The organism is Blautia sp. MSK.18.38 (assembly GCF_024460535.1).
GTDB classification, from domain to species: Bacteria; Bacillota; Clostridia; order Lachnospirales; family Lachnospiraceae; genus Blautia_A; species Blautia_A fusiformis.
This window is the reverse complement of sequence record NZ_JANFYP010000029.1, coordinates 1-43,859: the sequence shown is the minus strand read 5'-3', so window position 1 is coordinate 43,859 and position 43,859 is coordinate 1. Positions and strand designations below refer to the sequence as shown.

56 protein-coding genes and 1 tRNA gene are annotated in these 43,859 nt (G+C 45.5%); 7 read left to right on the top strand and 50 right to left on the bottom strand.

What is annotated here, in order from left to right; translation table 11 throughout:
- The 33 genes from NE638_RS15330 to NE638_RS15170 form a co-directional block, all read right to left on the bottom strand.
- The coding region (locus NE638_RS15330) for a phage tail protein (protein WP_202031311.1) at positions 1-1,216 on the bottom strand (1,216 nt) is incomplete at its 3' end.
- Positions 1,217-1,228: 12 nt separating this feature from the next.
- Positions 1,229-1,927, bottom strand: a complete 699-nt coding sequence (locus NE638_RS15325) for a phage distal tail protein (RefSeq protein WP_173746592.1) — start codon at positions 1,925-1,927, stop codon at positions 1,229-1,231.
- Positions 1,928-1,936: 9 nt separating this feature from the next.
- Positions 1,937-5,470 (bottom strand): phage tail tape measure protein, encoded by a 3,534-nt coding sequence (locus tag NE638_RS15320; protein ID WP_244094863.1) that lies wholly within the window; start codon positions 5,468-5,470, stop codon positions 1,937-1,939.
- A gap of 16 nt (positions 5,471-5,486) precedes the next feature.
- The gene (locus NE638_RS15315) at positions 5,487-5,843 is read right to left on the bottom strand and encodes a hypothetical protein (RefSeq protein ID WP_202031310.1); all 357 of its coding nucleotides are present in this window, start codon (positions 5,841-5,843) and stop codon (positions 5,487-5,489) included.
- Between the two features lie 167 nt (positions 5,844-6,010).
- Positions 6,011-6,328, bottom strand: a complete 318-nt coding sequence (gene gpG, locus NE638_RS15310; protein WP_173746588.1) for a phage tail assembly chaperone G — start codon at positions 6,326-6,328, stop codon at positions 6,011-6,013.
- Positions 6,329-6,355: 27 nt separating this feature from the next.
- On the bottom strand, positions 6,356-6,991 hold the full coding sequence (locus NE638_RS15305; protein WP_173746586.1) for a major tail protein: 636 nt from the start codon (positions 6,989-6,991) through the stop codon (positions 6,356-6,358).
- 2 nt (positions 6,992-6,993) lie between these two features.
- Complete coding sequence (locus tag NE638_RS15300) at positions 6,994-7,353, bottom strand: hypothetical protein (RefSeq protein ID WP_173746584.1); 360 nt, start codon at positions 7,351-7,353, stop codon at positions 6,994-6,996.
- Positions 7,354-7,362: 9 nt separating this feature from the next.
- Positions 7,363-7,812 (bottom strand): HK97-gp10 family putative phage morphogenesis protein, encoded by a 450-nt coding sequence (locus NE638_RS15295; protein ID WP_173746583.1) that lies wholly within the window; start codon positions 7,810-7,812, stop codon positions 7,363-7,365.
- Between the two features lie 28 nt (positions 7,813-7,840).
- Positions 7,841-8,158 (bottom strand): phage head closure protein, encoded by a 318-nt coding sequence (locus NE638_RS15290; protein WP_118041367.1) that lies wholly within the window; start codon positions 8,156-8,158, stop codon positions 7,841-7,843.
- A complete protein-coding gene (locus NE638_RS15285; protein WP_173746581.1) occupies positions 8,155-8,463 on the bottom strand; it encodes a head-tail connector protein in 309 nt (102 codons plus the stop codon). The genes NE638_RS15290 and NE638_RS15285 overlap by 4 nt, the downstream gene beginning before the upstream one ends.
- A 51-nt stretch (positions 8,464-8,514) precedes the next feature.
- On the bottom strand, positions 8,515-9,747 hold the full coding sequence (locus tag NE638_RS15280) for a phage major capsid protein (RefSeq protein WP_173746579.1): 1,233 nt from the start codon (positions 9,745-9,747) through the stop codon (positions 8,515-8,517).
- 20 nt (positions 9,748-9,767) lie between these two features.
- Entirely contained in the window at positions 9,768-10,595 is an 828-nt protein-coding gene (locus tag NE638_RS15275; protein ID WP_173746577.1) for a head maturation protease, ClpP-related, read from the bottom strand.
- Between the two features lie 2 nt (positions 10,596-10,597).
- A complete protein-coding gene (locus tag NE638_RS15270) occupies positions 10,598-11,998 on the bottom strand; it encodes a phage portal protein (protein WP_173746575.1) in 1,401 nt (466 codons plus the stop codon).
- On the bottom strand, positions 11,999-13,798 hold the full coding sequence (locus NE638_RS15265; protein WP_173746573.1) for a terminase large subunit: 1,800 nt from the start codon (positions 13,796-13,798) through the stop codon (positions 11,999-12,001).
- A gap of 3 nt (positions 13,799-13,801) precedes the next feature.
- Positions 13,802-14,341 (bottom strand): phage terminase small subunit P27 family, encoded by a 540-nt coding sequence (locus NE638_RS15260; protein ID WP_173746571.1) that lies wholly within the window; start codon positions 14,339-14,341, stop codon positions 13,802-13,804.
- Positions 14,342-14,385: 44 nt separating this feature from the next.
- Complete coding sequence (locus NE638_RS15255) at positions 14,386-14,928, bottom strand: hypothetical protein (RefSeq protein ID WP_244094862.1); 543 nt, start codon at positions 14,926-14,928, stop codon at positions 14,386-14,388.
- A 226-nt stretch (positions 14,929-15,154) separates the two neighbouring features.
- Entirely contained in the window at positions 15,155-15,598 is a 444-nt protein-coding gene (locus NE638_RS15250; protein WP_173746569.1) for a hypothetical protein, read from the bottom strand.
- Positions 15,567-15,941, bottom strand: a complete 375-nt coding sequence (locus tag NE638_RS15245) for a hypothetical protein (RefSeq protein WP_173746567.1) — start codon at positions 15,939-15,941, stop codon at positions 15,567-15,569. The genes NE638_RS15250 and NE638_RS15245 overlap by 32 nt, the downstream gene beginning before the upstream one ends.
- Positions 15,942-15,964: 23 nt before the next feature.
- Entirely contained in the window at positions 15,965-16,393 is a 429-nt protein-coding gene (locus NE638_RS15240) for a single-stranded DNA-binding protein (RefSeq protein WP_173746565.1), read from the bottom strand.
- Positions 16,386-16,979: a hypothetical protein gene (locus NE638_RS15235; RefSeq protein WP_173746563.1), complete on the bottom strand. Its 594-nt coding sequence runs from the start codon at positions 16,977-16,979 to the stop codon at positions 16,386-16,388. Before NE638_RS15235 ends, NE638_RS15240 begins: the two co-directional genes overlap by 8 nt.
- Complete coding sequence (locus NE638_RS15230) at positions 16,976-17,548, bottom strand: type II toxin-antitoxin system PemK/MazF family toxin (RefSeq protein WP_173746561.1); 573 nt, start codon at positions 17,546-17,548, stop codon at positions 16,976-16,978. The genes NE638_RS15235 and NE638_RS15230 overlap by 4 nt, the downstream gene beginning before the upstream one ends.
- Positions 17,548-17,847, bottom strand: coding sequence for a hypothetical protein (locus tag NE638_RS15225; protein ID WP_173746560.1), 300 nt, complete (start codon positions 17,845-17,847; stop codon positions 17,548-17,550). Before NE638_RS15225 ends, NE638_RS15230 begins: the two co-directional genes overlap by 1 nt.
- 1 nt (position 17,848) lies before the next feature.
- A complete protein-coding gene (locus tag NE638_RS15220) occupies positions 17,849-19,168 on the bottom strand; it encodes a ParB/RepB/Spo0J family partition protein (RefSeq protein WP_173746559.1) in 1,320 nt (439 codons plus the stop codon).
- A gap of 18 nt (positions 19,169-19,186) precedes the next feature.
- Entirely contained in the window at positions 19,187-19,582 is a 396-nt protein-coding gene (locus NE638_RS15215) for a hypothetical protein (protein WP_244094861.1), read from the bottom strand.
- Between the two features lie 15 nt (positions 19,583-19,597).
- Positions 19,598-20,371: a hypothetical protein gene (locus NE638_RS15210; RefSeq protein WP_173746558.1), complete on the bottom strand. Its 774-nt coding sequence runs from the start codon at positions 20,369-20,371 to the stop codon at positions 19,598-19,600.
- Positions 20,372-20,373: 2 nt separating this feature from the next.
- Positions 20,374-21,153 (bottom strand): ParA family protein, encoded by a 780-nt coding sequence (locus tag NE638_RS15205; RefSeq protein ID WP_173746557.1) that lies wholly within the window; start codon positions 21,151-21,153, stop codon positions 20,374-20,376.
- 25 nt (positions 21,154-21,178) lie between these two features.
- Positions 21,179-21,628 (bottom strand): VRR-NUC domain-containing protein, encoded by a 450-nt coding sequence (locus NE638_RS15200; RefSeq protein WP_173746556.1) that lies wholly within the window; start codon positions 21,626-21,628, stop codon positions 21,179-21,181.
- Positions 21,600-21,743: a hypothetical protein gene (locus NE638_RS15195; RefSeq protein ID WP_173746548.1), complete on the bottom strand. Its 144-nt coding sequence runs from the start codon at positions 21,741-21,743 to the stop codon at positions 21,600-21,602. The genes NE638_RS15200 and NE638_RS15195 overlap by 29 nt, the downstream gene beginning before the upstream one ends.
- Positions 21,740-22,477, bottom strand: a complete 738-nt coding sequence (locus tag NE638_RS18115; RefSeq protein ID WP_256137232.1) for a transglycosylase SLT domain-containing protein — start codon at positions 22,475-22,477, stop codon at positions 21,740-21,742. Before NE638_RS18115 ends, NE638_RS15195 begins: the two co-directional genes overlap by 4 nt.
- Entirely contained in the window at positions 22,434-23,390 is a 957-nt protein-coding gene (locus NE638_RS15185; RefSeq protein ID WP_244094860.1) for a rolling circle replication-associated protein, read from the bottom strand. Before NE638_RS15185 ends, NE638_RS18115 begins: the two co-directional genes overlap by 44 nt.
- 264 nt (positions 23,391-23,654) lie before the next feature.
- A complete protein-coding gene (locus tag NE638_RS15180) occupies positions 23,655-23,837 on the bottom strand; it encodes a hypothetical protein (RefSeq protein WP_055287211.1) in 183 nt (60 codons plus the stop codon).
- Positions 23,834-24,157, bottom strand: coding sequence for a hypothetical protein (locus NE638_RS15175; RefSeq protein ID WP_244094859.1), 324 nt, complete (start codon positions 24,155-24,157; stop codon positions 23,834-23,836). The genes NE638_RS15180 and NE638_RS15175 overlap by 4 nt, the downstream gene beginning before the upstream one ends.
- A gap of 150 nt (positions 24,158-24,307) precedes the next feature.
- Positions 24,308-24,442, bottom strand: a complete 135-nt coding sequence (locus NE638_RS15170) for a hypothetical protein (protein WP_256137231.1) — start codon at positions 24,440-24,442, stop codon at positions 24,308-24,310.
- 88 nt (positions 24,443-24,530) lie between these two features.
- Between NE638_RS15170 and NE638_RS15165 the strand changes: the two genes are divergently transcribed.
- The gene (locus NE638_RS15165; RefSeq protein WP_173746554.1) at positions 24,531-24,710 is read left to right on the top strand and encodes a hypothetical protein; all 180 of its coding nucleotides are present in this window, start codon (positions 24,531-24,533) and stop codon (positions 24,708-24,710) included.
- A gap of 18 nt (positions 24,711-24,728) precedes the next feature.
- On the opposite strand, the gene NE638_RS15160 is transcribed toward NE638_RS15165, so the two are convergent.
- Positions 24,729-24,938, bottom strand: coding sequence for a hypothetical protein (locus NE638_RS15160; protein WP_173746553.1), 210 nt, complete (start codon positions 24,936-24,938; stop codon positions 24,729-24,731).
- Positions 24,939-25,081: 143 nt separating this feature from the next.
- Here NE638_RS15160 and NE638_RS15155 point away from each other — a divergent pair, with 143 nt between their 5' ends.
- Positions 25,082-25,465 (top strand): helix-turn-helix domain-containing protein, encoded by a 384-nt coding sequence (locus tag NE638_RS15155; RefSeq protein WP_173746552.1) that lies wholly within the window; start codon positions 25,082-25,084, stop codon positions 25,463-25,465.
- A gap of 249 nt (positions 25,466-25,714) precedes the next feature.
- Here NE638_RS15155 and NE638_RS15150 read toward each other — a convergent pair whose 3' ends face one another.
- The gene (locus NE638_RS15150) at positions 25,715-25,912 is read right to left on the bottom strand and encodes a helix-turn-helix domain-containing protein (RefSeq protein WP_118004664.1); all 198 of its coding nucleotides are present in this window, start codon (positions 25,910-25,912) and stop codon (positions 25,715-25,717) included.
- A 248-nt stretch (positions 25,913-26,160) separates the two neighbouring features.
- Here NE638_RS15150 and NE638_RS15145 point away from each other — a divergent pair, with 248 nt between their 5' ends.
- On the top strand, positions 26,161-27,213 hold the full coding sequence (locus NE638_RS15145; RefSeq protein WP_173746551.1) for a tyrosine-type recombinase/integrase: 1,053 nt from the start codon (positions 26,161-26,163) through the stop codon (positions 27,211-27,213).
- Between the two features lie 9 nt (positions 27,214-27,222).
- Positions 27,223-27,561 (top strand): hypothetical protein, encoded by a 339-nt coding sequence (locus tag NE638_RS15140; RefSeq protein WP_022164639.1) that lies wholly within the window; start codon positions 27,223-27,225, stop codon positions 27,559-27,561.
- A gap of 218 nt (positions 27,562-27,779) precedes the next feature.
- Here NE638_RS15140 and rpsI read toward each other — a convergent pair whose 3' ends face one another.
- From rpsI to NE638_RS15075, 13 genes are all read right to left on the bottom strand, one after another.
- Complete coding sequence (rpsI, locus tag NE638_RS15135) at positions 27,780-28,172, bottom strand: 30S ribosomal protein S9 (protein WP_059086106.1); 393 nt, start codon at positions 28,170-28,172, stop codon at positions 27,780-27,782.
- A gap of 16 nt (positions 28,173-28,188) precedes the next feature.
- On the bottom strand, positions 28,189-28,617 hold the full coding sequence (gene rplM, locus NE638_RS15130; protein WP_021650595.1) for a 50S ribosomal protein L13: 429 nt from the start codon (positions 28,615-28,617) through the stop codon (positions 28,189-28,191).
- 243 nt (positions 28,618-28,860) lie between these two features.
- Positions 28,861-29,598, bottom strand: a complete 738-nt coding sequence (gene truA / locus NE638_RS15125; protein WP_015527358.1) for a tRNA pseudouridine(38-40) synthase TruA — start codon at positions 29,596-29,598, stop codon at positions 28,861-28,863.
- 157 nt (positions 29,599-29,755) lie between these two features.
- Positions 29,756-30,559: an energy-coupling factor transporter transmembrane component T family protein gene (locus tag NE638_RS15120; protein WP_015527359.1), complete on the bottom strand. Its 804-nt coding sequence runs from the start codon at positions 30,557-30,559 to the stop codon at positions 29,756-29,758.
- The gene (locus NE638_RS15115; protein ID WP_118608681.1) at positions 30,556-31,443 is read right to left on the bottom strand and encodes an energy-coupling factor transporter ATPase; all 888 of its coding nucleotides are present in this window, start codon (positions 31,441-31,443) and stop codon (positions 30,556-30,558) included. Before NE638_RS15115 ends, NE638_RS15120 begins: the two co-directional genes overlap by 4 nt.
- Entirely contained in the window at positions 31,428-32,279 is an 852-nt protein-coding gene (locus NE638_RS15110; protein ID WP_059086107.1) for an energy-coupling factor transporter ATPase, read from the bottom strand. Before NE638_RS15110 ends, NE638_RS15115 begins: the two co-directional genes overlap by 16 nt.
- Before the next feature lie 14 nt (positions 32,280-32,293).
- The gene (gene yihA, locus NE638_RS15105) at positions 32,294-32,905 is read right to left on the bottom strand and encodes a ribosome biogenesis GTP-binding protein YihA/YsxC (protein ID WP_015527362.1); all 612 of its coding nucleotides are present in this window, start codon (positions 32,903-32,905) and stop codon (positions 32,294-32,296) included.
- Between the two features lie 69 nt (positions 32,906-32,974).
- Positions 32,975-35,287 (bottom strand): endopeptidase La, encoded by a 2,313-nt coding sequence (lon, locus tag NE638_RS15100; RefSeq protein ID WP_118608680.1) that lies wholly within the window; start codon positions 35,285-35,287, stop codon positions 32,975-32,977.
- 17 nt (positions 35,288-35,304) lie between these two features.
- Positions 35,305-36,618 carry an ATP-dependent Clp protease ATP-binding subunit ClpX gene (clpX, locus tag NE638_RS15095; RefSeq protein WP_022426169.1) on the bottom strand — a complete coding sequence of 438 codons (1,314 nt, stop codon included), beginning with the start codon at positions 36,616-36,618 and terminating at the stop codon, positions 35,305-35,307.
- Positions 36,619-36,729: 111 nt separating this feature from the next.
- The gene (gene clpP / locus NE638_RS15090) at positions 36,730-37,311 is read right to left on the bottom strand and encodes an ATP-dependent Clp endopeptidase proteolytic subunit ClpP (RefSeq protein ID WP_015527365.1); all 582 of its coding nucleotides are present in this window, start codon (positions 37,309-37,311) and stop codon (positions 36,730-36,732) included.
- 24 nt (positions 37,312-37,335) lie between these two features.
- Positions 37,336-38,622 (bottom strand): trigger factor, encoded by a 1,287-nt coding sequence (gene tig / locus NE638_RS15085; RefSeq protein WP_021650587.1) that lies wholly within the window; start codon positions 38,620-38,622, stop codon positions 37,336-37,338.
- Positions 38,623-38,778: 156 nt separating this feature from the next.
- Positions 38,779-40,059, bottom strand: coding sequence for an InlB B-repeat-containing protein (locus tag NE638_RS15080; protein WP_022426168.1), 1,281 nt, complete (start codon positions 40,057-40,059; stop codon positions 38,779-38,781).
- Positions 40,056-40,613, bottom strand: coding sequence for a DJ-1 family glyoxalase III (locus tag NE638_RS15075; protein ID WP_092068762.1), 558 nt, complete (start codon positions 40,611-40,613; stop codon positions 40,056-40,058). Before NE638_RS15075 ends, NE638_RS15080 begins: the two co-directional genes overlap by 4 nt.
- A 182-nt stretch (positions 40,614-40,795) precedes the next feature.
- On the opposite strand from NE638_RS15075, the gene NE638_RS15070 reads away from it, so the two are divergent.
- The 3 genes from NE638_RS15070 to proC all read left to right on the top strand — a co-directional run bounded on the left by NE638_RS15070 (position 40,796) and on the right by proC (position 42,320).
- Positions 40,796-41,278 (top strand): CYTH domain-containing protein, encoded by a 483-nt coding sequence (locus NE638_RS15070; protein WP_173746550.1) that lies wholly within the window; start codon positions 40,796-40,798, stop codon positions 41,276-41,278.
- A gap of 108 nt (positions 41,279-41,386) precedes the next feature.
- A tRNA-Gly gene (locus tag NE638_RS15065) sits at positions 41,387-41,457 on the top strand.
- A 68-nt stretch (positions 41,458-41,525) separates the two neighbouring features.
- Complete coding sequence (gene proC, locus NE638_RS15060) at positions 41,526-42,320, top strand: pyrroline-5-carboxylate reductase (RefSeq protein ID WP_173746549.1); 795 nt, start codon at positions 41,526-41,528, stop codon at positions 42,318-42,320.
- 90 nt (positions 42,321-42,410) lie between these two features.
- On the opposite strand, the gene NE638_RS15055 is transcribed toward proC, so the two are convergent.
- On the bottom strand, positions 42,411-43,433 hold the full coding sequence (locus NE638_RS15055) for a threonine aldolase family protein (protein WP_021650582.1): 1,023 nt from the start codon (positions 43,431-43,433) through the stop codon (positions 42,411-42,413).
- A 100-nt stretch (positions 43,434-43,533) separates the two neighbouring features.
- Positions 43,534-43,827 carry a helix-turn-helix domain-containing protein gene (locus tag NE638_RS15050; RefSeq protein ID WP_173759912.1) on the bottom strand — a complete coding sequence of 98 codons (294 nt, stop codon included), beginning with the start codon at positions 43,825-43,827 and terminating at the stop codon, positions 43,534-43,536.
- Between the last annotated feature and the right edge of the window lie 32 nt (positions 43,828-43,859).

Below are 43,859 nucleotides of genomic sequence, written 5' to 3'. Positions count from 1 at the left end.
TGGAATACTCTGTCAGCTTCTCATCGGTCGCTGCATTAGCGTTCTTCTCCGCTGCTGCAACTTTCTCCGATACAGTCTTTTTTGTTTCATACACCTGTGAAACGCCTAAACTGATCTCGTCTTTTGCTGCGGTGATATGTGATTCAACATCGCTTTTTGTGTAATATCCATCTTTCAACACCTTTTTTGTGTTGCTGTTAGCGATGGAAATTGCCTCCTCCGTAGCTGCTGCCGTTGCTTCTTTTTGAATATCCGCAAATGTTTTTCGTGCGTTTGAAATCTCAACCGTATTTTTTTTCGGTGTTTCCGGATATTCCGTAATTTTGACAATTCTCTGTTTTTCTTTTGTTCGGGTTTTCTTTGACACAAGTGTGACCGTGTCTCCGATTCCGTATGAAAGAATGTCTTTGTACTCCTCTGACGCTTTCGCAAGGTCAACAATCTCCGCAGTATATGCCTTGTACGGTCGTGACATTTCCTCAATCTTTGCCGTCGCATCCTCAATCAGACTTGTGGTGTTGGTGTATCGTTCATCTTTCCACACATACGCCTTGACTTTGGAGCTATACTGAAAATTGTCGATGTAATCTTTTCCGGTCAACCATTCCGGTGTGATGCCGTCTTTGCCAATCGGATAGATTCTTGTATAAAAATCATAAGTGTCGGATTTCAAAGATATTTTTCGGAGGTTTATCCCCTCTATGAAATAGCAACCTTTATCACTGCCTATTCTTTCGTAAATATTCACCGTTTTATTGATTGAATCAATGATACATTCGCACCTATATGTTGATAGGCACTTTTGCAGGACATCCCACGCCGTGATGTTCTCCTGCTCGTCAATGGTTCTTTTCTTTGTGACCGTGCATGTTCCAACATGCCACCCCGTACCCTTGAACGCAAACTCAAGACATGCTCTGATTGTCTGTTCATCCGATTCAAAGCCATACGGGAAAGCCGTCCCCTCCAACTCCTCGACATTGAGAACGGCAGTGTATTTGTTGAATTGTTCTCCCTTTTCAACTGCTTTTATGACAAATTCATCTGTTTTTGTGCGTATATAATATTCTTCTTGCAATAAACCAACCAACGCTCCCGACGCAGGATATACAAATGTCATTTCCTTGTCACCGGAATCCAGTGTCGTGGTGATTGCTCTGTCTTTGAATCCGGACAGTGTTCCGATTCTTTTCTTTCTGTCATTAAAAATTTGCAACGCTCTCACCTCCTAAATCCACATTGGAGTGTACTTGATTGTCACTCTTGCGTTTGTATCAGAGAATGTGAGTGCTGTTTCTCCCGACTTTAGCACTGGAAACGCCCATAAATCCACTTTGTCAAATGCGTTCGCCCCGTCGATTGTCACAAGTCCGGTTTTTGCGTCAATCACAACCGTTTTTCCTGCTGCAAGACTTTCCACGATGATGTCATCGTCTCCCAACCCGCCGATTGTGTAGTTCGTCAAGACTTTCTTTGCATATACCTCTACAACGCACGGAGCGTCCCTTGTGCCTACTTTATAGAACGACGCAGAGGTTTTCCCATCAAACACGATTGATAGGTCATCATCAACAAAAAAGCCGTCAAATTCGATATTCACAACGTATCGTTCTTTCACATTCTTTTTCTCATAATCATTCGATGTGATGAATCCGATATACGTTCCTTTGTAGCCGTCAAGTTCCAGCTTACAAGCCTTTGTGAAATTCATCATAAACTCTGACGCTACCCGAATGATATTGTTTCTATTCTTGCCCTTGAAATAAATTGAAAGTTTCAAACGCCCCATCTGAACCTCTGTCTCAAATTCCGTCGGCAATGCTGCTCCCGTCAGCCATTCATAACTATTCGAAAATGAGGGAGGCTGCACATCGGCAGTCAACTGTTTTGCATCATATTTTCTGATGTCTATACCATTTATTTTCATCGCCCTGTTTTACCTCCCTTTTCTTCTATCCGTAACCATTTGTGCATCAACTTTTGACACGGTTCTGCTTGCAACCTCGTCTCCGTCGATATAGGTGTGATTCGTTACATAAACAATATTTGATTTTTGAACGGCATCCAGTTTCTTGTCGAGGATGTTGTTCAATTTGTTGTAAAATTCCGCAAGTGGCAAGATTGCCTCGTCTCCTGCCTCGCCTCCCACCATGAGGTTGTTGCCGTTGATTCCGAACATTGTCGGGTTCGTCATGATACCTCCGGATTTGTACCAACTGATTCCAAAATGAGGCACAGACGGCGGGTTAATTGAAAAGCTTCCACTAATCGAAATATGCGGTAATTCCAACCGTGGCAATGACCAACTAAAATTGAACGCACTTTTTATTCTTTCTAATGCGTTTGAAACCGTTGACTTTGCACTTTCCATTTTTGAAGAAAATGCAGACTTTATCCCGTCCAGTATGGAGGATGCGGTTGACTTCGCACTGGATAATTTTGACGAAAACGCTGACTTTATGCTGTCGAGTTTTCCTCCGGTCAATGTGTTCGCCTGCGACATGAGAGAGGTCATTGTATCTTTCACGCCCTTAAAAGATGCGGACACAATTCCCTTGATACCGCCTCCGGCGTTCGTGTACGCCGTTTTCATATTGTTCAATTTTGTTGAAACATTTGATTTCGCCGTCTCCATGAGAGAGGTCGCTTTATCTTTGATATTGGTAAAATCTGACGACCACTTTGTCTTGATCTCCGAAACCTTTGTTGAGAATCCGGTTTTGATCTCATTCAGCTTGTTGGTTGCATTATTTTTCCATTCGGTCATTTTTGTTGTGACCGTGGTTTTCATATTCTCCCAACCAGACGACACATTCGTTTTAATTTCCGAAACTTTCGTTGAGAATCCGGTTTTGATCTCATTCAACTTGTTGGTTGCATTATTTTTCCATTCGGTCATTTTTGTTGTGACCGTGGTTTTCATATTCTCCCAACCAGACGACACATTTTCCTTGATGCTCGAAACTTTTTCAGAAAATCCGGTTTTGATTTCCTGTAATTTGTTTGACGCATTGGTTTTCCATTCGGTCATTTTTGTCGTGACCGTGGTTTTCATATTCTCCCAACCTGCTGAAACCTTTTCCTTGATCTCGGATGTTTTTTCGGAAAATTTTGTTTTTATTTCGGAGAGTTTTCCTCCGGACAAATCATCAACAAATGTGAATCCTGTGGAATAATATCCTTTGATTCCCTCCCATCCGGCAGCAACAACGCCTTTGATACCGCCTCCGTTTTCTTCATAGGCAGTTTTCATGTTCCCCAGTTTTTCCTTTGCCGTTTCGGTCGCTGCTGACATAAAATTGTGAATGGTGTCCTTTACGCTGCTGAATACTTTCGTTGCCTCTTGTCCGATGGTACTGTTTTTTATATTATCGCCGATCTCTTTGACCTTTTCCGTGACCGCTTCTTTCGCTTTCGTGAACGCTCCCGTGATGGTCTCTTTGATTGCCTCAAATTTTTCTTTGATGTTGCTCCGCAATTCGGACAGTTTTTCTTTGACAGTGTCCCAGTTTTTGTACAGGGCGACACCTGCTGCAATCAGTCCTCCAATCAGTGCCACAATCATGATAATCGGACACAGGTTCATAACTGCATTTAATGCGGTCTGTGCAGCGGTCATTCCTCCGGTTGTTGCTGTGGCTGCTGTTGTTGCTGCCGTATGTGCTACCGTGGCTGCTGTTCCTGCCGTATCTGCTGCCGTTCCCGCTGCCGTGGCTGCTGTCTTTGCCGTAATCTTTGCGATTATCTTTGCAGCTCCGGACACAAATTTCTGTCCGGTCGTTATCGTGCTAGAGATTCCCTTTGCTACTTTTCCAAATCCGATTGACAACGGACCGATAGCAGCAACCACAAGACCCACCTTGAGGATTGTTTGCTGTTGGCTCTCGTCTAAATATCCGAACCATTCACTTAATAGGTGTACTTTTTCGGTAAATTCTTTTACCATTGGTGCAGCCGATGACATCACTGTTTGTCCGAACTGTAATGTCGTATTTTTCAACTCGTTTAATGCGATTTTTATATCATACGATGTTGTTTTCATTTTGCTAAACGCCGTATCTGTCGCACCTGTTGAATTTCTCATTTCTTGTAAAGTTCCGTTGAAAGAATCTGCTCCATCTCCTAAGAGAATCAATCCTGCTTTTGCTGCCTCGGACGATGAAAACATATCTCCCATAGACAGATTTTGTTCTTTTGCTGCATCATTGATAATGCTTAATACATCCGCAAGGCTTGAACCGCTTGACATTAATTCTCCGAAAGATTTTCCCGTCTTTTCTCTCAATATTGTATCTGTTGTACTTCCTGTTTTTCCAAGTTCGTTCAACATTGAGTTCATATATGTCGTTGATTCTGCTGTTGCAACACCGTTCGCCGTCATTATTGCATAGCCTGTGCATAACTGGTCTAGTGCCACGCTGTTGGCATTTGCCGTCGGAATAACTTTTCCCATCGCTGACGATAATTCAGCAACGGTTGTTTTTCCTAAATTTTGTGTCTGTATCAACATATCTGACACATTCGTCACTTCGGTCGCCTCTAAACCATAAGCGTTGAGAATAGTCGTCAATACATCCAATGTATTTCCAGATTCTGCAAATCCCGCTGTTGCTAATTTTGTTGACTCTCTTACGAAATTTACAGCATCACCCGTTTTTTGTCCTGCACTTATCGCATTATATACATTGTCTGCTATATCTCCCGCTGCAATTCCTGTTTCATTTGATAAACTCAGAATTGCATCTGACATGTCATCAACAGACATTACGCTGTCATCCATAATTGTTGATACTTTTGCAATATCATCCTCAAAGTCAATCGCCATTTTCCCCGATGCCGTTGCAAAAGTCGCCAGCCCCGTTGACACGACTGACATTTTTTTTCCGAAGCTCTCCATCTTTTCGCCCGTTGTCTCACAAGCCTTTGCGAATGTTTCGAGTTTATGATTCTTTAATTGTTCGTTTACATCTTTTAGTTCTGCCTCCATGTTCATGAGGGCGGTCTTTGATTTCTCTGTCTTTGCCGTCTGATTTGCAAGAGCGGTCTCCGTCTTTCCGATTGCCGTTTCATTTGCCTTGTACTCCTGTTCCAGTTTGTCAAGTTCCTCTTTCAAGGCTCTCGACTGCTCGGAGTTTTTTCCGGTCTCCTCTGTCGATTTTGCATAGGCATCTTTCGCAGCGTCGATCTTTGACTTGAGTTCCTCCTGCTTTGTTTTCTGTTCTGACAGTTTCTTTGTCAACTTTTCCTGCTGCTCACTGTTCAACTGCACGATGCCTTTCTGCACCGTGATTTTTTGAGTGAGTGATTCGGCTTTTGCCTTGAGGCTGTCTGTTTCTGAACCGAACAACTTTGCTTTCGTTGCTGCCGTCGTATATTCCGCAGACAGAACTTTCATTTGTGCTGCTGCCGATTTCATTTGTGACTGGTAATCACTTGAATTTGCAGAAATTTTGACGCTTGTATAAGCCATTCGGTCGCCTCCTCTCCTACTGATTTTCGTTGATTGTGTCTAATTCAAAACGCAAGTATTCCAACAACGTGACAATGTTTTCTTTCATGCACTGACTGTATGAGTTTTTCAATAGCCGAATCGCAATTTTTACAACACGGTCAACAATTTCCCCGCAGACTTTCCATTGATTTTCCTCCGGTTCTTCCGGCTCATCCTCATAACCGTTTTCACGGTCAAATTCGTCAAATACGGACTTTTCTTTTTCTACCTGTTCAACCTCGACAATGTTCAATAGTTTCTCAGCAATAATGTTCTGCATCACAAAATGAACTGTCTTGATTGCCGTTAGAAAATCAATCGCTTCAATCTCCCCGATTTCTGCAAGTGTCAATTCGTTCCCGAACAACTCCTGCATTATCTTTGTGTTGAAAAACATCACTCCGGAAATCTTTTCCGTGTGATTTTTCTCCATGAGACTGATATATTTTTTGTACTGCTCCACCGTTATGGAGTTGATAAAGTATCTTTTCCCGCTGCAAGTGACCTCTATTTCCGGTATCACTTGCCATTCTGAAAATTTTTCTCTATCTTCTCCATGCGTTTTGTGAGTTCTTCCCCGATTCCTGCATCAATGAACTGGAACTCAAGAATCAAACCTGCTGCATCCAGTCCGGTCTCCGGATTCTTTAATTCTTCGACTGTGAACTGATCTCCGTATGCTTTGCAGATAAACAGTGCCATTACCTCAATGTCCTGTCTTGTGTATCTCGGATGTGCGTCCGTCTGCTCTGCAATATCGAGGTACTCCGTGTATGTATCAATCGACATTTTCGGCATTGTGAACTCTTTGTTGCTGATGATGATTTTTCTATTCATGGTTTATCCTCCTGTTATATCCCCCTGTTACGCTGCTGCGTCGTCCTTTTCCTGTACCTTTGAAAACCAGCTCTTGATTGCATCTGCTGCCTTTGTGTTCTCTTTCACAAGATTTGATTCATCGACCGAAATCTCATACGCATTATCAAGACTTCTCTCGTAGAATGAACCCTTGATGCTCTTTGTCGTTGGAGACAGTTTGCCCTCTTTTGTGCTTGCCTCCTCGCTGATTCCCTCTGCAAATTTTCCGGCGTATAACCATTTAAAATCATACTTTCCGTTCAGCTTTCTCTCGCGCCATCCGATAGCGACCTCCGGTGCTTTGTCGTCGGCTGTCTTGACAAGGAAACCGTTCTCGTATAACTGACCGAATAAAATCTGTCTATCCTGCGGTGCAAGAGCATTGACCTCAAGTTCAACCTCCGTTCCCTCGTATGAGTTGATGACCTCCTCTGTTCCATCATCGGAGTAAATCTTTTCAGAAGTCCATTTTTCATCAACTTTCGCCTTGATTGCTCTTGCCAGTTTCACCGGAGTTCCTGCAACATATCCCGTTGCATCATTCTGTGTGATTTTTGCGATATAGAAATCTTTACAACCGCATGTTCTACTTCTGACAATCTGCTGCACTGTTTCGCTTACCTGTTTTACTGTTTCGCTCATGTCTATTCCTCCATTTCATAAAATTTTGAAAATCTCTGTGCTTTCATATAGATTCCGTCCTCCGGTTTGGAATCGTCGCCGTTCCTGCCCTCGAACGAAAACCCGCTCCTTTTCATGAGTGCCTTGATTTCCCTTGCAAGATCAACCTCGTCACTCTCTGAAAAAATAGTGACCTGCAATGACAACGTCACTCCCTCCGCATCATCGTCCGAAAAATTCTCGTCATCCTCTCCCAAATCCCACAAGGTCACATGTCTGTCATGGATGTTCTTGTCATACCATCCTTGTATGACAATGATTCCCCTGTCTGAAATCTGCTGCAACGCATCCGCTGCGTCTTTTATGATGTCCGGACTGTTCACGCTATCACCTCATTTCAATGTGTTGTCTAAATAGGATTGATACTCCTGTTCTGCGATTTTTTGCAGTTCCGCATCTGCCTCACGTCCTGTCGCATAGATAAATTCTTGAGGCGGTCTGTAAATAGTCCCCCAGTTTATGAATTTCACATAAAAATGTTCGCTATTATCCGACTTTTCCCATCCGACATTCGCTGACGCTCCAGTGTCTTTCACCTTGACTGCTCCCAGTGGAACGCTGTCCGCTGCATGTGATGTGACCGATGATTTTGAGCCGAACCCTCGACCGCTCAACTTTATGTCTGCCGATTTCGGAATCTTTCCCGACATAATGCGTTTCACAACGGGTTCGCCCTGCTCAACAATCTTTTTGTTGACCGCTCGGATGTCCTCGTCGCTTGCTGCATCCTCAAACGCTTTCATGAGTTCCTGCAACCCTTGAAATTCCATTTCAATTTTCATCGCATCCCTCCGGTGTCAGATTATGACACTACGCTCCTGCTCTACATTTCAACTGATATTTCCTGTCGTCTGTGAACATCGGAGACGCATCATATATCTTGAACTCAACACCTTTGTACACCGCATAGAACTCTTTCAAATTCAGTCGGATTTCCTCCATCTTGTCACATGTTCGGGTCTCAAAAACGATTGTGTTTTCAAGTCCGGTCTGCAAGGCTGTGTATTTCTCATTTGTTCCCAAACTCTTGACCTCGCACCAACAGGAATAAAACTCTGTTTCCTCCTGCTGCCGTCTGCCATCAACAACGCTCGACACCTTGCGAATTATCTTGATTCTGCCTGTCATTGTGCTGCACCTCCGTATATTTCTTTCAAAAGCATTGAGGAGGCAGCAGAGGCAAGCAGTTTCGTGTCGCTCCGGTATTTGTCACGGTTGTCGTAAAGTTCTTTCACGGATATAAATGCAAGCAGTTTTTGACGGCTTGTGAGGCTGTACTGGTCGAAATTCGGAATCAGTTCCGTCATTTCCTGCATGGTCACATCAAACATCAATTCAAGGATTTCCATGTCGTCGTCATAGTCGATGTGACAATATACCTTGCATGTGGTAATCAGACCTGCTCTGTATTTCTCTTTTTCTTCATCCGTCATGTTTCTCACCTGCTTTCAATAGCAGGACGGATTCACCGCCCTGCTGCCTTGTTACCCGTTGACAACCTCTGTGATCTCGCCTTTGATGACTGCATCCTTGTCAACTGCCTGTACATCGAAACGGTCACGAACCTTGAGACCTGTCATGTCCTTATCCCATAACCCCGCACCTTTGTCATTGAGGTCGATTGTCAGAACATTTCTGTCGAAAAGTGTGATAGCCTCTTTTAAGTCACCACAGAAAACAGGATGCTTGTACCCGTCGATTGTGTGACCATCGCTGTTCATAATCGGTGTGGATTTGAGTGTTTTCTTTGACAGCTTCACGATTCTGTATTCTCCAAAAAGCATCTTTCCCTTTGTCTGCTGTGTCGGGTCTTTCTGCAAAATATAGTTTCCGTCCTTGTCCTTTAACTTGTCGAGGTAGTTGAAACCGCTCTGATTCGTGATGACGATTGAGGATTCTGCAATCGCAGGGTCTAACTGCTCATTGAAAATGTCCTTGAGGCTGTCGAGGTTCTCCACTGTGACCTCTTTTCCCTTTGTCATTTCATTGAGTACCTTGAGAATCATTGCGTTACGGGTTGCCTTTGTCTTTTTCGCAATCCATTTGTTGATGTACGCCATGATATTGGCTGCGGTGTCCTCAAGCAGCTCTGCGGTCATCTTGAGGATTCCACCTTTTTTCTTTACCTTGTACTCAATCGGTAAAAATTCCGGCTCGTCCATCTCCGGAAAATCCGCAGCCTCGTCCACGTTGTCAAACGGGGTTGATTCTGCATCGACCTCAATGTTTCGTGTTCCGGTCTTTGTCACAACCCCCTCGACATTGACATACTGCTCAAGGTTATCGGATGAACGACGCAATTCGATGATGTCTGTTCTGATGTCCTCCGGAATGGTCACGCCGATTCCGACCTCTCCCTCACTTCCTGCGGTTGTGTCGGATGTGAGGGCGTTCTTGTACACCTCAACATCTGCCTCGTCTGCCTCTCTGTGCAGGAATCCGGCTTTGACGATGTTGACGAACGCTTTCACAAGGTTCTTTTTATCAACCTTTTTCTCCCCGCCAGCCTGTTTTGCAGTGTCTTTGTTGACCTTATCCTTGATGCCGTCCTGCTCGTCCTCGTCCAGATCATAAAGGAGGTCGAATCTGTTCTGTAACTCTTTGAGTTCCTCCTTTGCTGCCTTTGCCTTGTCGAGTTTTCCGTCGTTTACAAGGCTCTTGACTTCGTTTTTCTTGTCATTGATCTGTTTCAGTAACTTCTGTAATTCCTTATTCATGACTTTCTGTCCTCCATTTCTTACATACCGTAAAGGTATAAATCGTCGAGAATCTCCCGCTTTTCTGCCTCAATTCTCTGTTCCTCTGCCTGTGCTGCTGCATTACTCCTCTTTTCCAATTCTGCAAGCACTGCATCGACAATGTTCTCCGTTTCAGTTCCCTTGAGTGTCTCCGGAATATTGTTGTATTTCTCAAAATAGTCGGATGCACACGCTGCGACTGCTGCCTTTTCTTCGATTTCAACATTGAAATACTGCTGCATCTTCTTGCTGTCGAACCATGTCTCATTTCTCATGAGGCTCTGAATCTTGTCTCTTGTGACACCCTCCTGCACATGCTCCATGTAAACGTCGAGGATTGAATCCTCGCAGAGATTCAACTGCTTTATTACTGCCTTGAAATCATCTGCGTTGCCGTATGCCATGCACAACGGTTTGTGAATCATCGCCTGTGCCCCTGTTGCAAAATGCAGTTCATCGCAAGCGAACATGATGACTGATGCGATGGATGCAGCCATTCCGTCAACATATCCGACTTTGTGTCCGTCGTATCGTTTTAACTGGTTATAGATTGCCAGCCCCGCAAATACGTCTCCACCTCCGGAATTGAAATAAATATCAATATCCTCATAGCCGTCTAACTGATTGAGAAAATCTGCGATGTCCTGCGGGCATCTGTCCTCCTCGTACCACATGGATTCCCATGTCGCTGATACAATGTCGCCGTAGAAATACAAGGAACATCTGCTCTGCTCCTCGTCCTGCTCCAAATCCAAATAGCCGACATTTTCAATCTTTCCGCTGCGTTTATTTTTCTTTGTGAAATCAAAACGTCCTTTCTTTGGCATGATTATTCACCTCCCTCCTGTTCGTCCTCTACCTCGTCGGTTTCGTCCGGTTCTGTTGCTGCGTCCGGCTGCTCTGTGTCCGGCTCTGTTTTTTCTTCCGGCTGCTCCGGTTCTTTGGTTTCATCCGGTTCGGATTCACCTTTCAAATATGCTGCTCCCGCCATCGTCAGCGGTACGATGCTGCCATTTGCAAGCAGAACATCGCCTCCCTCCGCATCTTCCATGTCGAGTTTCCGTCTCGCCTCGTTTGGTTTGATAATCATTCCACCGACACCGTTTCTCAAATATTCCATCTGCGTTTTTGAATCGGTGCGGAACAACACTTTTTCATTGAATTTGTAGTAATATCCATCGTCTGAATCGTCATCCGGCAGCATCTTGAAATTGATTTCCTCTTCGTACTGCTTGATGATGAACAATTCTGTGTCAACATAGAACGATAGCTGCTGCATCTCGCTGTTACTATATGACGACTTTGAATAGTCGTTGATCTGATTCGGTTTCACTCCGAACGCTCCTGCGATCTGCAAGGCATTGTATTTTTTCAGTTCAAAGAACTGCGAATCTGTCAGTTTAATGTCAAGAGGTGTGAGCTTCATTCCCAACGGGACGGGCAGGATTTTTCCTGTGTTCTTTGCCCCGCTGCCGAACTCTTCAAATGATTTAACAAGTGCTGTTTTTGCTTTTTCATTCAGTTCTCCGGTATATTCGAGCGTTGCCTTTGCTGTCAGACCGCTCTCATACAAGTTGTTCATGAACGCCTGTGATTCAGATGCACCCGCAACCGTGTCTCTCAATATCTGCTGCACTGGTAGTCCTGTGATTCCGTCAAAACTGAATGATGTTTTGAAGTGCATGACTTCATCTGTACTGAATACATATTGACGACCGGATGTCGGGTCTGTGTAGACATACCACAACCGCCCCACTCCTGCGAATATTCCTGCATCGTCAACAACGATCTGCACACAATTTGACTGCATAACCCACAAATCAACAATTTTGATTTCACCGCCGTATTTCTTGCGGTCAAACTTCTTTCTCATGTACACATAGGCGTTCCCGTAGTGGTTTCGATTGATCTCAACGGTGTTCCAAAATGTCGTAGGGGTCATGAATGGATTCGGTCTTTTGGAGAGCAGCTTCGATGTTTCCGTCGCCTCTGCCTCGATGATTCCCTTGTCCGTTTTCTGATAATATTTGATAGGCATTTTTGCAAGGGTCTCCGACAGCATCTTGAGGCAAGTGAAATATGTGACCTCTGATGTCGGTTTCCCCTTTCTTTTCAGACCTATCCTTTCAAGGAATGACGGTGAGTTCAGTGTCACAACGCCTCCGCTGTCCTGTGGTTCACCTCTCCACCAATTCGCAATTTTTTCTCCTAATCTCTGAAACGGATTCATTTATTTCTCACCGCCTTTCTTCATGTATTTTTCAAATTGCTCAAGCCATTCATTGACAGTTTCATTCACATCCGGACGGTATTCCTCTTTCATTGCGTGTTTCCATGCGTCGATGATAGCGTCAATCGGGTCTATTCTCTCTGTCGTGATGTCTTTGTCAATTTTTATTTCGCCGTAGTTGTTTGAGATGGTCTTTGCGTTTGCGATAGACCACACAAGCAAGCCATCGGCAGGAACAACAATCTTGTTTCCCTCTTTTCCGACCTCTACTCCCTCGATTTCCACGTTGCCCGCCAAAATCTCAAGTCTGAAATCGACCGTCGCATCGTTCAACTCTTTCGCTGTCTGTGTAACAGAGATTGAATCGAATCCCAACGCCTCAAGGTCTGACAAGAACGCCGATGCGTTGTGCGGGTCATAACATATCAACTGCGGTTTGAGGTCGTATTCTTTCACCAAATCCTCAAGATATTTGATGATGTATTTGTAATCTGTCTTTATTCCTCCCAGTGTCTCGGTCACTGTCACAAGACCCTTTTCAATCCATACGTCATAAGGTACTTTGTCGGTCTTGATGTGTTCATCCACCCTTGAGGACGGAATGAACGAATGTGTGTGTACAAAATATTTCTTTACTCCGTCAACCATGAACGGAATCACGATTGCGATTGATGTCAAGTCGCCTCCGGATGACAGGTCGACCCCGACATAACATTTTGACCCTCTGAAATCCTTGAGTGATTTCAGAACGGCACATGCTTTCCATTTTGCGATGTCCTTGATATACAGTGAATTTGACCACTGCATCCACATATTCAACTGCTTTACGAGGAAATCTCTCAAATCCTCCCCGCCCATATCACGGGCGGTATGTGCAATCGGTATGAGGTTTTCAAGAGCATCCATGTCAAATTCAAGAATTGGGTTTGCTTTTATCCAGTTCTCCGGAACATATCTGTCGTCATGTTCGTCCATCTGTGCGATATATACGAACTGACTGTCGTTTTCAAAAACGCCCTTTAACAGATTGCAGCAATATTCATACAATTTATAACAGGGTGATTTGAGGTCGAACCCTGCTGTCGTGATGACCGAAATCAACGCTGACTTGAGTTTCTTGATACCTCCCTCAAGCAGCTTGTACATCTGATTCGTCTTGTGTGCGTGATACTCGTCGACAATTCCCAAATATGCACGGTGTCCGTCAAGTGACTTTGTATCACCGGACAGCGCTTTGATTTCTGAATGTGTCAACAGACAGTCAATCGTGTGGTTGTGGTCATGCACTTTGAACCATTCCGACAAATCCTCGTCCGAATTGATGAATTTTGCGACCTCGTCAAAAACAATGTTCGCTTGGTCTTGCTTGGTAGCCGTACAAAAGATTTTTCCGTACTTGTACCCGTCAAAATTCCCGTAATAACATGCCAAAATACCGTTGATGAACGATTTTCCGTTCTGTCTGCCTAATTGCACGTAGGACGTTCTGAACCGTCTGTATGATTTTTCCTTTGTTCTCCACCCGTTGAGTGACCCTAAAATAAAGCACTGGAACGGATATGCGGTCACATGCTCGTTTTCTTCGCCCTCTGCAATGGTCAATTCCTCTGCAAAATTGATGATTTCCTCTGACTTTTCAACGTCGAAATAGTATTTGTACGGTGCTGCTTTCGATTTCTCAATGTCGTCGAGGTGTCTTTGACATGCAAGTCGGACATATTCTCCGGCTGTTATCTTGCCCGAAACAACATCAAGGGCGTATTGTGTGCAGCGGTCTTGTGTTTCTCCTGCTTTCGCCATACCTTAATTTGCATATTTCGCAAATTTATTCTCCGGCTTTTGCTGCTGCGGTTTCGGTACGACCAAACGGCAGCGTGAGGAGACTGTTAATCCGAAATCCGATGCTCCCTGTCTGCACTGTTTCATGCAGCGGTCTTGAATAATCATGAGACGCTCACGTTCACCGTTCACGACCTGCCTTGTACCGACCTGCACACGTTCTTTTTCTCCCGTGTCCGGATTCGTCTTTGTCTCATATACCGGAACATCCTCCATCAATGGAGTTGCTCTGATTTGCTGCGTGATTTCGATGTACTGGTCTTGTGCAATGAGCAATCTCGCCAGTGCATCGCAGTCAACATTCGCAATCAGTTTGATTTCAAGTAATTCTTTCGCAATCTTCCGGAACTTTTTCTTTTGCTCCGGTGTCAAATATGACGGAGGTTTCACTTTGTTGTTCGGTGCTACAACCTCGGCGTTTTTTCGTGCCTCAATTTCTGCTTTTGTGAGGTGTTTTCGCCCGTTCATAACAACCAAATCCGTGGGTTGTCTCTGCCCTGCCATGTAGCAACAAACCCCCTTTCCGTCAACATTTCAGTGATTTTGTGTCACATTCTGACACCCCTTTCGGATGTACCTTTCTGCTGAAATTCCCGTGGGGAGTTTTCTCTAAACAAAAGAGGGGGTGCGACTAGAAATGAATCGCACAAAACTTTTTTATATCCCCCTGCCTCTCGAAAGTGGTACTCAATCAGTGATCTCAACTGTTTCTGTGTTGCTCTCATGCTCGCTTTGCTCTGCTTATACAGAGCCGTGATTGTATTGTGTGTTTTATGATTGAGAGGTATGAGGTTGAACGGATTCAAACGCTGCTCCCAGTCGTCCTCAAGTTCAACGATATGGTGAACAGGATTGCATGTGAGTAGTTCATGTCCGACATATAATGCGTATATATCTACGTTGTCATAGACCTCAATGATATGTTCCCGCATCGCCCGCCATTCCTTTGATACATAGAACTCCGCTGCTCTCTCGTCTCGCCGTGTGTTGTTGTATATCATGTGTCTCGACTGCTGCTGCCGTTCACATTCCTCGCACATCTTCATCGACTGCGGAATCAGCTTGCCACACCTGCATGATTTCAAAAGCATATGTGTTCTCCTCTCTTTCTTGGTTCTCCTGCTTTGTTATCCACAAGAGGCGGGCAGTTATGCACATTACTGTGTATACTTACCCGCATATAACAGGAGGGCAAACAGGCAAGAAAAAAGCGACTGCATATCTGCAATCGCTCAACTCAACTGTTCACGCTAACATATTAGCACTTTCATTTCGTCTTTTGTTCACCCACTTTTTACCCCTATTTTCACCTTCATTTCACCCTGTTTTCACTCCGTTTCTATCGTTTTCAATCGCTTTTGCACCAAATAATTTGATTGACAGACGTTGAATCATAACCTTGCACCACTTTTTCGGTGAGTTGCGTCCGCAGCCTGTCTCCCTCACTATATCCTCGTATGTTTTGCCCTTGATATATACCGCCTCAAGTGCGTCATACTTGTACCCCTCACCTGCTGCCTCTGCATCTTCTTTTAGCGATGCAAGAGCCTGTTTGAGATGCTCGAACAGAATGACCGTCTCTGCACGGCACTCTCTGACCGATTGCAGAAACGCTCTCTCTGCTGATATGTTGTATTTGCTTATGTTTGGCACTTGAGAGGTCTCTGACACTGCCTCTTTGATGTATCGTTCCATTTCACGATAGTTTTCGAGATATAGCAGGGTTTTGTCAATGACTGTCTGCTCCTTTTCCTCTTTCATGCTTTCTCCTCGCTTTCTGCTTTCGTCTCATAGGCAGACCGTGCATTTTACGCCAGTTATTTGTATCTCGGCGATTTGTGCATCCTTGCGAACCGCTCATTTTCATAATTGCCGTTTTTACCTGCTCCGCTGTGACCCCCGTTTGCATGACCGCCTCGACGAACTGTTCTGCTGTTGTCTTTGCTTTGATTTCCGGTTTTTTATATTCCTTTTTTTCTGCGATGCCCTTATTAACTGTTGCTTTATCTGCTGCCTGTTCGATCATGTTTGAGATTTCTTTTTCTGTCTTTCCGGCTTTTCTAAAATGCTCAATCACGCTTTTCACGATGCTCATAATTCCCATATTATCACGCTCCTCCTTTCCGTTTACGCAAAAGGGAGTTGTTCGTCAACGCCGTCCGGAATATTCATGAACCCGTCACCTGCATCCGTATAACCCGCATTTTGCTCCTGTTCTCCCGCTGCTTTCTTACTTTCTGCAAATTCCTGTTCCTCAATCACAACATCGGTCGTATATATCTTTTGACCGTCTCTGTTGGTGTATGAACCTGTCTGAATCCTGCCTGTGGCAACGATTTTCGTTCCCTGTTTCAAATGTTTCTCCGCAAATTCGCCGTTTCTGCCAAATGCAACGCATGAGATGAAATTTGCGGACGGTTGCCCGTCCCGCTGCCCCCAACGATCAACCGCCAGAGTGTAACGTGCCACGCACATGGATTCCTGCGAACTGTTCTGCTGCGTATATCTGACATTCGGGTCTCTTGTGAGCCTCCCCATCAATATGACTTTATTCATTTGCCGTTCCCGTCCTTTCTCTCTGCATCACATACTCATTTTGCATCTTCTGCAATCTGACGAGACCTTTTTTGAACTCAAGATCATCGCCATTCATGCAGACATCGAATATTTTCTCATAATCAACAATGTGCATCTTGATGAACTCTGCCTCTGCTGCCGTCCGGCTCTCATTGATGAACATTCCCTTGACTGCCTCTTTTATCATCTCGCAATGGGTCTTTTCCTCCTCTGACTGTGGCGGTGTGCTTTCGATCATGCGGTCATAAGCTTTGTCAATCGCTCCTGCAATCAGTTCTCTCCAACCTTTGCCCTTTTCCCCGATTAACTGGTTTTCAATGTCCTCGAATCGGTTTCCGTGTCCTGCTGCCACGATGCGGATGTCCTTTTTCCCCTTTGCTGCAATCAGAATCAAATCGTCATCGTATGCCTCCATGTAGTAGTCAAATTTTGCATCGAAATTCTCTCTCGGATTGATGATGATTTCCGGCTGACTGCTGCCCTCCGTCTTGATACTCACTCCGATGTATTTCGCATCCTTGATTTTCGCATTGATAAATTCTGCCTTTAATGTGCTTTTGTTCATGCTGCTCCTCCATTCACTAATCTGTTGAGTAACTGTTCATACATGGTCTTGTATGTGTCTCTTTCTGTCTGCAATCGGATTGTCTCCTCTGATGATGCCGTGTTTTCCGGCTTTGCTTTTGCCTTTTCTTCCAACTCCTGCTCCATCGCTTGAATCTTGCTGCGATAGAGTTCGATTTCCTCCTGCTGATTCTTGATTGTCTCATTGTATTTCTTTGAGGTTTTCATGCTGCCGTCAAGCTGCAAGGAAATCATGAGAGCGATGTCGATGTTCTCCATCTCTTTGTCTGTACACTCCCCGATATACGTTCCGATGCGTTCTGTTGATACCGAATAGACCTGCTCACATAAAACGGTGCTTGGTCTGCCTGTTGATCTTACCGTCACATGTGTCGGGAGATCTGTTTTCGGCTGTGTGGTCATATATACAATTTCAACGACATTGCTGTTTTCGTTGTTCTTGTTATTGCTCACAACGACCGCCGGACGGTCGGAGTGCTGCTCGCTCCCGCTATACGATGCCCCCCCTCTGCTGATATAGAACATTTCGCCTCTCTTGATGTTATCCATCACAATTCCTCCTTTTTTATCACTCTATACAGTCTTTTCGCCTTGATATATTCCTTGTATTCTTCATCGGTCATCATCACAATATTTGTTTTGTCCTTTATATCTTCCGCAAACTGCTCTTTGCTTTTTCCGTACACATCCGCACCAAAAATCCGCAGATGTTCAACTAAAATCCTCCCTCTGATGATTCCCTCTCTGATGATTTTTCCGTTCTCCGTTTCTGTGTCCTCAAATCTTTTCAATGTGTAATTCAGCGAGAACTCCATTGCTGCCAAAATCGGGTCTTTTATCTCTGTCATTCTACGCCTCACCGTCTTTCATGAGTTTGGTTGCCATGATGCAATATCCGTCCTCAATTCCGGTGTAATCCTCAAGAATGTACGTCACAAGCACCTTGACCATGCGTCCGGTGTTCTTTCCGTCTGCAAATTCCATCATCTCAAGAATGTCGCCCTTTTTATAGCCTCTGTCATTCTTCCGGAGTTCAAATGTCTTGATTCCGTTTGCCACATCATCGAAATAAGACTTTGCAAGGCGTATCTGATGCACTTTCTGTCCGGTCTCCTGTGTATCTGACGGGAGGTTCTGCATCTTCTCCTTCTGCTCCATCTCACGGAGTTTTTTCTTTGTTTCACGGTCGATTGCATCCTGCTCCTCTGAATATCTCTGCTCGTCGGTCTTGTACGCCTCCGCACGGTTTTTGTACTGGTCGCATGAGGTACATGTTCCGGTCTTGACATTGCAAGTCTCATATTCGGTGCAGGAGTAGCAAATGGATGTGATTCCCTCAGGATGCGGTGTCTCGTAATCGTCGCCCGCTCTTACTTCCGGAGGATTCATGCTGCTTTCTGCCGTGTCGGATTCTGACACCTGCTGCCCCGCTGCTTTCGCCTCTTTCATGTCTTTCACTTCTTTGTGTGTCAGTTCTCCGGTCTCTGCGAATTTCCCCAGTGCCTCACGCTGCTCGTCCTCTGTCATCCCGCTCAATTCATAAGCTGCGGAGAATGTGAGGCGTTCTTTCTTGAGTTCTTCTCTCCATTCCGGAATCAGATTATTGTTGACCGCCTCAATCTGTGCAATCTTTGTTTTACTCATGTGCAGCATCGAGGAAATCACATCTCTCAACCGTCCGGATTGCAGGTCATATCCCTTGATTTTCTTCCCTGCTGCTTTCATACGCTCAAGAGATGCCTTGAGGCGTGTTTCCTCCTCGATCATGTCAGAAATGGTCTTTGTACGGTATGCGTTGGCGATGATGATTTCAACCTGCTCCTCGTCATCATCCTGCGGTGTGGTCAATTTACTGGTTGCCAGTTCAAAGTCTTTATATCCCTTTGATACGAGGTACTTGAGAGCCTCCCATCGTCTTTCACCTGCGACGATTCTGTATTCGCCCTTTTCGCACGGTGCATATACGAGTTCGAGGTTCTGTTTCAAACCGGACAGGAGGATATCTCCTGCCAGTTCTTCGATGTCCTTGACACTGTAAAAATTCATGGTGTTGCGGTACATCTTGAAAATCGAAATGTCCTTTGTCCGGAATCTCGCTCTCGGAGATTCGTCAATCCCTGCTTTGCTGTTTTTGTTGAGTGCGTCTTTGACGCTGAATCCTGCTGCCATCTATTCACCCTCCTGCTGTTACTCTGTGAGTTTCTGTTTTTTTGTCTCGGTACGTTCGACGTTGATTTCGCCCTTGCTATTCTGCGAAATAGAGGCTTTCACGCCTCCACGGAGGTTCAATGTGACCTTTGCCAGTCCTCCGGTATAAATCTCCTCGACTGCTGCCTTGAGAATCTTCACAATTCCCTCTCCGCATCTCTTGTCCGGTGCTGCTGCCTCTCCGAACAGTGCAGCGACGTTCTGCATTGCCTTTTCTTTCCTCTGTTTCTCTTTCTGATATTCAACTGCATCCGGACAATTACATGTCATGGTTGCCTGCTCCTCTGCCTGTGCTGCTGTCAGTTCTTCGTCTACCTCAATCTGCGTCATTTGACCGCAGAATCTGCATTTTGCTGTTTTCACAATGTTTCCCATGTGCTTTCCTCCTTTTTACTCGACAAATTGTTCGGCTTTGAATCTGTCTCCCATATCCATGAAATAATTGTATAAAAAATCTTTCTGATGTTTTGTCAGTGCTTTCATGTTTGTCACTATATATCCGGCATATCCGGACGGATTGTGAATCAGACAATATCCTTTGACCTCTGAAAGAAAATCACGCATGAGGTGTCCGATTTCATTGTCTCCGGATTCTTTCACCCATTTCCAATACTCATCCGTGAACCCTTTTCTTTCGCATATCTGTTCCGCTGATTCTTCATGCGTTCCGAACGGTGATTCCGTGAAAACGCCTGTCGGAGACAACCACCCAAACTCTTTCGTCTCGGTTTTCTGCTGTTCCTGCTCTTTTTGTGCTTGATTTGGCATTATTCCATTTTCAAAATCATTGAGGTGTTTTCTGAACTTTTCCATGTTCAACTCTCTCGCTGTGATTCCCTCATAATTCAACGGTTTGCCGTTTTCTCCGTTCTTCAGCATGATCATCCTACATGTTCCCCATTCCATTTCCGAATATCCCAGTTCATAACATTCCATCACATAATACATTCCGATTCTCAAATCCGGATTTCTCTGCACCTCTATCATGTCAATAAAGTTTTTGTTTCCCAGTGCATCCCATACAATGTGAAAATAATATGCAAAACCTTTTTCAAAGGACTTGCATTTTCCCGAACTGTCAAGCATGATGCAGGTATCGCACCCGCCTCCGCTTATATGGTGTTTGCAGGAGGCGTTGTTGCAGGTGATTTTCCTCTTTCCCACATTTACCCCTCCATTTCCTTGAGTAACTCATGTACAACACATCTGTAATCTTGAGACACGATTCCACGCTTTGAAAATTTCGGGAGTGGTATCATTGCCGTTGTTGATTTCTCCGCAACAATGGAACGGCGAACCGGAGTGACAAACATGTCAAATCCGGAATCTGCTTTCAGCCACTCCTCGACCTCAAGAGATGTCTTGTTTTTCTGTCGCATGGTCATGAGTGCCTTGATTCTCAAATCCGGATTGATGTCTCTCAAGTCCTCAATCTGCTCCTCAAGGTTCTGCAATGCTTCGATTTCATATCCTCCAACCTTTACGGGTGCAATGATTAACTCTGCCGATATGAGGATATTGATGACCACCATGTCAAGCAGTCGACCGCAATCACAAATGCAATAATCGTATGCGTCCGCTACCTCTTGCAACGCCTCACGCAATCGTGTGACTTGATTGTCCTCTGACTTGAGCAGCAAATTCATGTCCGTCTGCATGAGATAGCCATTTGCCGGAATGATGTCAACGTGCGAATATTCCGTCGGGCGAATCAGATCACCCGTTTTGTATGTACCGCCGACACATTCATGTTTCTCAAGCAGCTCACTCATTCCGATTCCGTCCGGTTCAAACACTCCGAACGTCTTTGATGTGTCTCCCTGCGGGTCTCCGTCTAACACAAGCACTCTTTTCCCCTGCTCCTCACCCAACATATAAGCGATTGAATCGGATGTCGTCGTTTTCCCGATTCCTCCCTTTGGTGACATCACTGCAATAATTCTCATGTTGATTCCTCCTGTTATTGTCCTGTTATTTTATTTTTCCGTCCTTGAGGATGCTGTTGTTCGGGATGCTCATGTTCAAATTTCTCTCCCTGTGTGCTGAATCCGACAAATTCAGATATTCCTCAATGACCTTGATTGCCTCCTCTGCTGAATAGCAGGTTGCAACAAAATGTCCGGCTGCTGCCATGTCTGCAAGGAACTCTTTCTGTGTGTCCTGCTGTCTGTTGTTGCCGAATTTCATCTCGACGAACAATCCGCAGTATGAGCCTTTCGGATATGGAAGTTGCAAGTCAGAAACGCCCGCCTTGACACCCATCTGTTTGAATTTCACCGCCTCCGCTCTGTTCCTACTGCCTCCATTCGGCACATGGAACAACCACTTTAATTCCGGATAACGGTTCATGTTCCATCCCGCCCATGACACGACGTTGATTTGCTCCGTGTCCTCACTTCGTTTCGCATATCTCATGTTCATTTGCTTTCGCCTCCTCTTTGCACATGTCATAATATTCGCAGAACAGACACGCATGTTTGCAGTCCTTGACCTTGAGCATGTGTCTGATTCTCTCAATGATTTCTCCTGCCCTCACTTTCCGACCACCTCCTCAATCTCTTTCATCCTCTGCATGATTGCACTGTTGTATGAATACACATACACGCCATTTCTCCACAAATGTTCCCTTGCACCTTTTTCACCGTAGTTGTACGCTGCAAGTGCATCCTGCACCGTTCCGTATTTCTTGAGCAGGTATGAGAGGAAATCAATCCCAACCCTCACGTTTTGATACGGGTTCATGAGGTCTGTGCATCCTAGTCTCTGCATCCGGTCGGTGTGCCACTTCTCATATATCTGCATATATCCCTTTGACTTCCCGCCGTCTCCGACCTTGTCAAATTCATATCCGGATTCACGCTCTATGAGTGCCAACACAAGGGCATACGGAACGTCATTTTGCTTGCATAGGCATCTTGTGTATATCTGCATTTTCTCCGGAAAATAGCCTTTATCTGCATACTGCTCCGGCAGATCATAATATACGAACCCCTCAAGATCACAACTGCCCCAGTCCTCGGACATAGTGTCAAAAATCTTGTATTTGCTTTCGATCTCCTCTGCCGTCTGCGCTATTGTTTCCGGATTCTGCACCGTTTCCGCATGTATCGTCTCCTCATGCGTTGTCTCCTGCTGCTTCTCCTCGATCTGCTCCGGCTTTTTGCTGCCGAACGCTGCCACGCACAACGCTGTCACAACTCCTGCGACCACGATCACACGAAACGCATTACGTCGCCTTGCTCGTCTTGCCCGTCTTTTCCGTCTTTTCACCTTGTAGCCTCCTTTTTCTCATTCGTGCATGTATGTAAAACATGCAATTAAAATCGTTGTAGTACACGTTTGCGTTCGTGAAATCCATGTCTGGATACCACTTTCCCAAAATCTCCGGAATTGAATCCCTGTCTTTGACCATTTCATCAACAAATGAGCCTATCTTTTTATAGCTGCCTCCTGCTGCCGGACGTTTGGAGTGTACGACCTTGATTCGTGGGTCTCTCAATCCCTGTGAACTGTTCCATCTCTTTTCCGACGGAACACGGTTCTTTTCTTCGACGATATAGTTTGCCATGCCAGACAGACCGTTTTCATCTGTCTGCAATCTGCGAACCTCATTCCTGCTTGACTGTTTCCAACATGATTCAACCGTCTCCATGTCCAACGCACCGTCCATGACAATGTGATGATGCCATCTGATTTCCGCATCCGGATTATATGCGGTCACATAGACATATTTTGCGTTCGGGAGACCCCTCTTTTTCCTCTGATAGTTGATGCGTCGGATGTACTTTTGCACATTCTTGATTGCTGCATCCACATCCCCGTCCGGCGGGAGGTGTGCGTCATCATAGGTCAACGTCATCCAAATATCACGGTCACTGAAATTCTCATTGATTAACCTCTCAACGTATTTCCGTGCGTTCTTGTCATTCAGATTCTTTTGAGCCTTGTTATTGTCTTTCTTGATGGTTCTCCCCTCCGGAGGTACTTCATCCATACTCCGAAACTGCGGGTATATCTCAATCTCAAACTGATCTCCTGCGGTTATCTCTTTCAAGGCATATACAACTTTCTTTCTGTGCTGGAACAGGTTCTCAATGAACCATTCGTGCATATCCTCCAACGCTTTGTTATATGCTGCCTCATAATCATACGGGATGAACTGCATCCCTTTCTTTCTTGCCATCTGACACATGCCTCCTATATATGTTTTCGTAGACTTGTTATTATCTATTACAAGGACGCTCAAGCCTCCGAAAACCCTGTATTTTCACGACCTTTCCGGTCGTTTTCGAGTTGCTTTTTCGTGTCAGATTTGCTATAATATCTTTTAGTGATAGCGGCTGACACAATCAGTCAAATCAAGGACGACCACTGCAATGGTTGTCCTTTTTCTTTGCTCTCATGCTCCTGCTATGTACTGCCCCGCCATTATGACGGGGCGTTTTCATTAAACGGCTGCAACCGCCTCTTTCTGTTCCCATCTGCGACGCTCCTCTGCTTTTCCTGCTGCCTTACCCTCGGCATACGCAGACATCACCATAATGGTCATTGACTTTCCCTCAAGGTCGTCAATATTCATGAATTTTTCTGCCATGCTCTCAATCACTGCCTTTTTCTCGTTTCTCGTCATTTTTCAACACCTCCTCGGATTCGCTCAATCTCTTTTTCTATGTTCTTTCCGGAATAATCTGCAAGCAGTTTTTCCGAAATGTGATACGTCCAAATTGAGGACATCTGCACCGCCGTTCCTATCGGGAGTTTTCCCTGCTGCATTGCTACCCTCACGAATTGCGGTGATACATTGAGGATTGCTGCTGCCTCTGTCGGCAATATTCGTCCTATATCCATCCTATTTCCTCCTGTTGGTGGCTCTCTCGGTCTTTTCATCCCGTCCACCTGCTTTCCGGCATTGTCTACCGTGTTGATGCTTTTCACCTTAAAAACCATCAAAAACCTGTTGACCATCCACGCACTTTCTAGCAGGTGTGACCGCTGCCATGTTTCCCACGGTATCGCTGCACGATGTCTTTCGGCTTGCCATCGTCAGAGTGTCGGTTGCCATCCGGACACTGACGGGGCGACTGCTGCCCCGTTTCGGCTTTAATAAAATGAATCCCTCTGCATTTCGTCGTCAACTTCTTTCGGTATCGGGATAGGCTCAAAATCATCGTTTTTCCCATCCCAATAATCAAATAACTCTTGTATGTACTGATTCAACTCCTCTACTCTGCTCATTTCCGTTCCTCCTGTTCTTGCTTGTCCTGTTGCATCTCCTGCCATATAATAAATGTGCGACCATTCCAAAATGACAGGAGGTGACAACATGGCGGTTCATCATGACACTTTCAAAAGTGCGATTGCAAGTGCGTTTGAAAATAGCGACATCAAATTTTCAAAAGTTTCTGATTTATCAAAAGAAGAATTTGAACGTCTGCTCGCATCTGCAATCAAGGCTTGTGTTGAAACACAAGATTTTGCACAACACGTCCGCACTTTGAAATGATTTTCTCGGAGGAGTGTTTCACCACTCCTCCACAATCTTTCCTATTTCTTCCGCTGCCTTTTTGACAACCTCTGAAATCTGCTTGATTTGCTCCGGTTCGGGATCTCCCTCGAATTCCGCTCTCACTCTAATCTCTTGGTGTTCGGAAACCTCCGTTTTGTAGAAAATGAGTTTTTCAATCGCCCCAGTTCCCCGTGTTCTTACGTTTGAAATTTCATGTTTTGGCATTTCTTTTCACCTCCTTGTGTTGTCCTTGAATACATAATATGCGTCTTTGACAACTTTGTCAATAGTTTTTTGTATTCTTTGAATACTTTTTTATTGCATTTTAATTCACCGGGTGTTATGATTCATAAAAAGGAGGTGTTTACATGACACAAAACGAGCGTGTGAAAGAAATAAGAAAGTCGCTCGGTCTCACTCTTGAGAAGTTCGGTGAGCGTATCGGAGTGACAAGAGGTTCAATGTCTAATATAGAAAACGGAAATCGTAACCTAACCGAACAAATGACAAAATCTATCTGCCGTGAGTTCAGCGTTGATTATATGTGGTTGACCACTGGTGAGGGAGAAATGTTCATCGACAGTGACGATGATTTCATCGAACGCATTGACCGCATCATGGCGGGTGAGGATGAGGCACGAAAAAACCTTTTCAAATTCATGCTTGAGTTGAGCGACGAGGACATCGCTGCACTCGACCGCTTAATGAAAAAGGCGATTGAGTTCACACAAAATAATAAAGAAAAAGACTGACAGTCTTTTCAACTGTCAGCCTCATGGGTGTAAAGATACGACACGAATTTGTATATCCTCTTGAGGATGCGTTCGCTGTGTATCTTCCCGACTATTTCAACAATAGCCTCTTTGTAATTCAAGGGGAACACCCCCTTTCCGATTACAGTCTATCACATATTTCCATCATTGTGGAAATATCGAGGTTGATTTCCATAATCGTGGAAATCGTTCCTCCTGCTGCCGGAATCCCGCTGCAATGTGATACAATTATTTGTATTCGGATTCAAACAGGTCGGTGATGTTCACGCCTAACGCAATCGCTATCATTTCAAGTTGAAACAATGTCGGCGACACCTTGCCGTTTTCGATGTTGTTTATCGTAGATTTTCCGATTCCGGATTTCTTCGATAACTCCATCAATGTGAACCCTTTTGAGGTTCTCATTTCCCAAACGAGAATTTTCATCCTGCTCACCTCCTTTCTCAAGGAAAGTGTACAGAGAGAAAATTTCCGTTCAAAATTACGGTTGTTTCGCTAACTGCAAATAAAAAAAGACGATCCACGCTGCAACGTGAATCGTCTTTGTGAAACTTCCGTCTCATGCTCCTGCAAAAGGCACTTGATAGATAGTTCCTGCAAATACCATTCTATCATAAAACCGTGCTTTTTGCATTGGTTTTATTTTTTATACTCTTTTTTAGGATGGTGATTTTATGAAACTACCGAACGGATTCGGAACGGTTTACAAATTATCGGGAAATCGCCGGAATCCTTATGTTGCCAAAAAGACAAAAGGATGGGAAATCGACCCAAAAACAGGTAAATCAAAACAATTATATACGGTCGTCGGATATTACCCGACCCGTAAAGAGGCATTGACCGCACTTGCGGAGTTCAATGCAAATCCTTATGATGTGAACGCTGCAAAAGTCACTTTTGAGGATGTATATGAGCGATGGTCTGATGAACATTTTCCGACCGTCAGTGATTCCAACGTCAAGGGTTATCGTGCAGCATGGGCGTTGTGTGATAAACTTGCACGGATGCGGTTTGTCGATATCAAGCTCGACCACCTGCAAATGATTGTCGATGAATCCGGCAAAAATTATCCAACACTCCGGAAATTGAAAGTCCTGCTCGGTCTGATGTATAAATACGCCGTGATTCATGAGATTATTCCAAAAGAACGGAATCTCGTTGAATACCTCGACATCAAAAAGGCAGGAAACCCGAACGCATACAACCGGAAACCTTTTTCAAAGACAGAGGTCAAAAAGATATGGGATGTCAAGGATTCAAATATATATTATACTGTCATCCTCATGCTGATATATACCGGATGCAGAATCGGCGAACTCCTCGACCTCAAGAAAGAAAATGTGAACCTTGAGGAAAGATATTTCAAGATTGTCGCCTCGAAAACTGCTGCCGGAATCCGTACCGCTCCAATCTCTGAAAAGATTTATCCGTTCTTTGAATACTGGTACAACCTCAATGATTGTGAATATCTCCTCTCTACTCCGGATGGTGAGCATTTCAAATACCGGAATTATTATGATTCGTACTGGTCGCCACTTATTGAGACCCTCGGAATGAAACACCGCCCTCACGATACCCGTCACACATGTATTTCTATGTTGACGGTTGCCGGAGTGTCAGACAAGGTCATCAAGAAAATTGTCGGTCATAAAGGACAGGGCGTGACAGAGGTCGTATATACGCATTTTGAAATCGAGGAACTGATTGATGCTATCAACAAAATATAGAGGTGTGCCATGAATAGAACTGAATATAAAAACAATTTCGGGCGTGAGCATTACGAACGGATCAATCTCGTTGTGCCTAAAGGCATGAAAGACATCATCAAGGCTCTTGCATCCAGTAAAGGAATGTCGGTCAATGCGTACATGCAAGACCTTGTCAGAAAAGACCAATGCGGTTTATTTGATACAATGCAGATTGCAGAAAAGAACAGAGAAATGATTTCCGGAATCACCGGAAACATGCACGACGGATATGACATCATTTTCAAGGACGGTCATTCCTGCCATTGCAGGACGAAAAAGGATGTCCGGTCATGTATCATTGAATACTGCAACGAAAAGGGCGATTGAATCGTCCTTTTTTATTGCAAAAAATGTGTCTTACATAAGACTTGCAATGTCTTACACAAGACAGCATTTCCCGTGTTAGTTACCTGTTAGTTATGTGTTAGTTACCGTTGAAATTTCGTGTGTTTTTGTGGTGTCTGATAGATTTATCGGAATATAAAGAAATCCCCGAAAACTCGATGTTTTCGGGGAAAATTGTTCTTTTCTGATATTCGGTTGAATTATCGCTTGCTGAACTGCGGAGCGCGACGAGCTGCTTTGAGACCGTATTTCTTACGCTCTTTCATACGTGGATCACGTGTAAGGAATCCAGCAGCTTTAAGAGCTGGTCTGTAGTCTTTGTCTGCCTCAAGGAGTGCTCTGGAAAGACCATGACGGATTGCTCCAGCCTGTCCTGTGTATCCACCGCCGTGAACATTAACGATCACGTCGAATTTACCCTCTGTCTCTGTTAAAGCCAGTGGCTGACGAACGATAACCTTCAGAGTCTCAAGTCCGAAGTACTCATCGATATCTCTTTTATTGATAGTGATTTTACCTGTTCCAGGTACCAGGTAAACTCTTGCGATTGATTTCTTTCTTCTTCCTGTTCCGTAGAATTTTGCGCTAGCCAATGTTTTCTACCTCCTATTAAAATGTTAAAACTTCAGGCTTCTGAGCCTCATGTTTGTGCTCTGGTCCTGCATATACGAAAAGTTTCTTGTTCATAGCTCTTCCAAGAGGTCCTTTCGGAAGCATTCCCTTAACTGCGAGCTCGATAACCTTCTCAGGTTTCTTTGCTAACATTTCTTTTAATGTGGTTTCTTTCATTCCACCAACATAGTCGGAGTGGTTATAATAAATCTTCTGCTCAAGCTTCTTGCCTGTAACTTTGATCTTATCAGCATTTACAACGATTACATAATCTCCTGTGTCAACGTGCGGTGTAAACTGAGGTTTGTTCTTTCCTCTTAAAACACTTGCAACACCGGATGCCAGACGTCCCAGAGTGCAACCCTCTGCGTCAACTACATACCATTTTCTTTCGATTTTATCCGGATTAGCCATATAAGTCTGCATGGTCCTACCTCCTGTTATTTATCAACGATAATGTTTCTCAAACCGCGGTACTTCCGCGAAAAAAAGTAAATGGAAACGCGGGTGCAAAATAAATCGCGGAAATGTCCGAAACCGCTGATAAAATGCCGTCGCCGGGGCTATTGGCTCAAGCATCTTCGCACTACGTCACATTAAGTTATTATATTATAAGGCACCTTGCCTGTCAACTGTTTTTTCTTGTAATTTTCAACAAAATTCCTGTTTTCAGAAAAACTCGATTCCCATCAGCGTCAACCCCTGAGCCGGAGCTGTGGGGCCTGCTGCCCCACGGTCACAGGCTTTCAGGATCTTATCCATGCGTTCCGGCGGATACTGCCCGTTTCCGATCTCGATCAGGGTTCCGGAAATGATACGCACCATATTGTAAAGGAAACCTGTTCCTGAAATGCGAATGGTCACCATGTCACCATCTCTCCACACGTCCATGGAGGTCACGGTACGGATGGTGGTCTTCACCTGTGCGCCGGAGCCGCAGAAGCTGGCAAAATCATGACGTCCGATCAGATAAGATGTTGCTTCCTTCATCTTATCCACATCCAGTTTATAATGGTAAAAATAAGAGTACAAACGCTCCGTTGGCACCGGAAACTTCCGGTTCAGGATACGATATTCATATGTTTTTTCACTGTCACAGTAACGGGGATGAAAATCCGGCTCCACCTCCTCAGAAAGCTGGATACGGATATCCTCCGGAAGTCTCTGGTTCAGTGCATAGGAAAATTTTTCCCCGGGGATCCTGGATTCGGTATCAAACACCGCCACATTTCCAAGAGCGTGCACTCCTGCATCTGTACGGCTGGCACCGATGGTCTCGATCTTTTCCCCAAGCAGCTCACTTAAGGTATCGTTTAAAACGCCCTGAATGGTGATTCCATTTGGCTGTGTCTGCCAGCCTGAGTACTTGGTTCCATCATAAGCTACAACAAGTCCTACTCGTTTCATAAAATATATTCCCTCCTGATACAGACATCCCTGCAGTACTTTCTATCCCAAAACAGACATACCGTCCTGCAAAATGCCTGCCTGATCCGGTTACAGTTCCGCTGTGCAAAATGCAGCGCTTCGGACCGTTCCATGTCTGAGTACCGGCAGGATTTGGCTACAGTCCCGCCACACGGAATGCCACACCCACTGCAAGATATGCCACAAGGATCCCATAGGCCGCATAATCTCTTTTTTCATAATGCAGCGGCTTCATCTGGGTTCTGTGCTCTCCACCATGGTAACACCTTGCTTCCATGGCCATTGCCAGATCATTGGCGCGGCGGAACGCCGAAATAAACAGCGGCACAAGAAGGGGTACCATATTTTTCGCCTTCTGGATCAGGTTTCCGTTTTCGAAATCTGCGCCTCTGGCAATCTGTGCTTTCATGATCTTATCCGTCTCCTCCAGAAGGATCGGGATAAAGCGAAGGGCAATGGACATCATCATGGCGATCTCATGTACCGGCACCCGAATCTTGTTCAGCGGACGGAGCAGTCTCTCCAGACCATCTGTCAGCTGATTCGGCGTGGTAGTCAATGTCATGATGGAAGATCCGATCACAAGGTAAACAAGACGGATTGCCATTCTTCCTGCAAGAACAAGGCCTTCCCTTGTGACCTTGATGATCCCGAAACGCCACAGCACTTCGCCAGGTGTCAGGATGATATTGAACACAACCGTGATCAGAAGGATCATAACGATGGCTTTCAGACCCTTGAACATGAATTTCACCGGAACCTTGGATATTGCGATCATGGCTACCAGAAATGCTGTTGCCACCGCATATCCGAGAAATGTATGGAACAGGAACACAGAGATCAGAAATCCCAGAGTTCCCAGAAATTTGGTCCGTGGATCCAGTCTGTGAAGAACGGATTTGGCCGGATAATACTGGCCAATGGTAATATCTCTGATCATTTTTCCGCCCCTCCTTTGTTCAGTAATGGAGAGTTCGCCTGCGCAAGTGCGGCAAGGATACTGTCTCTGGCTTCCTCCACCGTTGTGGCATCTGCATCCACATGCAGCCCATGTTCCTTCAGCGCATGCATGATATAAGTGATCTGCGGTGCGGCAAGTCCCATGTTTTCCAGTTCCTTATAATGGGAAAAAACCTTCTTCGGCTCATCATCAAATACAGCTTCTCCGTGATTCATAACAATGAGGCGCTCCACGTATTTCGCAATATCCTCCATGCTGTGGGAAACCAGAACAATGGTTATCCCTCGCACCTTATGAAGCTCTGCGATCTGATCCAGGATATCATCCCTGCCCTTCGGGTCAAGCCCTGCTGTGGGCTCGTCCAGGATCAGGATCTTCGGGTTCATGGCAAGAACCCCTGCAATAGCTACCCTTTTTTTCTGGCCTCCGGAAAGCTCAAAGGGTGATTTCTTGAAATTGGACTCTTTTACTCCAACCTGAGTCAGCGCCTGCTTCGCTTCTTTCTCTGCTTCTTCCCTGGAAAGTCCCTGATTCATAGGTCCGAAGCATACATCCGAGATCACATCATTTTCAAACAGCTGATGCTCCGGGTACTGGAACACCAGACCAACCTCGCTGCGGAGCTGTTTCCGGTCATATTTCTCAGCCCACACATCTTCTCCGTTATACAGAACCTGGCCGGATGTTGGCTGTACCAGCGCATTCAGATGCTGGATCAGCGTGGATTTTCCGCTTCCTGTGTGTCCGATGATCCCGATAAACTGGCCGTCCGGGATCACAAGGCTGACATCCTTCAGCGCATGGCTCTCATAGGCTGTCCCGGGACTGTAGGTATAGGTTACATTTTTTAATTCGATTGACATAATGCGCTCACCAGCTCCTCTGTAGTCAGTATTCCATCCGGAACATCCACGCCGGATTTCTTCAGTTCATATGCAAGAAGTGTTACCTGTGGTACATCCAGTCCATACGCCTTAAGGGTATCCACCTGGGAAAAGATCTCTTTGGGATTTCCCTGCATCACAACATTTCCGCTGTCCATGACATAAACACGGTCAGCATGGATCACTTCCTCCATGTAATGGGTGATCAGAATGACTGTTACCTTTTCCTTACGGTTCAGCTCCCGCACTGCCTCCAGGACTTCCTTTCTTCCGTTAGGATCCAGCATGGCGGTAGGCTCATCCAGAATGATGCACCGCGGGCGCATGGCCATCACGCCTGCAATAGCCACTCTCTGCTTCTGCCCTCCGGAAAGTTTGTTTGGGGACTGATAACGATAGGCTGTCATACCGACTTTTTCCAGGCTGTCATTCACCCGTTTCCAGATATCATCTGTAGGAACTCCCATATTTTCCGGACCAAAGCCTACATCCTCTTCCACAACGGTTCCTATGATCTGGTTATCCGGATTCTGAAATACCATTCCTGCCTTCTGGCGTACCTTCCAGAGTTTGGTCTCTCTGGCGGTATCGATCCCGTCCACCAGCATCGTTCCCTCTGTTGGGATCAGAAGCGCATTCATATGCTTCGCCAGTGTGGATTTTCCAGATCCGTTATGTCCCAGAACTGCCACAAATTCTCCTGCTTTAATGTCCAGGTCCACATCATTGACTGCACGCTGCATGTCTACCACATTGCCGTCATCATCGTATCTCTGATAGTCAAATCCCAGCTTAAGCGCCTTGATAATTCCCATCTTTTCTGCTCTCCTTAATCCTCTGTAGCTGCCGGTTCACCAAGGCCGGTCAACTCATCGATCAGTGCCCATATCTCGTCTCTTCCCTGCTTTGTCTCCGCAGAAAACGGAAGGATCTTTCCCTCTTTCGGAAGGCCCAGTCCGATGCGGATCTCCTTCAGGCTTTTTGCCACCTGGCTGCGTTTCAGCTTGTCAAGCTTGGTCGCGATGATCACCGGCTCATATCCGTTGTGACAGATCCAGTCATACATCTGCTTGTCATTGGCGGAAGGCTTGTGGCGGATATCCACCAGGAGAAAAACCGCACGGAGCTCTTTGGAATTATGAAGATAGCCCTCGATCATTTTTCCCCATTTTTCCTTCTCTGCCGCAGAAACCTTGGCGTAGCCGTAGCCCGGCAGGTCTACGAGATACATTGCTTCATTAATATTATAAAAATTGATTGTCTGTGTTTTTCCCGGCTGTGCGCTGGTTCTTGCCAGGGCCTTGCGGTTCATCAGACCATTGATCAGGGAGGATTTCCCTACATTTGATTTTCCCGCAAAAGCTACCTCCGGCCTTCCTGTGTCCGGGATCTTGCTTGTGATGCCGCAGACGATATCCAGCGATACGTTTTTGATTACCATTCGTTATTCCTCCCTTTTCTTTTAAAAGCCCTGTCCTGAAGGTCAGGGCAGGGTTTTTCTGTTTTTTGTTTATACAAGAGTTTCACCGAGAACTTCTTTCATGTTATCCACAAACCGGATATCCAGTCCCTGGATGATCTCTCTGTCCATCTCCTCGATATCCGGACGATTTTTTTCCGGAACAAGGACTTCTTTGATCCTGGCATATTTAGCTGCAAGCAGCTTCTCTTTCAGTCCGCCAATCGGAAGCACACGGCCTCTTAAGGTGATCTCACCGGTCATGGCAAGATCCGCACGTACCGGTTTTTCGATAATTGCAGACAGCATGGCAGTTGCCATTGTAATACCGGCAGATGGGCCATCCTTCGGAACGGCACCCTCCGGAATATGTACATGCATATCATGCTTCTGGAAAAATTCCGGATCGATCTCATATTGGTCAGAAACCGAACGGATATAGCTGATACCTGCCTGTGCAGATTCCTTCATCACATCTCCAAGCTGTCCGGTGAGAAGCAACTCACCTTTTCCGGGCATGATATTGACTTCGATCTGCAGGGTATCACCGCCTACCTGTGTCCATGCAAGACCGCGGGCGATCCCGATCTCATCCTTCTCATTGGCCATCAGATAGTTATATCGTTCTTTGCCAAGGAATCTGGAAATATTTCTGGATGTGACAACTACCTTATCCTTACCCTCTTCCATGATAGCACGTGCAGTTTTTCTGCAGATACGTCCGATGCTTCTCTCCAGAGAACGGACTCCTGCTTCCTTGGTATAGTTGTTGATCAGCTTGCCAAGAGCTGCCGGCTGGATCACCAGCTTGCCTTCCGGAATACCGTTGATCTCCATCTGCTTCGGGATCAGATGTTCCCTTGCGATATGTTCCTTCTCATTTTCCGTATATCCCGGAATTTCCATCAGCTCCATACGGTCAAGAAGAGGTCTCGGGATTCCCTGAACATCATTTGCAGTGGCAATAAACAGTACCTCGGAAAGATCCTGGGGAATCTCCACATAGTGATCATTGAACTTACTGTTCTGCTCCGGATCCAGAACCTCCAGAAGTGCTGCGGAGGTATCTCCTTTATAATCGCTGCTGGTCTTGTCGATCTCATCAAGAAGCATCAACGGGTTGCTGACTCCGGCTTCCTTCAGTGCGACTGTGATCCTTCCTGGCATGGCACCGACGTAAGTCTTTCTGTGGCCACGGATCTCTGCCTCATCACGGACACCTCCAAGACAGATGCGGACGTATTTCTTGTTCATGGCCTCTGCCACAGAACGTGCAATGGAAGTTTTTCCGGTTCCCGGAGGTCCCACCAGACAGAGGATCGGACTCTTTCCCTTGTGGGTCAGCTTACGTACAGCAAGAAATTCCATGATACGCTCTTTGACCTCTTTCAGTCCGTAATGACCCTCTTCCAAAACCTTCCATGCGTTCTCAAGATCCTCGGAATCCTCGGATTTCTTATTCCACGGAAGTGCAAGAACGGTTTCCAGATAGCCTCTCTGCACCGTTGCCTCTGCAGCACTGGCTGCCATTCCTTTAAAACGGCTTATCTCCTTGGAAATCTTCTCTTTTACTTCATCAGATGCATCCAGCTCCTTCAGCTGTTTTTTAAATTCATCGATATCATCAGCAGTATTCTCCTCGCCCAGCTCCTCACGGATGGTTTTCAGCTGTTCCCGGAGGATATACTCTCTCTGATTCTTGTCGATATGGGATTTCACCTTGCGCTGAAGATCTTTCGTGATATGGATCACCTCGATCTCGCTGCCAAGAAGCGCTCCAAGGATCTCATAACGGTCATTCAAAGACACTGCTTCCAGAAGCTTCTGCTTGTTCTGATACGCCATCGGAAGATTTACTGCGATCTGGTCGATGGTTTCCTGCACATCTTCGATGTTCATGATCTGGGTTACCAGATCCTTGCTTACTTTTCCGCTTTCTCTGCAATATCTCTGAAAAAGCTCCCGGATGCTGCGAAGCATGGCGTCCTTTACCGGTTCCGGGTAATCCTCTTCCTGTGCCGTAACGATCTCGCATTCCGCCTTCAGATATGGTTCCTCCTGCTCCAGGCCCAGAACCTCTGCCCTGTCCAGTCCCTCTACCAGAACCCGGTAAAGATCCTGCGGAAGCTTCACCACCTGCTTGATATAAGCGACGGTTCCTACCTGATACAGATCCGTAAGTTCCGGTATTTCCACCTCAGGATCCTTCTGTGTCAGCAGAAAGATCTTCTGGTCATGGAGCATGGCTGCTTCCACGGCACGGATAGATTTCTCCCTGCTCACATCAAAGTGTACGATCATATCCGGAAGGACTGTAGTCCCACGGAGAGCGATCATTGGCAATATATTGACCTGATTTGTCATTTATGTCATTCCCTTCATCAAGCTGTTTCCGGCTTGCCTTTCTTTCTCGAACGGGATGTTTTGCGTCCTGCTTTTTTTGCAGGAGCCTTGGCCTCCCCGTGGATGATCTCCGGCTCTCCGGTTCCCTCCACTGCCTCTTTTGTGACGATACACTTACGGATGGTGTCGTCCGATGGTGTCTTGTACATCAGATCCATCAGGGTATGCTCCATGATGGCACGAAGTCCTCTGGCACCTGTTTTTCTCTCAAGAGATTTCCGGGCAACTGTCTCAAGTGCTTCATCCTGGAACTCAAGCTGCACGCCATCCAGCTCAAAAAGCTTGTCGTACTGTTTTGTGAGGGAATTCTTAGGCTCCTTCAGAATACGGATCAGTGCTTCTTCATCCAGAGAATCCAAGGTTACCACGACCGGAACTCGTCCGATAAACTCCGGGATCAGACCGAATTTAATAAAGTCCTCCGGCATAACCTCCTTCAGAACTTCGCCCACATTGCGGTCTTCCTTTTCGGAAACCTCCGCCCCGAAACCAATGGATTTGGTATCCTGTCTTGCCTCGATGATCTTCTCCAGTCCGTCAAAAGCACCACCGCAAATGAACAGGATGTTTGTAGTATCGATCTGGATAAATTCCTGATGAGGATGCTTTCTTCCTCCCTGAGGAGGTACGCTTGCAACGGTTCCTTCCAGAATTTTCAGAAGTGCCTGCTGTACGCCCTCACCGGACACATCTCTGGTGATGGAGGTATTCTCGGATTTTCTTGTGATCTTATCGATCTCATCGATATAGATGATCCCGTACTGGGCACGCTCAATATCGTAATCGGCTGCCTGAATGATCTTCAGAAGAATGTTCTCAACATCCTCGCCAACATAACCTGCCTCTGTGAGAGTAGTGGCATCTGCGATGGCAAAAGGAACATTCAGCAGTCTTGCCAGTGTCTGTGCAAGAAGTGTCTTACCGGAACCGGTCGGACCAAGCATCAGGATATTACTCTTCTGCAGCTCCACGTCCAGGTTTCTTGAAGCAAGAATCCTCTTGTAATGATTGTAAACAGCTACGGAAAGTGCCTTCTTGGCATCATCCTGTCCGATCACATACTCATCCAGGATACTGTGGATCTCTTCCGGTTTCAGAAGGTTGATCCCTGTTTCATAATCTGCCTCATGATCATACATACTGAATTCTTCTTCCATGATCTCGGAGCAGATCCCGATACATTCATCACAAATATATGCTCCATCCGGACCTGCGATCAGCTTGCGTACCTGATCTTCAGTCTTATGGCAAAAGGAGCATCTTACCTTTCCTTCTTTTACTTTATCTGCCATATCTTTTTGTTTCCTTTCTAAGCGTAAATGTCCGTCTCTCGCAGACATTTAAAATTCCTTTTTAAAGCAAGATAAGACTCCTGTGTCTTTACAGGAGTCTTTTCTTACGCATTATTTGTGGATCACAACACCGTCGATCAGGCCGTATGCCTTAGCTTCTTCCGCTGTCATATAGTTGTCACGGTCAGTATCTTTTTCCACAATCTCAAGAGGCTGTCCGGTATTCGCAGAAAGAATCTCGTTCAGCTTCTTTTTGGTTTTTGCGATCTGGTCAGCTACGATCTGGATCTCTGTAGCCTGCCCCTGTGCACCGCCTGATGGCTGATGGATCATGATCGTCGAATTCGGCAGTGCATATCTCTTGCCTTTGGCACCGGAGGACAGGAGGAAAGCTCCCATGCTGGCTGCCATTCCAAGGCAGATCGTAGATACATCGCACTTGATATACTGCATTGTATCATAAATTGCCATTCCGGCAGTTACAGAACCACCCGGGCTGTTGATATAAAGCTGGATATCCTTGGAAGGATCTTCTGCTTCCAGGAAGAGAAGCTGCGCAACGATCAGGTTCGCACTGACATCGTTTACCTCTTCTCCAAGGAAAATGATTCGGTCCTTAAGAAGTCTTGAATAGATATCATAACTTCTTTCTCCTCTGCTGGTCTGCTCAATGACGTAAGGTACTAAACTCATTTTGCCCTCCATTTCCGAGGTTTATTACGCCTCTACAGCTGCATCGGCAACTAATGTAACAGCTTTCTGAACAGCCATATCTTTCTTCATCTGCTCCATCTCGTTCTCACCGATGAGATCTTTTAATTTGTCTGCTTCCATCTTGTACATCTCTGCCATCTTGGAGATCTCTTCGTTAACCTCTTCCTCTGTTGGCTGGATGTTCTCTACCTCAGCGATCTTCTCAAGAACAAGTCTTGTCTGGATTCTCTTAAGAGCCTGTGGCTTCATGTCTTCCATCATCTTGTCAACGCTCTGGCCTGTGAACTGGAAGTACTGCTCCATGGAAAGACCCTGGGACTGCATTCTTCTTGCGAAATCGTCAAGCATCTGACGTGTCTGTGTCTCGATCATTGCCTCCGGAATATCCATCTGTGCATTCTCGATCACTTTATCTACTGCTGCATCTTCTTTTGCACGACGTGCATCTTCTGCTTTCTTCTCTGTCAGGTTCTTCTTAACGTCTTCCTTGTACTCAGCAAGTGTATCAAACTCAGATACATCCTTAGCGAAGTCATCGTCAAGCTCCGGAAGCTCTTTTGCTTCGATCTTCTTAACATCGCACTGGAATACAGCTTCTTTGCCAGCCAGCTCTTTTGCCTGATACTCCTCCGGGAATGTAACCTTAACTTCTACGTGATCACCTGTGTTAGCACCAACAAGCTGCTCCTCGAATCCCGGGATGAAGGTGTTGGAACCAAGTGTCAGCGGATAGTCTGTTCCTTTACCGCCCTCGAATGCCTCACCATCTACGAATCCCTCGAAATCGATAGTTGCTGTATCGCCGTTCTGTGCTGCACGATCCTCAACTGTGATGGTTCTGGAGTTTTTCTCCTGCTCTTTCTTAATCTCAGCCTCAACTTCCTCGTCTGTTACCTCTGTCTCAGACTTCGGAACCTCAAGTCCTTTATAGTCACCAAGAGTTACCTCTGGTTTAGTAGCTACTTCTGCTGTAAAGATAAATGGTTTGCCAGGCTCAACCTGTGTTACATCGATCTTAGGCTGGGAAACGATCTCAAGATCACACTCAGCAAGTGCTTTGCTGTAATGCTCAGGGATCAGAGCGTTTGCAGCGTCCTCAAGGAATACTCCCTTTCCGTACATCTGCTCGATCATTTTTCTTGGAGCTTTTCCTTTACGGAATCCCGGAATAGAAATTCTGCCTTTTGCTTTCTGATATGCATTCTGCATTGCTTTGTCAAGATCCTCGGCGGAAACCTCGATTGTAAGTTTCGCCATGTTTTTCTCCATTTTCTCCACCTGTAAACTCATGTTTCTTGTTCCTCCTTAATCATATCGAGTAAATACCTTATATAAAATAGTTAACACTCGCATTATATATTTACAGTCATTTCTGTAGTATAGCATAACCACTGTAAAAACGCCAGTATTTTTTTCAGTTTTCCATATGCCCCCACAGGGCATTTCTCAGCTGCCCACGTCCTCAATGTTAAAGTAATTTTCTGTCTTTCTTATGTTGTTAAGACAAAATGTAAAAATCCTTTTATAAGTTTTAGGCGTATAATGAACACCATCGTCTGTACCGTCTCCCGTATTGGATACAGTACCATATCCGGTCCGCATCAGATAACTGTAAACATCAATATAGTGGTACTGACTTCCAAGCTCACCGGCAAGACCGCTGTTAAAAGTCCGGACATCCTCACATTTACGATTCTTGGTACTTCCCTTTTCCCCTCCATTGATCGGATTCACAGACATATAATACAGACTGCAGTTTTTCATGGAAAGCTTTGTTCCCAGCTTTTTCATATAAGACACGTACTGTGAGAGTCTATCATTCAGATCCTGTTTTCCGTTAATATCTCTGAGATCATTGATACCATGATTAAACACCACTGCGATCTTTGCGTATTTTTCATTTTTACGATATTTTTCTATTTCTTTCAAAAGAGCCTGTGCGCCCGTTGACTTCAGCCAGCCCAGTTCCGTATTAGAACGGCATACAAAGCTGACATGGCTGTCCACATACTCCTTTCCAAACTGTTCGTACAATACCTTCTGAAGACCATATGTCCTGGAATCTCCCACAAAGATGATCCTTTCGTAATTCTCAGGATAATGAAAGCTGTTCCTGACCAGATTCGGTTCCTGATACCGCCAGAATCTCACCGCATAGAGATGCATGGTTCCACTGACTGTGATCACCTGTCCGGCTTCATACCTTGGTGCGGTCTTCTGACCTGCCCTGGTAGACCATCCAAGGAATGTATAATTCTCTTCATTGGCCATCACCGGCAGTTTCAGTTTTCCGCTTGGAGCCTGGATGATCTTGTAGATATCTCCGTCATTCCTGTGCAGGATCAGTTTGGGATTGTTCTTCTTTTTTATCACTGCATAAAACGTTACATTTCTTTTTACAAAATATTTTTTTCCCGGCTTATATCCTGCCTCCGCTCCTCCTTTTTTCAGAGACCATCCTTCTGCCTGATATCCTGCTGGGACCTGCGGCACTTTGGGAATCGTGATCATGGAACCATATTTCTGTTTCTTTTCCAATTTTTTATATATAGCAGAGGAGGCTCCTCCGCCTGACCTGAAAGATACGGAATACACTTTTTTGCAAGCATTCCCGAATGTATCATCCGACCAGTCAAAGCCGGCAGCTGACACCAAATTTCCTGTGGCTGTCATCAGTATAACAAAAAGCGCCACTACCCACAGGACCTGTTTCATCTCTTTTTTCATGCTCTTACATACACCACCGATTCAGCGATCTCTTCTGCCTTTGCGCTTCCCTCCAGCTGTCCGATCAGGGAAAGGCTGAAATCGATGGCTGTTCCAAGGCCTCTGCTGGTAGTTACATTTCCATCTACCACTACAGGCTCCAGAGATGTTCTGGCACTTTTAAGCTGTTCCATAACAGATGGGTACGATGTAGCATTTCTGCCTTTCAGGAATCCAAGTCTCTCGAATATACCTGGTGCCGCACAAATAGCTGCTACCTTGCCACCATTCTGATAGAAATCTGTCAGAAGCTCAGTCAGCGGTTTATATTCCTCCAGATATTTTGTTCCCGGCATTCCTCCCGGAATTACAAGCATATCCGCATCGGAAAAATCACATTCTCCAAAGGTACGGTCTGTAAGAAGATCGATCCCATGAGAGGTTCTGATCTCTTTTGTCTCTTTGATAGATACTGTCTGGATGTCGATCCCGGCTCTTCTCATCAGATCTACCACGGTCAGTCCTTCAATATCTTCAAAACCATCTGCGAAAAAAATATATACTTTACTCATGATCCTGTTCATCCTTTCTTTTATAAAATCCATAAATATTTTCTGTATTCCCCATTCCCTTCCATAATGCTTTTTTCATCTGAAAATGTCAAGAAATTTCAACAGATATGCCATTGCAAATCCTGTTTTTTTCCTGTAGACTGAACATAATATCTTTTCATTTCACAAACCCGGAGGTTTTTTATATGGAGATCGAACGTAAATTTCTGATCCGGAAGGATGACCTTCCGCAGGATCTGGCTTCCTATCCCTGCCACAGGATCGAGCAGGGGTATCTTTGCACTTCCCCTGTTGTCCGCATCCGCCGGCAGGATGATGACTATTTTCTTACTTACAAATCCAGGGGTCTCATGAGCCGTGAAGAATATAATCTTCCGCTCACCGCTGAAGCCTATGAGCATCTGAAGCCTAAAGCAGACGGTATCCTCATTACCAAGGACCGCTATGTGATCCCGGAAAAAGACGGACTTTTTATTGAACTGGATGTGTTCCACGGAGAATACGAGGGAGTTCTTCTGGCTGAGGTGGAATTTCCTACAGAGGAAGCCGCCAATGCCTACACTGCGCCGGACTGGTTCGGAGAAGATGTAACTTATTCCACCAGATATCATAACAGTACCATGAGCCAGGGCTGGCAGAGTGATTACTGTTCACTCCGTTCTCAGTAACACGCTTCGCGGAATATTACCAATGAACAGTAACGCAGAGCGATCACTGACTGGTATCGTAAATCGCACTTGTATTTCTTATTTCAGGTGCTATAATTAGTAATGCAGGCAGATATAGTTCATCGGTAGAACATCAGCTTCCCAAGCTGAGGAGGCGGGTTCGATTCCCGTTATCTGCTTTCATTGCCAAAGAGGGCACGCAGTCAGGCGTGTCCTTTTTTATAAATTTCAAGGAGGATTTTTGTTTATGAAGATTGGATTTATCGGATGTGGAAATATGGCCTCTGCCATGATCGGCAGTATTCTCCGTCAGGGGATCTTTTCAAAGGACGAGATCATTGTTTCCAACCTTACAGACGAAGGCAGAGCGCGCAGTGAAAAAACTCTTGGTGTTGTCACCACTCTGGATAACAATGAAATAGTCAGATCTGCAAAAACTGTCGTTCTTGCAGTAAAGCCGCAGTTTTATGAGGAAGTTCTCACAGAGGTCCACGACAGTCTCACGACAGAGCACACCATCATCGGAATCGCTCCCGGCAAGACTCTTGCATGGCTGGAAGAAAAAGCCGGTCTTCCTCTGAAAGTTGTCCGTTTTATGCCTAATACTCCTGCACAGGTTGGGGCCGGAATGACTGCTGTATGTACCAATGACCGGGTTTCGGAAGACGAACTGGCAGAAATCCTTAAGATCACAGACAGCTTTGGCTGTACCGAAGTGATACCGGAGCGTCTGATGGACGCCGCAGGCGCTGTAGGCGGCTGTTCACCTGCTTATGTGTTTATGTTTATCGAAGCCATGGCAGATGCCGCTGTCAGCCAGGGAATGCCTCGTAAACAGGCTTATAAATTTGCTTCCCAGACTGTTCTCGGCAGCGCAAAAATGGTTCTGGAAACCGGCAGACACCCGGGAGACCTGAAAGACATGGTCTGCTCACCGGCAGGAACTACCATTGAAGGTGTCCGCACCCTAGAAAAGAGCGGCTTCCGCAGTGCCGTATTCGAAGCGCTTACCGCAGCTGCTGAGAAGGGTAAGAAGTTATAATTTTCGAAAACAAAAACTCCGTGAGGTCTGCATTCACCCGGACCTCACGGAGTTTTTCCATCTCATCTCTTTTATCGTCTGCCGACAGCCCTACAGCAACTCGATCAGTGCGTCAATATCTTCCATTTTTGTTCCCCAGCTTGTGGCAAAACGGATCACTGTATGATCTTCATCATATTTTTCCCAGAAATCAAACTGAACTTCTTTGCCCAGTTCTTCTTTCTTTTTATTTTCCAAAACTACAAACTGCTGGTTCGTGGGAGAATCCAGGAAAAGCTGATATCCTTTTTCCTGAAGGGCTCTTTTCAGCTTCATAGCTGTTTCAATAGCATTTTTGCTGATCCTTGTATACAGATCATCGGTAAACAGTGTGTCAAACTGGATTCCCAGAAGACGGCCTTTTGCCAGAAGGGCTCCCTGCTGCTTCACCATAGTCATAAAGTGCTTCGGAGCTTTTTTCGTAAAGACCACTGCCTCACCGCAGAGTGCTCCTACCTTGGTTCCGCCGATGTAGAACACATCTGTACATCTGGCGATATCCTCAAGTGTCACATCTGCTTCCGGACTTACCAGACCGTAGCCAAGTCTTGCTCCGTCCAGAAACAGTGGAAGCTCGTATTTATGGCATACCTCGGAAATTTCCTCCAGCTCTTTCTTCGTATAAAGTGTTCCGTACTCTGTCGGATGAGAAATATAAACCATTCCCGGAAATACCATATGGTCGTGACTTTCATCCCCATAAAAAGTTTCCACATAATCTGTGATACTTTCTGCTTTGATCTTTCCGTTTTCTGCCGGAAGTGTCAGTACCTTATGTCCTGTATACTCGATTGCTCCGGCCTCATGACAGCTTACGTGTCCGGTCTGCGCCGCAAGAACACCTTCATAACGGTTCAGGACAGAACCTATGACCGTGGCATTGGTCTGGGTTCCTCCCACCAGGAAAAACACCTCTGCATCCGGGCAGCCACAGGCTTTACGGATCTTCTCCTTGGCAGAATCACAGTATTTGTCCGTGCCATAGCCGGAAAGCTTCTCCATATTGGTTTCCAGAAGCTTCTGGAGGATCGCCGGATGCGCTCCCTCGCAGTAATCGTTTACAAAAAATAACATTTTATTTTCTCCTCATCTGTATTTTCATTTTATTTGACCGTCTTCCCCGGAATGATCTTACATGTGGAAAACGATTTGAATTTACAGGAAATCGCCCCCTTCAATAGGAAGCCCGTTTCTGAAAGAAATTCACAAATCCCCGGTCGAGATCCCGCAAAGACTGCTGTAATGCAATGGAATCTGCTGCTTTCAGAAAGGCAAACTCCTCTTGCTTTTTCAGTTCAGTCAGCATGGCGGAAGTCTGGGAATAGCCGATCTTTTCCCCATTTTCATAGCCTTCCTTACGCATGGCAAGTCCCCGGTTGTAGATGAACCGGCAGCATCCCAGGGTCTGATGGATGAAGTTTTTCTGTTCTCTGTTCGGGTAGATCCTGAATTTAATTCCTTTTTGCATTATCCCATCTTATCCTTTTGTCTCTGCGATGT

Excerpts from the sequence above, each read along its gene's own strand:
- NE638_RS15265 (WP_173746573.1), bottom strand. The coding sequence starts at position 13,798 with ATGGCGAAAGCAGGAGAAACACAAGACCGCTGCACACAATACGCCCTT.
- NE638_RS15050 (WP_173759912.1), bottom strand. The coding sequence starts at position 43,827 with ATGCAAAAAGGAATTAAATTCAGGATCTACCCGAACAGAGAACAGAAA.
- NE638_RS15270 (WP_173746575.1), bottom strand. The coding sequence starts at position 11,998 with ATGAATCCGTTTCAGAGATTAGGAGAAAAAATTGCGAATTGGTGGAGA.
- NE638_RS15320 (WP_244094863.1), bottom strand. The coding sequence starts at position 5,470 with ATGGCTTATACAAGCGTCAAAATTTCTGCAAATTCAAGTGATTACCAG.
- NE638_RS15170 (WP_256137231.1), bottom strand. The coding sequence starts at position 24,442 with ATGAGCAGAGTAGAGGAGTTGAATCAGTACATACAAGAGTTATTTGAT.
- NE638_RS15235 (WP_173746563.1), bottom strand. The coding sequence starts at position 16,979 with ATGAACAAAAGCACATTAAAGGCAGAATTTATCAATGCGAAAATCAAG.
- NE638_RS15205 (WP_173746557.1), bottom strand. The coding sequence starts at position 21,153 with ATGAGAATTATTGCAGTGATGTCACCAAAGGGAGGAATCGGGAAAACG.
- NE638_RS15245 (WP_173746567.1), bottom strand. The coding sequence starts at position 15,941 with ATGGGAATTATGAGCATCGTGAAAAGCGTGATTGAGCATTTTAGAAAA.
- NE638_RS15250 (WP_173746569.1), bottom strand. The coding sequence starts at position 15,598 with ATGAAAGAGGAAAAGGAGCAGACAGTCATTGACAAAACCCTGCTATAT.
- clpP (WP_015527365.1), bottom strand. The coding sequence starts at position 37,311 with ATGAGTTTAGTACCTTACGTCATTGAGCAGACCAGCAGAGGAGAAAGA.
- NE638_RS15225 (WP_173746560.1), bottom strand. The coding sequence starts at position 17,847 with ATGACAGAGATAAAAGACCCGATTTTGGCAGCAATGGAGTTCTCGCTG.
- lon (WP_118608680.1), bottom strand. The coding sequence starts at position 35,287 with ATGACAAATCAGGTCAATATATTGCCAATGATCGCTCTCCGTGGGACT.
- NE638_RS15165 (WP_173746554.1), top strand. The coding sequence starts at position 24,531 with ATGGCGGTTCATCATGACACTTTCAAAAGTGCGATTGCAAGTGCGTTT.
- NE638_RS15145 (WP_173746551.1), top strand. The coding sequence starts at position 26,161 with ATGAAACTACCGAACGGATTCGGAACGGTTTACAAATTATCGGGAAAT.
- NE638_RS15295 (WP_173746583.1), bottom strand. The coding sequence starts at position 7,812 with ATGAAAATTGAAATGGAATTTCAAGGGTTGCAGGAACTCATGAAAGCG.
- NE638_RS15155 (WP_173746552.1), top strand. The coding sequence starts at position 25,082 with ATGACACAAAACGAGCGTGTGAAAGAAATAAGAAAGTCGCTCGGTCTC.
- NE638_RS15220 (WP_173746559.1), bottom strand. The coding sequence starts at position 19,168 with ATGGCAGCAGGATTCAGCGTCAAAGACGCACTCAACAAAAACAGCAAA.
- NE638_RS15280 (WP_173746579.1), bottom strand. The coding sequence starts at position 9,747 with ATGAATAAGGAATTACAGAAGTTACTGAAACAGATCAATGACAAGAAA.
- proC (WP_173746549.1), top strand. The coding sequence starts at position 41,526 with ATGAAGATTGGATTTATCGGATGTGGAAATATGGCCTCTGCCATGATC.
- NE638_RS15115 (WP_118608681.1), bottom strand. The coding sequence starts at position 31,443 with ATGTCAATCGAATTAAAAAATGTAACCTATACCTACAGTCCCGGGACA.
- NE638_RS15150 (WP_118004664.1), bottom strand. The coding sequence starts at position 25,912 with ATGAAAATTCTCGTTTGGGAAATGAGAACCTCAAAAGGGTTCACATTG.
- NE638_RS15290 (WP_118041367.1), bottom strand. The coding sequence starts at position 8,158 with ATGACAGGCAGAATCAAGATAATTCGCAAGGTGTCGAGCGTTGTTGAT.
- NE638_RS15215 (WP_244094861.1), bottom strand. The coding sequence starts at position 19,582 with ATGGGAAACATTGTGAAAACAGCAAAATGCAGATTCTGCGGTCAAATG.
- NE638_RS15275 (WP_173746577.1), bottom strand. The coding sequence starts at position 10,595 with ATGCCAAAGAAAGGACGTTTTGATTTCACAAAGAAAAATAAACGCAGC.
- tig (WP_021650587.1), bottom strand. The coding sequence starts at position 38,622 with ATGAGTTTACAGGTGGAGAAAATGGAGAAAAACATGGCGAAACTTACA.
- truA (WP_015527358.1), bottom strand. The coding sequence starts at position 29,598 with ATGAAACGAGTAGGACTTGTTGTAGCTTATGATGGAACCAAGTACTCA.
- NE638_RS15200 (WP_173746556.1), bottom strand. The coding sequence starts at position 21,628 with ATGAACATGAGATATGCGAAACGAAGTGAGGACACGGAGCAAATCAAC.
- NE638_RS15240 (WP_173746565.1), bottom strand. The coding sequence starts at position 16,393 with ATGAATAAAGTCATATTGATGGGGAGGCTCACAAGAGACCCGAATGTC.
- yihA (WP_015527362.1), bottom strand. The coding sequence starts at position 32,905 with ATGGTAATCAAAAACGTATCGCTGGATATCGTCTGCGGCATCACAAGC.
- rplM (WP_021650595.1), bottom strand. The coding sequence starts at position 28,617 with ATGCAGACTTATATGGCTAATCCGGATAAAATCGAAAGAAAATGGTAT.
- NE638_RS15055 (WP_021650582.1), bottom strand. The coding sequence starts at position 43,433 with ATGTTATTTTTTGTAAACGATTACTGCGAGGGAGCGCATCCGGCGATC.
- NE638_RS15120 (WP_015527359.1), bottom strand. The coding sequence starts at position 30,559 with ATGATCAGAGATATTACCATTGGCCAGTATTATCCGGCCAAATCCGTT.
- NE638_RS15140 (WP_022164639.1), top strand. The coding sequence starts at position 27,223 with ATGAATAGAACTGAATATAAAAACAATTTCGGGCGTGAGCATTACGAA.
- NE638_RS15260 (WP_173746571.1), bottom strand. The coding sequence starts at position 14,341 with ATGGCAGGGCAGAGACAACCCACGGATTTGGTTGTTATGAACGGGCGA.
- NE638_RS15160 (WP_173746553.1), bottom strand. The coding sequence starts at position 24,938 with ATGCCAAAACATGAAATTTCAAACGTAAGAACACGGGGAACTGGGGCG.
- clpX (WP_022426169.1), bottom strand. The coding sequence starts at position 36,618 with ATGGCAGATAAAGTAAAAGAAGGAAAGGTAAGATGCTCCTTTTGCCAT.
- NE638_RS15230 (WP_173746561.1), bottom strand. The coding sequence starts at position 17,548 with ATGGATAACATCAAGAGAGGCGAAATGTTCTATATCAGCAGAGGGGGG.
- NE638_RS15110 (WP_059086107.1), bottom strand. The coding sequence starts at position 32,279 with ATGGGAATTATCAAGGCGCTTAAGCTGGGATTTGACTATCAGAGATAC.
- NE638_RS15080 (WP_022426168.1), bottom strand. The coding sequence starts at position 40,059 with ATGAAAAAAGAGATGAAACAGGTCCTGTGGGTAGTGGCGCTTTTTGTT.
- NE638_RS15255 (WP_244094862.1), bottom strand. The coding sequence starts at position 14,928 with ATGCTTTTGAAATCATGCAGGTGTGGCAAGCTGATTCCGCAGTCGATG.
- NE638_RS15325 (WP_173746592.1), bottom strand. The coding sequence starts at position 1,927 with ATGAAAATAAATGGTATAGACATCAGAAAATATGATGCAAAACAGTTG.
- NE638_RS15180 (WP_055287211.1), bottom strand. The coding sequence starts at position 23,837 with ATGACGAGAAACGAGAAAAAGGCAGTGATTGAGAGCATGGCAGAAAAA.
- gpG (WP_173746588.1), bottom strand. The coding sequence starts at position 6,328 with ATGAATAGAAAAATCATCATCAGCAACAAAGAGTTCACAATGCCGAAA.
- NE638_RS15285 (WP_173746581.1), bottom strand. The coding sequence starts at position 8,463 with ATGACGGATGAAGAAAAAGAGAAATACAGAGCAGGTCTGATTACCACA.
- NE638_RS15185 (WP_244094860.1), bottom strand. The coding sequence starts at position 23,390 with ATGGCAAGAAAGAAAGGGATGCAGTTCATCCCGTATGATTATGAGGCA.
- NE638_RS15070 (WP_173746550.1), top strand. The coding sequence starts at position 40,796 with ATGGAGATCGAACGTAAATTTCTGATCCGGAAGGATGACCTTCCGCAG.
- NE638_RS15305 (WP_173746586.1), bottom strand. The coding sequence starts at position 6,991 with ATGAGCGAAACAGTAAAACAGGTAAGCGAAACAGTGCAGCAGATTGTC.